The organism is Haloarchaeobius pelagicus, from assembly GCF_051207375.1.
In the GTDB taxonomy this organism is placed as follows: Archaea; Halobacteriota; Halobacteria; order Halobacteriales; family Natrialbaceae; genus Haloarchaeobius.
Genome location: NZ_JBPJZD010000002.1, coordinates 666486 through 721004 on the forward strand (window position 1 = coordinate 666486; position 54519 = coordinate 721004).

60 protein-coding genes (2 of these 60 running past the window's edge) are annotated in these 54519 nt (G+C 66.4%); 32 read left to right on the top strand and 28 right to left on the bottom strand.

The features are described 5' to 3' along the window. A protein-coding gene (locus ACSC1S_RS15945; protein ID WP_435365153.1) for a hypothetical protein crosses the window boundary here: on the bottom strand, positions 1-350 show its 5' end (the start). The gene continues 445 nt to the left of window position 1, outside the view; 350 of the gene's 795 nt are visible here — the first part of the coding sequence; it begins with the start codon at positions 348-350; its stop codon lies off the left edge, out of view. Positions 351-433: 83 nt separating this feature from the next. Here ACSC1S_RS15945 and ACSC1S_RS15950 point away from each other — a divergent pair, with 83 nt between their 5' ends. From ACSC1S_RS15950 to ACSC1S_RS15960, 3 genes are all read left to right on the top strand, one after another. Continuing rightward, positions 434-1624 carry an inorganic phosphate transporter gene (locus ACSC1S_RS15950; RefSeq protein ID WP_435365154.1) on the top strand — a complete coding sequence of 397 codons (1191 nt, stop codon included), beginning with the start codon at positions 434-436 and terminating at the stop codon, positions 1622-1624. 196 nt (positions 1625-1820) lie between these two features. After that, positions 1821-2003, top strand: coding sequence for a hypothetical protein (locus ACSC1S_RS15955; protein ID WP_435365155.1), 183 nt, complete (start codon positions 1821-1823; stop codon positions 2001-2003). Between the two features lie 173 nt (positions 2004-2176). Then, complete coding sequence (locus ACSC1S_RS15960; protein ID WP_435365156.1) at positions 2177-2821, top strand: helix-turn-helix domain-containing protein; 645 nt, start codon at positions 2177-2179, stop codon at positions 2819-2821. A gap of 159 nt (positions 2822-2980) precedes the next feature. Here ACSC1S_RS15960 and ACSC1S_RS15965 read toward each other — a convergent pair whose 3' ends face one another. Then, on the bottom strand, positions 2981-4378 hold the full coding sequence (locus ACSC1S_RS15965; RefSeq protein ID WP_435319812.1) for a hemolysin family protein: 1398 nt from the start codon (positions 4376-4378) through the stop codon (positions 2981-2983). Between the two features lie 130 nt (positions 4379-4508). On the opposite strand from ACSC1S_RS15965, the gene ACSC1S_RS15970 reads away from it, so the two are divergent. The 4 genes from ACSC1S_RS15970 to ACSC1S_RS15985 are packed head-to-tail and all read left to right on the top strand — an operon-like array spanning position 4509 to position 6459. After that, entirely contained in the window at positions 4509-4778 is a 270-nt protein-coding gene (locus ACSC1S_RS15970) for a glutaredoxin family protein (protein WP_435319813.1), read from the top strand. Beyond that, positions 4778-5293: a redoxin domain-containing protein gene (locus ACSC1S_RS15975; RefSeq protein ID WP_435365157.1), complete on the top strand. Its 516-nt coding sequence runs from the start codon at positions 4778-4780 to the stop codon at positions 5291-5293. Before ACSC1S_RS15970 ends, ACSC1S_RS15975 begins: the two co-directional genes overlap by 1 nt. 54 nt (positions 5294-5347) lie before the next feature. Next, positions 5348-5941, top strand: coding sequence for an L-threonylcarbamoyladenylate synthase (locus ACSC1S_RS15980; RefSeq protein ID WP_435365158.1), 594 nt, complete (start codon positions 5348-5350; stop codon positions 5939-5941). Between the two features lie 53 nt (positions 5942-5994). Beyond that, positions 5995-6459 carry a GyrI-like domain-containing protein gene (locus tag ACSC1S_RS15985; RefSeq protein WP_435319816.1) on the top strand — a complete coding sequence of 155 codons (465 nt, stop codon included), beginning with the start codon at positions 5995-5997 and terminating at the stop codon, positions 6457-6459. 47 nt (positions 6460-6506) lie between these two features. Here the strand turns inward: ACSC1S_RS15985 and ACSC1S_RS15990 are convergent, their stop codons facing one another. Both ACSC1S_RS15990 and ACSC1S_RS15995 read right to left on the bottom strand, forming a co-directional pair. After that, positions 6507-7160: a CRISPR-associated protein Cas4 gene (locus ACSC1S_RS15990; RefSeq protein ID WP_435365159.1), complete on the bottom strand. Its 654-nt coding sequence runs from the start codon at positions 7158-7160 to the stop codon at positions 6507-6509. Positions 7161-7185: 25 nt separating this feature from the next. Next, positions 7186-7788, bottom strand: a complete 603-nt coding sequence (locus tag ACSC1S_RS15995; protein ID WP_435365160.1) for a transposase — start codon at positions 7786-7788, stop codon at positions 7186-7188. 250 nt (positions 7789-8038) lie between these two features. On the opposite strand from ACSC1S_RS15995, the gene ACSC1S_RS16000 reads away from it, so the two are divergent. Then, the gene (locus ACSC1S_RS16000) at positions 8039-10189 is read left to right on the top strand and encodes a heterodisulfide reductase-related iron-sulfur binding cluster (RefSeq protein ID WP_435365161.1); all 2151 of its coding nucleotides are present in this window, start codon (positions 8039-8041) and stop codon (positions 10187-10189) included. Positions 10190-10225: 36 nt separating this feature from the next. Here ACSC1S_RS16000 and ACSC1S_RS16005 read toward each other — a convergent pair whose 3' ends face one another. The 6 genes from ACSC1S_RS16005 to ACSC1S_RS16030 all read right to left on the bottom strand — a co-directional run bounded on the left by ACSC1S_RS16005 (position 10226) and on the right by ACSC1S_RS16030 (position 13216). Beyond that, positions 10226-10504, bottom strand: a complete 279-nt coding sequence (locus ACSC1S_RS16005) for a hypothetical protein (RefSeq protein ID WP_435365162.1) — start codon at positions 10502-10504, stop codon at positions 10226-10228. Between the two features lie 161 nt (positions 10505-10665). After that, entirely contained in the window at positions 10666-10866 is a 201-nt protein-coding gene (locus ACSC1S_RS16010; RefSeq protein WP_435365163.1) for a hypothetical protein, read from the bottom strand. 1 nt (position 10867) lies between these two features. Further along, on the bottom strand, positions 10868-11143 hold the full coding sequence (locus ACSC1S_RS16015) for a hypothetical protein (RefSeq protein ID WP_435365164.1): 276 nt from the start codon (positions 11141-11143) through the stop codon (positions 10868-10870). Between the two features lie 146 nt (positions 11144-11289). Further along, positions 11290-11850 carry a GNAT family N-acetyltransferase gene (locus tag ACSC1S_RS16020; RefSeq protein WP_435365165.1) on the bottom strand — a complete coding sequence of 187 codons (561 nt, stop codon included), beginning with the start codon at positions 11848-11850 and terminating at the stop codon, positions 11290-11292. Continuing rightward, a complete protein-coding gene (locus ACSC1S_RS16025) occupies positions 11851-12447 on the bottom strand; it encodes a GNAT family N-acetyltransferase (protein WP_435365166.1) in 597 nt (198 codons plus the stop codon). A gap of 70 nt (positions 12448-12517) precedes the next feature. Further along, on the bottom strand, positions 12518-13216 hold the full coding sequence (locus ACSC1S_RS16030; protein ID WP_435319824.1) for a DedA family protein: 699 nt from the start codon (positions 13214-13216) through the stop codon (positions 12518-12520). A gap of 90 nt (positions 13217-13306) precedes the next feature. On the opposite strand from ACSC1S_RS16030, the gene hemB reads away from it, so the two are divergent. The 4 genes from hemB (at position 13307) to ACSC1S_RS16050 (ending at position 18559) form a co-directional block, all read left to right on the top strand. Continuing rightward, positions 13307-14287: a porphobilinogen synthase gene (hemB, locus tag ACSC1S_RS16035; RefSeq protein WP_435365167.1), complete on the top strand. Its 981-nt coding sequence runs from the start codon at positions 13307-13309 to the stop codon at positions 14285-14287. Between the two features lie 429 nt (positions 14288-14716). Then, positions 14717-16141 carry an ammonium transporter gene (locus tag ACSC1S_RS16040; RefSeq protein WP_435365168.1) on the top strand — a complete coding sequence of 475 codons (1425 nt, stop codon included), beginning with the start codon at positions 14717-14719 and terminating at the stop codon, positions 16139-16141. Next, the gene (gene glnK1 / locus ACSC1S_RS16045) at positions 16134-16502 is read left to right on the top strand and encodes a nitrogen regulatory protein GlnK1 (RefSeq protein WP_435319827.1); all 369 of its coding nucleotides are present in this window, start codon (positions 16134-16136) and stop codon (positions 16500-16502) included. The genes ACSC1S_RS16040 and glnK1 overlap by 8 nt, the downstream gene beginning before the upstream one ends. Positions 16503-16888: 386 nt before the next feature. Continuing rightward, on the top strand, positions 16889-18559 hold the full coding sequence (locus ACSC1S_RS16050; protein ID WP_435365169.1) for an ammonium transporter: 1671 nt from the start codon (positions 16889-16891) through the stop codon (positions 18557-18559). Between the two features lie 26 nt (positions 18560-18585). On the opposite strand, the gene ACSC1S_RS16055 is transcribed toward ACSC1S_RS16050, so the two are convergent. Both ACSC1S_RS16055 and ACSC1S_RS16060 read right to left on the bottom strand, forming a co-directional pair. Next, complete coding sequence (locus tag ACSC1S_RS16055; protein ID WP_435365170.1) at positions 18586-20292, bottom strand: hypothetical protein; 1707 nt, start codon at positions 20290-20292, stop codon at positions 18586-18588. Beyond that, entirely contained in the window at positions 20279-20656 is a 378-nt protein-coding gene (locus ACSC1S_RS16060) for a hypothetical protein (RefSeq protein ID WP_435365171.1), read from the bottom strand. The genes ACSC1S_RS16055 and ACSC1S_RS16060 overlap by 14 nt, the downstream gene beginning before the upstream one ends. 202 nt (positions 20657-20858) lie before the next feature. Here ACSC1S_RS16060 and ACSC1S_RS16065 point away from each other — a divergent pair, with 202 nt between their 5' ends. Together ACSC1S_RS16065 and ACSC1S_RS16070 are read left to right on the top strand one after the other, a co-directional pair. Next, complete coding sequence (locus tag ACSC1S_RS16065) at positions 20859-21437, top strand: TetR/AcrR family transcriptional regulator (protein WP_435319829.1); 579 nt, start codon at positions 20859-20861, stop codon at positions 21435-21437. Positions 21438-21513: 76 nt separating this feature from the next. Further along, a complete protein-coding gene (locus ACSC1S_RS16070) occupies positions 21514-22164 on the top strand; it encodes a phosphoribosyltransferase (protein WP_435319830.1) in 651 nt (216 codons plus the stop codon). Here the strand turns inward: ACSC1S_RS16070 and ACSC1S_RS16075 are convergent. Further along, positions 22118-23020, bottom strand: coding sequence for a DMT family transporter (locus ACSC1S_RS16075; RefSeq protein ID WP_435365172.1), 903 nt, complete (start codon positions 23018-23020; stop codon positions 22118-22120). The genes ACSC1S_RS16070 and ACSC1S_RS16075 overlap by 47 nt on opposite strands. 153 nt (positions 23021-23173) lie before the next feature. On the opposite strand from ACSC1S_RS16075, the gene hemL reads away from it, so the two are divergent. From hemL to ACSC1S_RS16100, 5 genes are all read left to right on the top strand, one after another. Beyond that, complete coding sequence (gene hemL / locus ACSC1S_RS16080; protein ID WP_435365173.1) at positions 23174-24514, top strand: glutamate-1-semialdehyde 2,1-aminomutase; 1341 nt, start codon at positions 23174-23176, stop codon at positions 24512-24514. Positions 24515-24563: 49 nt separating this feature from the next. Further along, a complete protein-coding gene (locus ACSC1S_RS16085) occupies positions 24564-25202 on the top strand; it encodes a methyltransferase domain-containing protein (RefSeq protein WP_435365174.1) in 639 nt (212 codons plus the stop codon). 189 nt (positions 25203-25391) lie between these two features. Beyond that, positions 25392-26480 (top strand): hydroxymethylbilane synthase, encoded by a 1089-nt coding sequence (gene hemC / locus ACSC1S_RS16090; protein ID WP_435365175.1) that lies wholly within the window; start codon positions 25392-25394, stop codon positions 26478-26480. Further along, entirely contained in the window at positions 26477-27220 is a 744-nt protein-coding gene (gene cobA / locus ACSC1S_RS16095) for a uroporphyrinogen-III C-methyltransferase (protein ID WP_435365176.1), read from the top strand. Before hemC ends, cobA begins: the two co-directional genes overlap by 4 nt. After that, entirely contained in the window at positions 27217-27966 is a 750-nt protein-coding gene (locus ACSC1S_RS16100) for a uroporphyrinogen-III synthase (protein ID WP_435365177.1), read from the top strand. Before cobA ends, ACSC1S_RS16100 begins: the two co-directional genes overlap by 4 nt. A 202-nt stretch (positions 27967-28168) precedes the next feature. Here ACSC1S_RS16100 and ACSC1S_RS16105 read toward each other — a convergent pair whose 3' ends face one another. Beyond that, positions 28169-28789 carry a VOC family protein gene (locus ACSC1S_RS16105; protein WP_435365178.1) on the bottom strand — a complete coding sequence of 207 codons (621 nt, stop codon included), beginning with the start codon at positions 28787-28789 and terminating at the stop codon, positions 28169-28171. A 318-nt stretch (positions 28790-29107) separates the two neighbouring features. Here ACSC1S_RS16105 and ACSC1S_RS16110 point away from each other — a divergent pair, with 318 nt between their 5' ends. From ACSC1S_RS16110 to ACSC1S_RS16135, 6 genes are read left to right on the top strand one after another with little or no spacing between them, the layout of a single operon-like run. Continuing rightward, complete coding sequence (locus ACSC1S_RS16110; RefSeq protein ID WP_435365179.1) at positions 29108-32257, top strand: molybdopterin-containing oxidoreductase family protein; 3150 nt, start codon at positions 29108-29110, stop codon at positions 32255-32257. Further along, positions 32257-33438, top strand: a complete 1182-nt coding sequence (locus ACSC1S_RS16115) for a 4Fe-4S dicluster domain-containing protein (RefSeq protein WP_435365180.1) — start codon at positions 32257-32259, stop codon at positions 33436-33438. The genes ACSC1S_RS16110 and ACSC1S_RS16115 overlap by 1 nt, the downstream gene beginning before the upstream one ends. A 10-nt stretch (positions 33439-33448) precedes the next feature. Beyond that, a complete protein-coding gene (locus ACSC1S_RS16120) occupies positions 33449-34150 on the top strand; it encodes a TorD/DmsD family molecular chaperone (protein WP_435365181.1) in 702 nt (233 codons plus the stop codon). Then, on the top strand, positions 34143-35153 hold the full coding sequence (locus tag ACSC1S_RS16125) for an ethylbenzene dehydrogenase-related protein (RefSeq protein WP_435365182.1): 1011 nt from the start codon (positions 34143-34145) through the stop codon (positions 35151-35153). Before ACSC1S_RS16120 ends, ACSC1S_RS16125 begins: the two co-directional genes overlap by 8 nt. Further along, a complete protein-coding gene (locus tag ACSC1S_RS16130) occupies positions 35150-36064 on the top strand; it encodes a HEAT repeat domain-containing protein (protein ID WP_435365183.1) in 915 nt (304 codons plus the stop codon). Before ACSC1S_RS16125 ends, ACSC1S_RS16130 begins: the two co-directional genes overlap by 4 nt. 2 nt (positions 36065-36066) lie before the next feature. Next, positions 36067-36678 (top strand): hypothetical protein, encoded by a 612-nt coding sequence (locus ACSC1S_RS16135; protein ID WP_435365184.1) that lies wholly within the window; start codon positions 36067-36069, stop codon positions 36676-36678. A 229-nt stretch (positions 36679-36907) separates the two neighbouring features. On the opposite strand, the gene ACSC1S_RS16140 is transcribed toward ACSC1S_RS16135, so the two are convergent. From ACSC1S_RS16140 to ACSC1S_RS16150, 3 genes are all read right to left on the bottom strand, one after another. Next, positions 36908-37141, bottom strand: a complete 234-nt coding sequence (locus tag ACSC1S_RS16140) for a hypothetical protein (protein ID WP_435365185.1) — start codon at positions 37139-37141, stop codon at positions 36908-36910. Positions 37142-37210: 69 nt separating this feature from the next. Next, positions 37211-37990: a universal stress protein gene (locus tag ACSC1S_RS16145; protein WP_435365186.1), complete on the bottom strand. Its 780-nt coding sequence runs from the start codon at positions 37988-37990 to the stop codon at positions 37211-37213. Beyond that, positions 37987-39387, bottom strand: a complete 1401-nt coding sequence (locus ACSC1S_RS16150; RefSeq protein WP_435365187.1) for an APC family permease — start codon at positions 39385-39387, stop codon at positions 37987-37989. Before ACSC1S_RS16150 ends, ACSC1S_RS16145 begins: the two co-directional genes overlap by 4 nt. An 88-nt stretch (positions 39388-39475) precedes the next feature. Here ACSC1S_RS16150 and recJ point away from each other — a divergent pair, with 88 nt between their 5' ends. Next, positions 39476-40897 carry a RecJ family nuclease gene (recJ, locus tag ACSC1S_RS16155; RefSeq protein WP_435365188.1) on the top strand — a complete coding sequence of 474 codons (1422 nt, stop codon included), beginning with the start codon at positions 39476-39478 and terminating at the stop codon, positions 40895-40897. 14 nt (positions 40898-40911) lie between these two features. Here the strand turns inward: recJ and ACSC1S_RS16160 are convergent, their stop codons facing one another. Continuing rightward, positions 40912-41511, bottom strand: a complete 600-nt coding sequence (locus ACSC1S_RS16160) for a metal-dependent hydrolase (RefSeq protein ID WP_435365189.1) — start codon at positions 41509-41511, stop codon at positions 40912-40914. Between the two features lie 129 nt (positions 41512-41640). Here ACSC1S_RS16160 and ACSC1S_RS16165 point away from each other — a divergent pair, with 129 nt between their 5' ends. The 3 genes from ACSC1S_RS16165 (at position 41641) to ACSC1S_RS16175 (ending at position 43272) form a co-directional block, all read left to right on the top strand. Beyond that, complete coding sequence (locus tag ACSC1S_RS16165) at positions 41641-42255, top strand: DUF2238 domain-containing protein (protein ID WP_435365190.1); 615 nt, start codon at positions 41641-41643, stop codon at positions 42253-42255. A 49-nt stretch (positions 42256-42304) separates the two neighbouring features. Continuing rightward, positions 42305-42493: a hypothetical protein gene (locus ACSC1S_RS16170; protein ID WP_435365191.1), complete on the top strand. Its 189-nt coding sequence runs from the start codon at positions 42305-42307 to the stop codon at positions 42491-42493. Between the two features lie 77 nt (positions 42494-42570). Next, on the top strand, positions 42571-43272 hold the full coding sequence (locus ACSC1S_RS16175) for a TVP38/TMEM64 family protein (protein WP_435365192.1): 702 nt from the start codon (positions 42571-42573) through the stop codon (positions 43270-43272). A 17-nt stretch (positions 43273-43289) separates the two neighbouring features. Here the strand turns inward: ACSC1S_RS16175 and ACSC1S_RS16180 are convergent, their stop codons facing one another. The 8 genes from ACSC1S_RS16180 to ACSC1S_RS16215 all read right to left on the bottom strand — a co-directional run bounded on the left by ACSC1S_RS16180 (position 43290) and on the right by ACSC1S_RS16215 (position 49126). Continuing rightward, positions 43290-43997: a DUF2270 domain-containing protein gene (locus ACSC1S_RS16180; RefSeq protein ID WP_435365193.1), complete on the bottom strand. Its 708-nt coding sequence runs from the start codon at positions 43995-43997 to the stop codon at positions 43290-43292. 19 nt (positions 43998-44016) lie between these two features. After that, positions 44017-44421: a helix-turn-helix domain-containing protein gene (locus ACSC1S_RS16185; RefSeq protein ID WP_435319849.1), complete on the bottom strand. Its 405-nt coding sequence runs from the start codon at positions 44419-44421 to the stop codon at positions 44017-44019. 111 nt (positions 44422-44532) lie between these two features. After that, positions 44533-44931, bottom strand: a complete 399-nt coding sequence (locus ACSC1S_RS16190) for a helix-turn-helix domain-containing protein (protein WP_435365194.1) — start codon at positions 44929-44931, stop codon at positions 44533-44535. Between the two features lie 263 nt (positions 44932-45194). Beyond that, complete coding sequence (locus ACSC1S_RS16195; protein ID WP_435365195.1) at positions 45195-46388, bottom strand: MBL fold metallo-hydrolase; 1194 nt, start codon at positions 46386-46388, stop codon at positions 45195-45197. Between the two features lie 251 nt (positions 46389-46639). Further along, a complete protein-coding gene (locus ACSC1S_RS16200; RefSeq protein ID WP_435365196.1) occupies positions 46640-47671 on the bottom strand; it encodes a sulfite exporter TauE/SafE family protein in 1032 nt (343 codons plus the stop codon). Between the two features lie 3 nt (positions 47672-47674). Continuing rightward, positions 47675-47824 carry a DUF7512 family protein gene (locus ACSC1S_RS16205; protein WP_435319855.1) on the bottom strand — a complete coding sequence of 50 codons (150 nt, stop codon included), beginning with the start codon at positions 47822-47824 and terminating at the stop codon, positions 47675-47677. A gap of 376 nt (positions 47825-48200) precedes the next feature. After that, complete coding sequence (locus ACSC1S_RS16210) at positions 48201-48662, bottom strand: YeeE/YedE family protein (protein WP_435365197.1); 462 nt, start codon at positions 48660-48662, stop codon at positions 48201-48203. Next, positions 48659-49126 carry a YeeE/YedE family protein gene (locus tag ACSC1S_RS16215; protein WP_435365198.1) on the bottom strand — a complete coding sequence of 156 codons (468 nt, stop codon included), beginning with the start codon at positions 49124-49126 and terminating at the stop codon, positions 48659-48661. Before ACSC1S_RS16215 ends, ACSC1S_RS16210 begins: the two co-directional genes overlap by 4 nt. Before the next feature lie 196 nt (positions 49127-49322). Between ACSC1S_RS16215 and ACSC1S_RS16220 the strand changes: the two genes are divergently transcribed. Both ACSC1S_RS16220 and ACSC1S_RS16225 read left to right on the top strand, forming a co-directional pair. Continuing rightward, positions 49323-49568, top strand: a complete 246-nt coding sequence (locus ACSC1S_RS16220) for a sulfurtransferase TusA family protein (RefSeq protein ID WP_435319858.1) — start codon at positions 49323-49325, stop codon at positions 49566-49568. 3 nt (positions 49569-49571) lie between these two features. Beyond that, positions 49572-50162 carry a DsrE/DsrF/DrsH-like family protein gene (locus ACSC1S_RS16225; RefSeq protein ID WP_435365199.1) on the top strand — a complete coding sequence of 197 codons (591 nt, stop codon included), beginning with the start codon at positions 49572-49574 and terminating at the stop codon, positions 50160-50162. A 52-nt stretch (positions 50163-50214) separates the two neighbouring features. On the opposite strand, the gene ACSC1S_RS16230 is transcribed toward ACSC1S_RS16225, so the two are convergent. Continuing rightward, the gene (locus tag ACSC1S_RS16230) at positions 50215-50460 is read right to left on the bottom strand and encodes a hypothetical protein (protein ID WP_435365200.1); all 246 of its coding nucleotides are present in this window, start codon (positions 50458-50460) and stop codon (positions 50215-50217) included. 156 nt (positions 50461-50616) lie between these two features. Beyond that, on the bottom strand, positions 50617-51297 hold the full coding sequence (locus ACSC1S_RS16235) for a TetR/AcrR family transcriptional regulator (protein ID WP_435365201.1): 681 nt from the start codon (positions 51295-51297) through the stop codon (positions 50617-50619). A gap of 150 nt (positions 51298-51447) precedes the next feature. On the opposite strand from ACSC1S_RS16235, the gene ACSC1S_RS16240 reads away from it, so the two are divergent. After that, positions 51448-54519: the 5' portion of an MMPL family transporter gene (locus tag ACSC1S_RS16240; RefSeq protein ID WP_435365202.1), read on the top strand. The gene runs 402 nt beyond the window's last position; 3072 of the gene's 3474 nt are visible here — the first part of the coding sequence; it begins with the start codon at positions 51448-51450; the stop codon falls past the right edge of the window.

Consider the following 54519-nt stretch of genomic DNA (forward strand, 5'->3'; position numbering starts at 1 on the left):
CGGGCCGCCTCGACGGGGTCGACCTCGCGGCTGTGCATCGTGGCGCGGAGTCTCGCGAGATAGCCCGCGGTCAGGGCGGCGTCGGCAGCCAGCGCGACCGGTGCCAGGACGAACAGGGGCGAGACGGTGACTCCCGCCGGGACCGGGACGTTCACGAACGCGTCGAGGGTCCCGAGCCCCGTCGGGAAGCCGAACTTTATCGAGGCGGTGTCGGTCCCCACGAGGATACGCCGAAGCCGATCGACGTAGAGGAGCGACGCCAGCAGCGGGAACGCGAACAGGAGCCGGTCGTCGGAGGCCCGGAACCAGCCACGGCGGAGGTAGGTGGTGAGCGAGGACGTAACAGCCATGGCCGGCCGTACTCGGCTGAGACTCGTATAGGTTGGGAGTCGAGACGACACCGACTTATAGCCGCCCACCGACGTGGCCGACAATGGTAGACGCCGTGACGCTCGCGACGTTCCTCGTGGCGGGACTGGCCAGTCTGTTCATGGCGTGGTCCATCGGTGCTGGGTCATCCGGCTCCACTCCGTTCGCTCCCGCGGTCGGCGCGAACGCCATCTCGGTGATGCGTGCGGGCTTCTTCGTCGGCATCCTCGGCTTCGCCGGCGCGGTGTTGCAGGGCCAGGGCGTCACGGACGCGGTCGGGAAGGAACTCGTCCTCTTCCCGGCAGGCGGCGGCCTGACCGCGCTCGCGGCCACCGTCGGCCTGCTCATCGCGGGCCTGCTGGTCGCGGCCGGTATCTTCACCGGCTACCCCATCGCGACCGCCTTCACCGTCACGGGTGCGGTCGTCGGCGTCGGGCTGGCACTGGGCGGACAGCCGGCCATCGACAAGTACCGCGTCATCGTGGCGATGTGGGTCGCGGTTCCGTTCGTCGGTGGCGGGGTGGCCTACGTCGTCGCCCGGTTGCTCCGGTCCGAGGGCGTCAGCGAACGGCTCGTCGTCCCGATACTGGCCGGTATCGTCGGGGTCATCATCGCGAACGTGAAGTTCGTGCTGCTCGGGCCAGCCGGGGAGAGCTATTCCATCGCACGCACCGCGGCCCAGTCGATGCCGGGCTCGACGCTGGCCGACATGGCCATCGTCTCGCTCGCCCTCGGCTGCCTGGCCGCGCTCGCGCTCGCACAGGACATGGCCAACGACGAGACGGCGGGCCAGCGCCACTTCCTGCTGGTGCTCGGCGCACTCGTCGCGTTCTCGGCCGGCGGCAGCCAGGTCGGCCTGGCGGTCGGCCCGCTCGCCCCGCTCCTCTCCGAGTTCTCGATTCCGGCCGTCGCCCTCCTCCTCGGGGGTGGTCTCGGCCTGCTCGCCGGGTCGTGGACCGGTGCCCCGCGGATGATAAAGGCGCTCTCGCAGGACTACTCCTCGCTCGGGCCGCGCCGGTCCATCGCCGCGCTCATCCCGAGTTTCGCCATCGCCCAGACCGCCATCTTCCTCGGCGTCCCCATCTCGTTCAACGAGATAATCGTCAGCGCCATCGTCGGCTCCGGGTTCGCCGCCGGTGGCTCTGGCGTCAGCCGCAAGAAGATGGTCTACACCGTGCTGGCGTGGATCGGCTCGCTGGTGCTCGCGTTCGTCGTGAGCTACCTCGGGTTCCTCGCGGTCGACGCGGTGCTGTAGCGCTATCGCTTCGGGGACCGCGGGACTGCCGACACGACTGCTCCTCGTCGACGGAACTACCGCGCTCGTCCTGCTCGTTCGGCGAGACTCGCGGCCGACTGTGGCGACGGTCACTCGGTCAGTACCACACAATTTTTCACTCGGAACGTAGACTGGTGACACACCGCAGTGGGTGCGGGTGTAACTGGGCATTACAATGAAGAATCCAAAGCGAGACGCGCCACAGACGACCAGCGAATTCCAGGACCAGCTTCGGCGACTCCTTCGCACAGCCTACGGGAACGATGTCGACATCGGGGGGTCGGTCGACTGTAGAAACGGGCCGTACATGCCGGATTACGAACTCCAGATCACAGAGATCACGAAACTGGAGGAGTGAGCTGGCCGCCGGAGGAGTGCGCTGGTCGACCGACGCCCACAGCGACGGGCGTGACCCGAAGTTGACTATCCATGGAGGTCGTTTATTCCCTGATAGCTGCAATAGTCTCAGACGATGGTCACTGACGTTAGCCACTGCTGCTGGCAAGCGGAAACAAGAAAGGGAACGGAGAGATGACGGTCTCACTCGCGCTCGGTATCGACGTCTCGGCGGTCTTCCCCGGCAAAGAGACGCTTCTCGAACCGAGTCAGACCGGGACGTTCGAACGCATGGACCCGTTCAGAAGCGGCGACAAGACGACGCTCTGGGTCTCCGGGCCGTCCCACGACGCGGCCGCAGACGTGTTGCTGTCACACCCGGCGGTCACGCACGCAGCTCGACTCGACGAGGGAGACGACCGGTCGCTGTACGAACTCGAACTCGCGACCGACCTGGGCCCCGTCGCCGATGCGATCGACCACACCGGGGCGATGGCCACCCGGGCCGAGGTCATCGACTCGACGATTCGCCTGACGCTGCGCTTCCGGAACCAGGACGAGCTGCAGCAGTTCGTCGATTCGCTCGAGGTGGCAGCCATCCAGTTCGAGGTCACCTGGAAGGGCAACGGGACCGTCACTGGGGACGGTGGCACCGATTCCCTGACCCAGTGCCAGCGCCAGACCCTCTGGCTCGCCTACGAACGCGGCTACTTCAACATCCCCCGCGACACGTCGCTCTCGGAGCTCGCGGACGAACTGGGTGTGTCGAGCCAGGCCGTCTCGGAGCGGCTCCGTCGGGCGATGGGGTCCTACCTCGGGACGACCATGCTGACCGAGTGAGACACCACTGTTCTCGACGGTCCGTGTCCGTCTCGGCGACGATAGAACGATTCTAGGGGGACACGCGATTCCACCAGTCTCGGTGGGAAGATAGCTGTACCATGCACGGAGAGTCGCGACCAGCGACGTGGGAAAAACTCGTGAACCGGGCCGGGACCGCTATTCGCTCGACGTGACTTCGCTCGCCTCGGCCTCCTGTGACTCGCCGTCTTCGACAGGTTCGGGTTCGACACGCGTGAGGCGTGCCTTCATGATGCGGGTGTTCTCGACCGCCTCGACGGTGATGCGGATGTCGCCGTACTCTATCTCTTCACCTTCCTCGACGAGCCGACCGGCCCGGTTGAAGATGAAGCCCGCGATGGTCTCGAACTCCTCACCCTCGGGGAGTTCGATCTCCATCGCCTCGTTGACGACCTCGATGTTCACCTCACCCTTGACGATGTAGGTGTCCTCGTCGAGGGCCTCGATGGGCTCTTCCTCCTCGCCCTCGAGGATCTCGCCGACGATCTCCTCGATCATGTCCTCCATCGTCACCAGCCCCTCGGTGGTGCCGAACTCGTCGATGACGATGACCATGTGCATGCGGTTCTCGCGCATCTCGGCCATCAGTTCGTCGGCGTTCTTCGACTCGGGGACGTGCAGCGTCGGGTGGATGAGGTCACTGAGCGTGATGTCCTCGGGTGCGCTCTCGCCGTAGTTCAGGTCCCGGACGAGGTCACGGATGTGGACGACGCCGATGACGTTGTCCAGGCTCCCCTCGTACACCGGGATGCGGGCGTGGCCCGACCGGATACACTGCTCGATAGCCTCCTCGATGGGGGCGTCCTTGGGGACGGCCTCCATGTCGAGACGAGGGGTCATCACCTCCTTCGCGATGGTGTTGTTGAACCGGAAGATGCGCTGGAGCATCTCGTGTTCTTCCTCCTCGATGACACCCTCGCGCTCGCCGGTCTCTATCATGTCCTGGATCTCGTCGCGCGTGACGTACGAGGTCTCGATGGCCGACCGCCCGCCCGTGACGCTGTTGACGATACGGGTCAGGTAGTCGAACAGCACGATGAGCGGCATCAGGACGTACTCGGACACCTTCAGGGGCTTCGCGATACGAAGCGACCACGACTCGGTGTTCTCGACCGCGTAGCTCTTCGGGGCGGACTCCCCGAACAGCAGGACGAGGGCGGTGATACCGAAGGTCGCAGCGATGACGGCCTCACCCTGCCCCAGGTACAGGCCGAACAACCCGGTCGCGATGGATGACATCGCGATGTTCACGAGGTTGTTCCCAACGAGGATGGTCACGAGCAGCCGGTGCGGGTCGTTCTTCAGTTCGGCGACCGTGTCGGCTCCAGGTGTCCCATCCTCGACGAGGGCCTCGACGCGGTGCTTCGCGAGCGAGAACATCGCGATCTCGGACGACGAGAAGAACGCCGAGAGTCCGATGAGGATGACGATGACGAACGAGCCAGCCAGTGCTAGCACGTCTTTCGGGATGAGTATCCCGTAGACGTTGACGTCGCTCTGGAGGACCACAGCCGCAATACTAGACGATGAACCCATTCAACAGTGACCCTTGGTGGCCGCCGGGATTAACTCTTTTCTCTTTCGTTGACCAGTCTGGGAGCGAATCGACCACTCGTCCCCTGCCGGGAACAACACCTTTTCCGACCTCGCCGGCGAAGACGGACGTATGTCAGAGCGCGACCCGGGCATCACCCTCTACCGGCTGCAGGCGTGCCCGTTCTGTGAACGAGTCGTCCGCGTGCTGGACGAGTACGGCCTCGACTACGAGTCCCGGTTCGTCGAACCGATGCACTCGGACCGCAACGTCGTCAAGCGAATCTCGGGTAAGCGGACGGTGCCCGCCATCGTCGACGAGAACACCGGCGTCACCATGTCCGAGAGCGCGAACATCGTGGAGTACCTTCACGGCGCCTACGGCGACGGGGGTGCGAACTGATGGAGCTCGACTTCGACGTGGTCGACCTCCCCGAGGCGGACCACGTGGCCGAGGGCGACGACGCGCCCGATTTCACCCGCCCACTGGTGAACGAGGAGTACTGGGCGGACGCCTCCCTCTCGGACCTCACCGAGGAGGGCCCGGTCCTGCTCGTCTTCTACACGATGGACGGTGCGTTCCCCGCGACGTACATCTGGAACGAGATTCGCGACCGCGAGTGGGGCGACCGCTTCGACGCGCAGGTCGTCGGCGTCTCCATCTCGGACCCGTACGCCCACAAGCAACTCATCGAGGAGCGCGGCATGGACTACGACCTGTTCTCCGACCCGGGCAACGGCGTCGGGAAAGCGTACGGCATCGAGAACCCGCTCGACGGGATGACCGGCATCTCGGAGCCCCGACCCGCGGTCTTCCTCGTCGACGCTGACCGGACCGTCGAGTACGCCTGGGTCGCCCAGCAGTGGCCCGACTTCCCCGACTACGACGCGGTCGAGGCGGCGCTCGAGGACCACTGACCGGTCCCGATACGCAACGTCACCGTTTTTTCGTACTGCCGCGAACGCGTTCCCATGACGGAGAACGACATCGACCGGGCGGGGCAGGCCATCCGCGACGGCGAGCTGGTGGTCTACCCGACCGAGACGGTGTACGGCCTCGGCGCGGACGCGCTCGACACCGACGCTGTCGAACGCGTGTTCGAGGCGAAGGGACGCAGCCGCGACAAGCCGGTCTCGCTTGGCGTCCCGAGCGTCGACGCGGCGCTGGAGCACGTCCACGCGAGCGACCGGGAGGAACGGTTCATGCGCGAGTTCATGCCGGGACCAGTGACCGTGCTCTGCGAACGTCGCGGGCACGTCCCCGACGTGTTGACCGCCGGGCGCGAACGCGTGGGCATCCGGGTTCCCGACCACGAGCTGGCGCTCGCGCTCTACCGCGCCGCCGAGACCCCGGTGACGGCGACCAGCGCGAACGTGAGTGGCACGCCCAGCGTCACCGACCCGGCCGACCTCGACCCCGCGTTCCTCGAACAGGTCGCGGTCACCCTCGACGGCGGCGTGACCGCAGGCACCGAGAGCACCGTCGTGAACGTCTCGACGGGCGATATCCTCCGGCCCGGCGCGCTGGGTGAGCGCATCGAAACCTGGCTGGCCGAGGACGCCTGACCCGTCGGCCGCATCAAGCAACGCCCAAGGCAACCGGGACCCTGGGTCCTCGTATGGACGACATCGACGGTCCACGAATCGAGCACCACGACAGCTTCACCGTCGTCGGCCTCTCGACGCGTGCGACCTCGGAGACCGACCTCGGTGCGCACTGGGTCGACTTCGACGCCCGACACGACACGTATACCGGCCTCACAGACACTCAGGAAGCCTTCGGCGTCCTGTTCGACTTCGACGTCGACACCGACTCCTTCACCTACATCGCTGGGGTCGAACCGTCGGCCAGCGCGACCGTCCCGGCAGACGTCGAACGGGTCGACGTGCCCGGTGGGACGTTCGCAGTGTTCACCACCCGAATCGACGAGGTCGGTGACGTGATGGACTACATCTACGACGAGTGGTTCCCGACCAGCGAGTTCGAGCGCAGCGACCGCCCCGTGTTCGAGCACTACGGGCCGGAGTTCGACCCCGCCAACCCCGCGGCGACGCTCGAGGTGTACGTGCCGGTCGAGGAGTAAGCACCCGCACGAGTCCGGGTGGCCCCCGGTGACGCCGATGCGGTGCCTTACAGCCCCAGCAGCGACCGCAGACTCCGTGTCTTCACGCCGCACTCGCTGGCGTACTCGCAGGACTCGCACTTCGGGCTGTCGCGGAGTCGCGGCGGCGGCCCGTCGATGGCCTCGAGGGTTCGCTTCGCTCGCTGGAACGCGGCTTTCCGACCGCCGGTCATGCGGACCGCCCTGACGACACCCACTTTCGGATACTCGACGAACGCCCTCGCGACCGGTTGCTCTCCCTCCCACGCGAGCGCCTTCGCTGCCGCGACCGCCCAGACCGCGTGTGGCTCCCAGACGCCGTTCTTCGGTGGCGTTCCGGGCGAGACCAGCGACGGTTCGGGTGGGCCCTGGAGTACCTTGTGCGCGATGCCGCGACACGCCTTGCCCGATAGGAACGCGTCCCGCTCGGCCGGGTCACAGAGCGCGTCGAAGCGGTCGGTGTGCTCGCGGGTGCGGCGAAGCTGGTCGCGGTAGCGGGCGGGCGGCAGGTCGATAGGTAATCCCCGGAGTTCGGCGTCGCTCGCGTCCAGTAGTTCGGGATACCGGAACGCGAGGGCCCGAACCTCGGTCACCTCGTCGGGTGGCTCTCTGTCCCCCTGTCTGGTGTAGTAGAGCTTGCGTGGACAGTAGGTCGCGAGGCGGAGGTCGCTGAAGGCGAACACGCCACGTCTGGCCGCGGCTTCGTATTTAAAACGAGACGTTGGACTCGGGTTCGGCGTCCTCCGTGGCGTCCTTCAGCCCCGTCTCCCTGACCTGCTCGGTGAGGTGGCCGCTGATGTCCGCGTCACTGAGGATGGCCGCGAACTCGTCGCGGTACCGGTCGTTGGCGGCCCGGGACTGGTCTCTGGCCGCGACGGCGTCGCGGTACCGCCGGAGTGTCGATTCGCTCACGCCGACGTCCTCGGCCACCTCGGCCAGCGGTTCCCCGCCTTCGAGGCGCTCGCGGAGCGTCGTCAGGTCGAAGGGGGCGTCGAGGTCTCCCTCTCGGAGGAGGTGGAGGTCCAGCCGCGCCCGGAACGCGGTGTGCCTGGACACGTCGAGTTCGTCGGCGAGTTCGGTGTCGTTCGCGCCCTCGTGGAACCGGCGGACGAGCCGGCACAGCTCGCCGTCGTCGAGGTCCGTCCGGAACTCGTAGCGCTCGCGCAGCTGCCCGACGACCGCTTCGAGGCGTTCCGCCACGTCGCCGCGGTCGGTGAGCGACCCCCGCGAGGTCTCCTGTTTCTCGGTGACCGTCTCCCCGTCGGCCACGTCCATGAAGATGTCTCGGAGTTCCTCGGTCTTCTCGTCCATCGTGGAGCAGAAGGTAGGCGAGTTTCAGTATAAAAGACTGCGGTGACGGGCCGGGGCGCGCGCCCGAACCGGCCGCTCGTCTCAAAAAGCCGACTCGAACCGGGCAACCCCCGCCCCGGCTAGCGATTCCAACTGGTGGGCCGCCCGACGGATAAATTAGAAACTCGTTCGCGATTCCCGCAAGACGGGAGCGGGTTGATTGGAACGGTCGGTGACAAGATTTAAGCCCCGTACGACCGGGTGATAGACTATGACAGTTCCGCTCGCATCGGGCCAGACGCGGGAGACGTTCTGGCAGATCAGCCACGTCGAGGAGGTCGTCTTCTACTTCTTCGCGTTCGCGGCTGTGCTGGCGTTCGGCTGGGGTGTCTACCAGCGTTTCGCCCGGTACACGAAGGGTGCCGAGGACTGGTTCGACCGGACCGACCAGCTCGGCAAACGTATCGCCGAGGCGGCGAAGATCGTCGCCTCGAACGAGAAGCAGTTCAACCGCGACCTCTACGGCGGGTTGATGCACACGTTCATCATGTGGGGCTTTCTCACCCTGCTCATCGGGACGACCATCATCGGCATCGACATCGACCTGTGGCAGAAGGCGCTCGGCAACGAGCCGTTCCTCTCCGGGGCGTTCTACCTCTCGTACTCGCTGGTGATGGACGCCATGGGCCTGCTGTTCGTCGTGGGCATCGGCATGGCCATCTACCGCCGCTACTGGGTCCGTAACCACCGGCTCTGGGGCAAGCACACCTCCGCCGAGGACGACCTGTTCGTCTGGACGCTGTTCCTGCTCGGCGTCGGCGGCTACATGGTCGAGGGGCTGCGTATCCTCGGCCGCGGCGGCGGCAGCGAGTCCTTCCCGAGCTTCGAGCTCGTCAGCTTCGTCGGCTGGTTCACCGCCCGGGTGTTCCAGGCCATCGGCATCTCGCCCGACCTCGCCGCGGACATCTACCCCGCGATGTGGTGGAGTCACGCTTTGCTCGCGTTCGGCTTCATCGCGCTCATCCCGTACGCGAAGCCGTTCCACATGATATCCAGCTTCGCGAACGTGGTCGCCCGCGACGAGAAGGCCGGCAAGCGCCTGCCCTCCGTTCCCGCTGCCCTGGACGCCGAGACCGGCGCTGACAGCATCGACCACTTCTCCTGGAAGGAGATTCTCGACCAGGACGCCTGTACCAAGTGTGGTCGCTGTTCCTCGGTTTGCCCGGCGAAGGCCTCCGGCCGGAATCTCGACCCCCGCGACGTGATTCTCGACCTGAAGCAGTACCGGGAGAACCTCGACGCGGGCGGCGAGGAGAAGACCATCGTCGCCGACGGTGGCTCCTCGGTCATCCAGGCCGAGACGATGGAGTCCTGCATGTCCTGCATGGCCTGCATGGACGCCTGCCCGGTCGAGATAGAGCACCTCAAGAGCTTCACCCGGATGAACCGCCAGCTCACCGACATGGGCGAGATTCAGGGCCCGCTCCAGGACGTCTTCCAGAACGTCATGCAGAAGGGCAACACCTTCGGCGACCCCAACCGCAAGCGCGGCGACTGGACCGAGAAGGTCGACGTGGACGTGCCCGACGCCCGCGAGGAGGAGGTCGAGTACCTCTGGTACGTCGGCGACTACCCGAGCTTCGACGAGCGCAACAAGAAGGTCGCCCGGTCGCTCGCGACCATCCTCGACGCCGCCGACGTGAGCTTCGGTATCCTGTTCGACGACGAGAAGTACGACGGCAACGACATCCGCCGCGTCGGCGAGGAGTTCCTCTACATCGAACTCGCCGGCCACCACGTCGAGTCCTTCGAGGACTGCGACTTCGAGAAGATCATCTGTACCGACCCGCACTCGTACAACACGTTCAAGAACGAGTACCCGGAGGTCGACTTCGAGGAGTTCGCCGACGACCCGATGATGCCCTTCGAGATCGAGGGCTTCTGGAACGAGGACGGCGACATCGACGTGCTCCACTGGACGCAGGCCGTCGAGGAACTCGTCCCGCAACTCGGCCTTTCGGGTACGGAACTCGACTACACCGTCACCTACCACGACCCGTGCCACCTCGGCCGCTACAACGACGAGTACGAGGCCCCGCGCGAACTCGTGAAAGCGACGGGCTGTGACCTCCACGAGATGCCGCGCAACCGCGCCAACTCCTTCTGCTGTGGCGGCGGTGGCGGTGGCCTCTGGATGGAACTCGAGGAGGAGACCAAGCCCAGCGAGGAGCGCCTCCGCGAGGCACTCGAAGACACCGAGGCCGGTGCCGAAATCGAGAAGTTCGTCGTCGCCTGCCCGATGTGCATGACGATGTACGAGGACGGCCGCAAGACCGGTGGTTTCGAGGAGGACCTCGAGATCGTCGACGTGGCCGAGCTGGTGGTCGAGGCCATCGGCGAGAAAGAGACAGCCGGGTTGTAAGCAGTCGAATTTTTGGATTTTTCTGTTCTGGTCGTGTTACGCCGACCGATAGCGAAGATAGTACGCGGCACCCGCGATGACCGGCAGAAGCACCGCGCCGACGTAGAAACCAGCTGGCGCGCCGTCGGTCGCAGTCGCGTGCTTGTGGATGAAGAACGCCAGTAACCCGCCGTGGACGACGTTCACCAGCGCGATGTCGAGGAGGAGGTTCGAGCCGAAGACGACCGCACCAGTGGTCGCGAAGGAGTAGACGACGAGTGTGAGCACGATACCGCGAAGCGAGTTCGTCGCGATGTCCGCGTTCTCGGCCTGCATGGTGCTGTTATTCCTACGACAACCCACCGAGTAATAAATCGGCTGGCACGAACCGCACCCGGCGTTCACTGTCGCTAGGGGTGCAGTCACACGTCGAAAAACGAACGAACCGAACCACCGACTCCGGCGAGCCAGGAAACGAACTCACCGGGGCCGGACTGTCAAAATCTATCTTTCAGGTACAACACGGTCGCGACGGCGGTTCCCACACCGAGAACCGTCGCGACCGGGAGTCCCAGCAACATCGTGGTGCGCGTCCCACTGGCGACCACGACGAGAAGCCCGAAGACGAAGACACCAGCCAGGAGCCCGACCGTCAGTATCGAGACGGGTCGAGCACTGGCCCGCGTCCGCGTGGCCATCTCAGGCCGTGATTTCTTCCGCTTCGTCTTCCAGTTCGATTTCGGCGGACTCGTCGTCGCTGCCGGTGAACTTGCGGGCTGCCGCGGCGGCCACCGAGAGGCCAACGACGAGCGCGAGGAACTTCACCGCGCGTCCTGCACCCGAGGAGCCGGTCGAGACGTCCGATTCCATCTCGGCTTCGCGCTCGACTTCCACCGGAATCTCGACGCCCTCGCCGCCGCCGATCTTCGCGCCATCCATCCGGATCTCGAACAATGTGAGCTTCTCGAATACCATACACCTCAATACGCCGATAAAGTATATAGTCGTTGTGCGACACGTGCTATCTCTGGCGAGGAGAGTACGAGACGTAGGTTCTCGGCGATATATCAGTTCATCCCCTTCGTCCGAAAGGGGAACGACCCCTCAGCAGAAGAACACAGTCAGGAGTCCTGGTTCTGCCAGCTATCGAAGCCGTCCCACTCGTCTTCGAGCAGGCCGAAGTAACGCATCCCGACGTGCTCGCCATCGAGGAACTCGGACTCGCGCAACGTCCCCTCGTGGGTGAACCAGAGATTTTCCCAGATGCGAGCCGAGGCGTCGTTCGTCGTCAGCACGCGCGCGAGCACGCGGTGGAGTCGACGCTGCTGGAAGGCGTGGTCGACGACCAGGGCGGCTGCCTCGGTGCCGTAGCCGTTGCCCTGGTAGTCAGGAGCGACCCAGATGCCGATCTCGGCCTTCCCGCGGCGGTCGTCGACGTCGAACAGGATGATCATGCCCGCGGGCTCGTCCTCATCTACGCAGATGAGGAGGTTCACGCTCCCGTCGTCGGAGATGTTCTCCTCGAAGTGGCTCTCGGTCGCGGTCATCGGGGCGGGACCGGCCATCGTCATCCCCAGGCGGACCTCGCGGATGTTTATCGTCTCGTTGATGAACGCGAGGTCCTCTTCCTCGACCGTCCGGAGGGTCACGTCGTCGCCAGCGAGGTACAGCGCACCCGGCATCTACTGCTCCTCGCGCCACTCGTGTTCGAGGATGCTGTAGAGGTGGGTGTCGACGTGCTCGCCGTCGACGAACTTCGCGTCGCGCATGACCCCCTCCTCGGTGAAGCCGAGGGATTCGAGTAGGGCCCGCGAGCCGTCGTTCCAGGTGAGGGTTCGGGCGCGCACCCGGTGGATGCGAAGCTGGCCGAAGGCGTGGTCGAGCACGAGCGAGACGGTCTCCGACATGTAGCCCTCGCCGTGGGCCGGGGGCGTCAGCCAGTAGGCAATCTCGAAGTCGCCCGCGGTCTCGTCGCGCGGCCAGCTGAACAGCGCGCCGATCGGCTCGACGGGCGTCTCGCCGTCCTCGCCCTCGTCGACGTACTCCTCGTTGTACCCGGTCCGGTCGCCCTCGACGCAGATGAGCAGCGAGAAGCCGGGGCCGTCGTCGTCGCCGTCCGGGATGTGCTCGCGCTGCTGTTCGAGGTTGTTCGGCCCGGTCATCGTCATCGGCCGACGGATTCGCGGGTCGTTGGTGTGGTCGCGGAGGAACGCGGCGTCGTCCGCCTCGACCGTTCGGAGTGTCACGGTCTCGCCGTGCAGGAACGGGGAACCAGGCATGGATACGTGTGCGAAACCGACCACAAAAGACTTTCTGGGGCAGTGAGACGACCTGCCACGGTGGTGCGGTCTACAGGAAGCCGAGTTCGAGCACGCCCATCGTCACCAGCGCGAGGATGATCTCGAACGAGAGGGTCCCGAGCGCCGAGAGCAGGATGAACTGGTGGTCGTCCATCTCGGAGAGGCCCGCCGGCACCGTGAGCATCCCGCGGGTGAACAGGAGCGTGTTGCTCACGGGCACCGCGAGCAGGCCCCACTTGCCGAACCAGCGCTCGAAGCGCCCGAGCTGGTCGTCACTGATGCGGAACCAGGGGCGTTCGAGCAGGCGCTCGCGGCCCCAGCGCTTGGCCAGCAGGAACAGCACGTACTGGCCGATTGTCGCGCCGGCGACCGCGGTCCCGATGATGAGCGCGTACACGGGCAGGGTGTTCGGCGCGATGTCGGTCTCGATTGCGAGGCCGATGGCGACCGGGACGAGCGACTCACTGGGCGCGAAGTAGAGCAACATCGCCCCTTCGAGGATGAAGATGGCGAATAGTGCGGCGAGCCAGTAGCGTTCGAGCAACACCTCGAAGAAGGCGGCGTCGCGGTTCAGGAACAGCCAGACGCCGACGACCGCGAAGAAGCCAAAGAGCACGAACACGCCGTAGTCGAGTGCGATACGACGGGTGGAGTCGCGGACGTCCTCGGAGAACACGGAGGCCACGCCGAGGGGGAGCAGTGCCGCGAGCACGACGAGGGGGAGGGGCAAGGTTGCGGCGACCGTCATCGTTCCACAGGTCCGGTTCGTCGGGCATAGGTGTTCTGTTCGGACGTGGCGAGCGACGGGACTTTGGGCCGACCCGTCGAAGCCCCCAGTATGAACCTGTCCGACAGACCACGTCGCCTGCGCGGCGACGGCGTCCGCGGGCTCGTCAGCGAGACCGCTCTCGCCCCGAGTGACCTCATCGCGCCCGTCTTCGTCGACGCGACGACCGATTCGAGGGTACCCATCCAGTCGATGCCCGGCCACGAGCGCGTCCCCATCGACGAGGCCGTCGCCCGCGTCGAAGAGGTGCTGGAGACGGGCGTCGAGGCCGTCATGCTGTTCGGTATCCCCGAGGAGAAGGACGAGCGCGGCTCGCGCGCCTGGGCCGCCAGCGGGGTCGTCCAGGAGGCGACCCGGCGCATCACCGAGCAGACCGACGCCTACGTCATCACGGACGTCTGTCTCTGTGAGTACACCGAGCACGGCCACTGCGGTGTCCTCGAAGAGCACGCCCAGGCGGAGCCCGACCTCACCGTCGACAACGACGAGACGCTCCCCCTGCTGGGGAACATCGCGGTCTCGCACGCCCGCGCGGGAGCGGACATGGTGGCCCCCTCGGGCATGATGGACGGGATGGTCGCAGCGATCCGCGAGGCGCTCGACGAGGACGGCCACGAGAACGTCCCCATCATGAGCTACGCGGCGAAGTTCGAGTCTGCCTTCTACGGCCCGTTCCGCGACGCCGCTGACGGCGCGCCCGCCTTCGGCAACCGCCGGCACTACCAGATGGACCCCGCGAACCGCCGCGAGGCGATGCGGGAGGTCCAGCTCGACGTCGAGCAGGGCGCGGACGTGCTGATGGTCAAGCCGGCCCTGCCGTACCTTGACATCGTGGCGGACGTGCGCCGCGAGTTCGACCACCCCGTCGCCGCCTACAACGTCTCCGGCGAGTACGCCATGCTTCACGCCGCCGCCGAGAAGGGCTGGCTCGACCTCGACGCGGTCGCCCACGAGTCGCTGCTCTCCATCAAGCGCGCCGGCGCGGACCTCATCCTGACGTACTTCGCCGAGGACATCGCCGACCAGCTGTAGGGTCGACACGCACCGTGGAAGCGCACAGTGCACACCGGGTAGCGGCAACCCGCGCAGTTCACCCGTGCGTGCAAGATTTGCCGTCGGGAAAATCGCAGTAAGGCGACGACCCGGTCGTGCGCGACCGTCTCGCATGGGACGGACCATCAGGATTCTACATTGTGGACATCCGTCCGGGAATCGTGTGGACAGGCACCCACTTTCTGGACACTAAACAACCTTATATTGACTTCATTCGATTTTAATTTGGACATACGGACATTAGGTCGGAGAATTGTGGACACTCGTCAACGACAACTACTAAATAGTAATCTCTCTACGCCATCGACCGGAGAAAACAGTCACAAACATGGTCGAAATAGATGAAAACGTGGACGGTTGTATGGGTGAATTGGGTATCGGTTGCGGATTCGGTGGGGTGAACTGCTGATGTTGCCGCTACAGGCGGATATGGCGGCCATCGCGAACAGCATCAACTACGTGTGGATTCTCGTGGTGTCGTTCCTCATCTTCTTCATGCAGCCGGGCTTCGCCCTGCTGGAGGCGGGGCAGGTCCGCGCGAAGAACGTCGGCAACGTCCTGATGAAGAACATGACCGACTGGGCGCTGGGCGTCCTGGTGTACTTCCTCGTCGGGGCGGGCGTCGCCGGCATCGTCGGCGCGCTCACCTCGGGCAGTGCGCTCGACGTGATGGGGGCATTCTCGTACATCGGTGAACCCGGCGCGACCGGGTGGCTCGGCTGGCTCTTCGGGGCGGTGTTCGCCATGACGGCGGCCACCATCGTCTCCGGGGCAGTCGCGGAACGCATGGACTTCCGTGCGTACGTGGTGTTCGCCGCGGTCATCACGGGTATCATCTACCCGGTCGTCCAGGGGCTGACCTGGTCCGGCGGTCTGCTCGCCGGCTCGGGCTACCTCGGCAGCGCACTCGGCGTCGGCTACCTCGACTTCGCCGGCGCGACGGTCGTCCACATGGTGGGCGGCATCGCCGGTCTCGTCGCCGCGAAGATGGTCGGCCCGCGCAAGGGTCGCTTCGACGAGAACGGTAACAGCCAGCCCATCCCGGGTCACTCGATGCTGCTCGCCGTGCTCGGCACGCTCATCCTCGCGTTCGGCTGGTACGGCTTCAACGTCGGCACGCAGGCGACGGTCCTGTCGGTCGCCGATGACGGCTCGGTTGCCTTCATGGGCGCTGCACTCGGCCGTGTCGCACTCGTCACCACGCTCGGTATGGGTGCCGGCGCGGTGGCCGCGATGATCGTCTCGACGCAGTGGCAGGGCAAGCCCGACCCGCTCTGGATGGCGAACGGCCTGCTCGCCGGTCTCGTGGCGGTCACGGGCGCGGTCCCGCACGTCACCTGGTGGGGTGGCCTCATCCTCGGTGCACTCGGCGGCGCAATCGTGCTCCCCGCGTACCGCTGGACGGTCGACTCGCTGAAGATCGACGACGTGTGTGGCGTCTTCGCGGTCCACGGTGCGGCCGGTGCGCTGGGGACGGTCCTCATCCCGGTGTTCGGCGCGTCCAGCTCGGGCGCGGCCATCCTGGGTGACGGCTACGCCTTCATGGGTGTGACCCAGCTCGTCATGCAGGTCCTCGGCGTCGCAATCATCGCGCTGTGGACGGTCGCGGCGACCGCGGTCACGTTCAAGGTGCTCGACGCGGTGTTCGGACTCCGCGTCTCCGAAGAGGAGGAGCTCGCCGGCCTCGACGCTGGCGAACACGGCATCTCGACGTACCCCGAGTTCGTCGGCGACACCGGTCCCGAGTCCTCCCGCGCCACGCTGACCACGGACGGCGGTGTCCGCACGGACGGTGGCGCTGTCGCGGAATCCGGAGGTGAGACCGATGACTGATGCCGAGTCCATCGACACCGACATCAAGATGGTCGTCGCTATCATCCGGCCCGACCGCCTGACCGACGTCAAGCGGGCGCTGGCCGAGACCGGCGCGCCGTCACTGACCGTGACGGACGTCTCCGGCCGTGGCTCCCAGCCCGCCAAGAAGAGTCAGTGGCGTGGCGAGGAGTACGTCATCGACCTCCACCAGAAGGTCAAAGTCGAGTGCGTCGTGGCCGACATCCCGGCCGAGGACGTGGTCGACGCCATCTCGGAGGCCGCACACACTGGTGAGAAGGGTGACGGCAAGATATTCGTCCTTCCCGTCGAGGGTGCCTACCAGGTCCGCACCGGGAAGGAGGGGGTGGAAGCAGTCTAGGCGACGACTGGCAGCAGGTGCCGCCCTCCCTGTGCCACTTTGATTCCGACGTCGGTCCCTTTACTTCGCAGGCAACGCACCGCGGCCAGCGCGCGACATGGTGTTCGGCTCCGGTGCACCCCTCCATTCTGACACGACAAACGTAGTGTTCTGTGGCAACATTTGTCCAGACAGTGGTAACAATACAACCTTAAACAACCCTTATTCGATTATAATTTGGACGCACGAATTATTACGGACGATAAATTAGACACTTGCAGTGCTTAGCTTTATGTAGTAATGCCTCGTGAGCGTTTAACCGAAGTGAGCATGACGAAATTCACGAAACACAGCCACTCGGTGAACGAACGTCCAGCAAGTATTGACTCGATGCCGGAGGTGGGCGCATGGTACTGACCCCCCTCCAGACCGACGTCGCCACCCTCGCCGAAGGTATCAACCTCATGTGGGTGCTCGTCGTCACCTTCCTCATCTTCTTCATGCACGCCGGCTTCGCCATGCTGGAGGCCGGCCAGGTGCGCTCGAAGAACGTCGCCAACCAGCTGACAAAGAACATGCTAACCTGGAGCGTCGGCGTGATGTTGTACTTCGCACTGGGTGCGGGTGTCTCGACGCTCGTCGGACAGCTAACCGGTCCCGACCCGATGAACGTCGGCGGGGCGTTCAGCTACATCAACGGCGGCTCCGGTGCCTGGGTCAGCTGGCTGTTCGGCGCGGTGTTCGCCATGACGGCAGCGACCATCGTCTCCGGTGCGGTCGCCGGACGCGCGAAGCTCCGCGCCTACGTCGGGTACACCATCCTCCTCGCGGGCGTCATCTACCCCGTCGTGGTCGGGTTCACGTGGGGTGGCGGCATCCTCGCGGAACTCGGCTTCCACGACTTCGCGGGCGGCATGATCGTCCACGGGATGGGCGGCGTCGCCGGCCTCACCGCCGCGTGGGTCCTCGGCCCGCGCATCGACCGCTACAACGCCGACGGCAGCACGAACGTCATTCCGGGACACTCCCTGACGTTCGCCGTCCTCGGCACGCTCATCCTCGCGTTCGGCTGGTACGGCTTCAACGTCGGGACCGCCGCGACCGTGTTCTCGGGGGCCGAGGCCGAGTCGGGCACCCTCGCCCTCGGTGCGTTCGATTACGTCGGGCGCGTCGCGCTCGTCACCACCCTCGGGATGACTTCGGGGGCCATCGGTGCGGCCGCCATCTCGCTCTACAAGACGCAGAAGGTCGACACGCTCTACGTCGCGAACGGCCTGCTCGCCGGCCTCGTTGGCATCACCGGCATCGCCGACGCCATCGTCTGGCCCGGTGCCATCGCCGTCGGCCTCCTGGCCGGGGCACAGCTCCCCATCGTCTTCGAGTTCGTCGAGAAGCGCCTCAAGATAGACGACGTGTGTGCGGTCTTCCCGGTCCACGGTTCGGCCGGTATCCTCGGCGCGCTCGCGTTCCCGCTGGTCGCGATTCCCGGTGCGGAAGCGAGCTTCGTCGCCCAGATCGCGGGCGTCGTGCTCATCGTCGGCTGGACCGTCCTCGCGACGGCCCTCGTCTTCGGCGGTGCGAAGGCAATCGGGCAGGCTCGCGTCTCGGAAGCACACGAGCGTGAGGGGCTCGACGTCAGCGAACACGGCGTCGACACCTACCCCGAGTTCGGCCAGCCCGACGTCGTGACCGACGGCGGCCTCGACGTCTACCGCACCGACGGCGGCCACCCCAACGCCATCAAGATGATCGTCGCATACATCCGCCCGGACAAACTCGGTGACGTCAAGAAGTCGCTGGCGGCCGCCGGCGCGCCGTCGCTGACCGTGACGAACGTCTCCGGCCGCGGCTCCCAGCCCGCGAAGAAGGGCCAGTGGCGCGGCGAGGAGTACGTCGTCGACCTCCACCAGAAGGTCAAAGTCGAGACCGTCGTCGCCGACATCCCGGCCGACGACGTGGTCGACGCCATCGCGGACGCGGCCCACACCGGCGAGAAGGGTGACGGGAAGATCTTCGTCACCCCGGTCGACGACGCCTACCAGGTCCGCACCGGCAACCGCGGCCCGGACGCGGTCTGAGGACCAGTCGCGGCACAGAACACCACTTATCTCTCTTCTTCCGTCCGGTTCCAGCCGCCGATAGCTGCGGCCTCGGTTTCTAGTGGGTCGACCGGATCGGCTTCGCCGGGGCGCTCGTCGTCGAACAGGCCCTGCCGACAGGGCTCGACGAACGGGGCGACCCGCTCGGGCACGGCGTCGTGGCCGTTCTCGTAGAGCGCCACCAGCGCCCGCACGGCCCGCCGACGCTGGCGCGCCATCGAGTACCCCTCAGCAGTGTACTCCGCGGTCGCCACGAGGTCGTCGACGACGTCCGCCGGGACACCCTGCCACTGGCCCGCGGTCGCTTCGAGCATGGGCACGAACTCGGTACTGACCGGGGGATTACGGTGCGCGGCCGCCAGCGCCTCGGGGAAGGTTTCGGCGACCAGGTCGGGACAGACCAGCGAAAGCTGGTAGGTCGCCCGCAGGAGCGTCCGGTCGCCCAGGTCCCCGGTCAAGACGGCGGGGACCCCTTCGACCGCCGCTCTGGAGCGTTTCGCTACCTCGGCGACCAGGTGCTCATCGAACCGGGAAAATCCGGACAATTCACCCTCGAGCACCTGCTGATAGCCAGCCTGCAACTGCTCGGCCACGAACGAGGGGTGCTCGTCTGCCAGCGCGACCAGCGGGTCGGTTTCGTCGAAGTCGACCGTGTCGACCAGCCCCGTGAGCGTCTGCAGGACAGGGTGAGCGTCGAAGTCACCCGCTGTCACGAGCCGTGCAATCGCCTCGACCGTGTACTGGCTCTGGTAGGTGCAGTGGTGTGGCCGACCCGTTCGTTCACCACCGATCTTCAGCCGGAGTTCCCGGGCGAGGGTGTCTGCCGTCGAGGGAGAGACAAGCGCCACATCGACCGCCAGCGGCATCGACCGTTCCGTCAGCGGATAGACGCTCTGTTCGAGTGCACCGACAACGTCGGGAGCGATGGTTTCGAGGTCGATGGCTCCACACTCTCTCAGGTCGCATAGCAACTCCGTGGCGGCCCATCGGACCTGCTGCGATGGGTCTGTGAGCAGGCGGGTGATGGCGTCGATTCGGTCGGCGACGAGCCGCCCGTCGTAGGCTGCGTACTCGCTGAGCGCCCGCAGTGCCGCGTACCGCGGCGTGGTCGCGTCACGGTCCGGTGCCAGGGCGTCGAGGTCGTCGTCGAAGCTGTCGACCAGACTGTCGACAGCTGCTGCCGTGTCGGGGTGCGCCTCCAGTACCTCCACCGCGTTCGAGGCGACGTAGTTGGCGACGCGTTTGCGAACGATGGGCGCGGGGTCGTGCAGTCGCGCGATGAGCTGACGGGCCAGCCACGCCCGCGACTTCGAACTGAACGACTCGTCGTCGAGCGCGCTGGCGACCAGCCGCCCGGTTATCCCGCTGGAGACCGCGACCTGTCGGACGTGGCGATGCTCGTCGTCGATACAGTCGAGGAGTCGACCCGCGAGCGCGGCCCGGTCGATGCTGGCATCGAGTTCCTGATTCTCCTCGAAGACGCTCCCAGTGACGAGAGAGGAGAGCAAGACGACCGTGCTGGCTCGGACCCCTTCGTCGTCGTGTGCCAGCAACGACGCCAGCGTCTCGACGTGCTCGGCAGACGGAACCTCGGCCCACCCCGGCGGGTCACTGACCAGCGATGCATGCAGGTCCGCGACAATCTGGGCAGCCTCGTCCTGGCCGGCGGTCTCGAGTCGGTCCCACAACGGGGCGTCGTCAGATTCCGCCATCGACACCGTAGCGTGCTGTGTAGTAGTCGAAATGTGACTCTACGAACCAGCGCGAGACGCTTTCGAGTTCGTCGACCGGGTCACCCAGTCCCTCGTCCCCAACTTCATAATACCGGCTCACGGTCTCTCCCATGCCGCCCTCGAACGACTCGACGATGACCACCCGGTCGAGGTGTTCGCTGACAGCAGAGAGGGCTGGCTCGACCGCTGTCGTCGCCACGCCGTCGTCGTAGAATACGACGCGGGACTCCTCACGCTGTCCCCGCACCTGCCCGGGATTCGCCCCGGTGACTGCCTCCAGCACGGCTGCCGGGTCGCCGGTGTCCGATACCTCCGCGACGACCCATCCCTGATGTTCTGCCATATCGACTCGTAGAGTTCGGGATGGTAAATTTCATCTGGGGGATGGGTCCTGAACTGTTCCCGAGGTCAGGAGAGCAAGGCCGTCACAGTGACCCCGGGCTGCCGGCTTCCCCCTCTTTGCTCTTACGGCCAGAGAACCGCTAGGACCACTCGAATCGGCCAGTGCGTTTTTTATGATATGCCTCGCCTGTACTACCGAGACAATGGCAGGGGGGCCGAAGCCAATCGTCGAGAGTGCCATCATGGAGGCCACGCGCGAGGCGCTGGCCGAGGAGGGGTACCACGAGCTCTCGTTCGAGTCGGTCGCAGCGGGCTGTGAACACGACCGGAGTACACTCGACCGCTACTACGACGACACCACTCACCTGGTGGCCGCGTTCCTGGAGTACGAGAGCGACCGGTTCACGGAGTTCGTCATGGTCGCACCCGAGCAGCCACACCTGCGCCTGCGGGTTCTGCTGGAGACGCTCGTCGGCCTCGACGCGCTCGACGCCGACGGCCTGCTCGAACCCTACCTCGAACTGTACGTCCACGCGCTGCGCGACGAGCGCATCCGGGCGAGCCTCGACAGCCTCCAGTCGGTGATGTACGATTCACTGGTCGAGACCATCGAACGCGGCGTCGACGACGGGACGTTCGATCCGGTCGACCCCGACCTGGCCGCCTCGGCCATCTTCTCGGTCCACGAGGCGGCGCTCCGCAGGGAGGCGCTTGGTCACGACTCCGCGCGCCTCCGGGACGCGCTGGACCAGTTCGTGCTCTGTCAGCTTCGGCCCGCATAACACCGGTCGGGTCCTGATACCGTGGGAATACGAGAGCGAAGACGAATGTAGCTCGGTGTGGTATCTGTTCACACAGATGTTCCGCAACAGGAGAGACGCGGCCGAGCAACTGGTACAGGTCATCGACGACCACGACCTCGAGGACAAGGTCGACCTCGTGGTCGCCGTCCCGCGTGGCGGCGTGCCCATCGGACGCATCGTCGCCGACGAGCTGGGGGTCCCACTCGACATCGTCGCGGCGAAGAAGCTGGGCGCGCCCGGGAACTCCGAGCTGGCCATCGGGGCGGTGGCAGCGGACGGGAGCCTGTGGCGAAACGAGCCACTCATCGGTCGGCTCGGCGTGCCCGAGACGTACGTCGACGAGGAACGCGAGCGCGTCGCCGAACTGGCTCGCGAGAAGGCAGAGCACTACCGGGTCGACGGGGCCGAGACCGTCGCCGGCAAGCACGTCATGGTCGTCGACGACGGCGTCGCCACGGGGGCGACCATGTTCGCCTGCGTCGAATCGCTCGAGAACGCAGACGCCGCGTCGGTGACCGTCGCCGTCCCGGTCGGCCCACCGAACACCGTCGAACAGCTCCGTCGGGTCGCGGACGACGTGGTCGTGGTCTCGTCCCCACCACACTTCGCCGCCGTCGGGCAGTTCTACGACCACTTCGAGCAGGTCTCGGACGACGAGGCTATCGCGATGCTCCACGGAGAGCGCCGCGGAGCGCCGGGCGCTTGACCAGCGCGAACCCCACGCAGATGACGAGGAAGCCCACGACGGTCCCCGCGGAGACGACCTCGTCCAGCCAGTACCAGCCGACGACCGTCGCGAACACGGGGGCGACGTAGCCGACGAGGTTTATCTCGACCGGCCCGAGTCGGTCGAGCAGGCCGAAGTACAGCAGGTAGCCGGCGACACCGGCGGCGAGGACGAGATAGCCGAAGGCGATGGCGATGCGGGGGGTGACCGTGATGGTCTGGGGTTCGCCGGCGAGGACGCTGGCCACGTGGAGGAGCGGTCCGCCGACGAGCATCATCCAGCCCTGGCGAGCAGCCACACCGAGCGCAGGAGACTCGCGACGGAGGCCCACTGCGGCGAGCGCGAACGCCGCCGCGGACGCGAGGAGGAGCCCGACACCGAGCGGGTCTGGGGCGTCGACTGCCATCGGGCCGGGGACGGCGAGGATAGCGGTGCCGATGAGGCCGAGGCAGACACCGGCGACGCGAGACGGCGTGGGCCGGGCGGTGTCGAGGAACGCGGCGGCGAAGCCGACGCTCCAGATGGGGACGGTCGCGAGCACGACCGCGCCGACCGCACCCGAGACGCGGGCCTGGCCCACGAAGAGCAAGCCGTTGTGGACCGCGACGATGCCGATGCCGCCGACGAGGATGCTCCGGGCGTCTGCGGAACCCGGCACGATGCGCTGCCCGCGAACGAGCGCGTACGCGAGGACGACGATGCCGATGGCGTCGAACCGGAGCGCCGCCATCAGCAGCGGGTCGACACCTGCCTTCGCGGCGCGGATCGCCGGATACGACGCGCCCCACAGCGCGGCGAGCGCGACGAAGCCGAACAGGTTCTCGTGACGCGTCACGATTCGACCGAGGAGAGGCCTCGAAATATCACTTGTGTGGTGGCAACGCTCAACATGATTGCCGATGGCGGGGCTAGCCACCCCGATTCTCACAGCCCGAGACCGACGCGCCAGTGGGTCAACCCTTTTAGGACCGACTCCGAACGCCATGCCATGCACGAGGAGAACTCGCGGAACCTGTACGACCGGGCGCTCTCTGTCATGCCCGGTGGCGTCAACTCTGCCGTCCGTGCCGCCATCGAGCCGTACCCCTTCTTCGTCGAGCGCGGTGACGGCGGCCACGTCATCGACGCGGACGGGAATCGCTACATCGACTGGGTGCAGGGTCTCGGCCCGCTCCTGCTCGGTCACGACCTGCCCCAGCCGGTCCAGTCCGCGGTCCAGAAGCACGCCAGCAACGGCCCGATGTTCGGCGCGCCCGCCGAAATCGAGGTCGAACACGCCGAGTTCGTCACCCGGCACGTCCCGAGCGTCGAGATGATTCGCTTCGTGAACTCCGGGACCGAGGCGACCGTCTCCGCGGTCCGCCTCGCCCGCGCCTACACCGGTCGCGACAAGATCGTCGTGATGCAGGGCAGCTACCACGGCGCGAACGACTCGACCCTCGTGGAGGGCGAGGGCGGCGACCTCCACCCTTCCAGTCCCGGCATCCCGGACTCCTTCGCCGAGCACACCATCGCGGTGCCGTTCAACGACCACGAGGCCGCCCACCACGTCTTCGAGAAGCACGGCGACGACATCGCCGGCGTGCTCGTCGAACCCGTCCTCGCGAACTACGGCATCGTCTCCCCGACCGACGAGTACCACGAGACCCTCGAAGAACTGTGTGAGGACAACGACGCCCTGCTCATCTTCGACGAGGTCATCACGGGCTTCCGCGTCGGTGGCCTCCAGTGCGCCCAGGGCAAGTTCGACATCGACCCCGACATCACCACGTTCGGGAAGATCATCGGCGGCGGCTTCCCAGTCGGCGCCATCGGTGGCAAAAGCGAGATCATCCGGAACTTCACGCCCTCGGGCGACGTGTTCCAGGCCGGCACCTTCTCGGGCCACCCCGTGACGATGGCCGCCGGGCTGGAGACCCTGAAGTTCGCCGCCGAGAACGACGTGTACGACCACGTCAACTCCCTCGGTGAGAAGTTGCGGCGCGGCCTCACCGAGATATGTGCCGACTACGCCCCCGAGTACACCGTCGTCGGGACCGACTCGATGTTCAAGGTCATCTTCACCCGCGAGGGCCCGGGGGACCTCGAGGGCCAGTGCGAGGCCGGCTGCCAGCAGCGCCCCGGCTGCCCACGCTTCGAGTACTGCCCGAAAGACGGCGGCGACGTGGCCGCAGCCGAGACCGACCGCTGGCGGCGGCTGTTCTGGCCCAAGATGAAAGAACAGGGCGTCTTCCTCAGCCAGAACCAGTTCGAGTCCCAGTTCGTCTCCTACGGGCACACCGAGGAGGACGTCGAGGAGACGCTGGAGGCGTACAAGGAAGCGTTGTAGCGCACCGCGAACACGCCTTCTTTCTCCCTCCACTCCCAACTCCCACCAGATGCCAGACGACCCGGTCCTCTCCGAGGCCGAGCGCGCAAAGCTCGATTCGAGCCCCGACGATTCGTTCTACGACCAGCCGCGCTTCGTCCACCACGTCGACGACGGCTTCAGGGACCGGCTCACGGACCTCTATTCGGACCACCTCGACGACGGCGACGAGGTTCTGGACGCGATGTCGAGCTGGGTGTCGCACCTGCCCGACGAACTCGAATTCGAGCGCGTGGTCGGGCACGGCCTGAACGAGGCCGAACTGGCCGAGAATCCTCGACTGGACGAGTACGTGGTCCAGAATCTGAACCAGGACCAGGCCCTTCCGTTCGCAGCCGACAGCTTCGACGCGGTGCTGTGTGCCGTCTCGGTGCAGTACCTGCAGTACCCGGAACCCGTCTTCCGGGAGTTCGCGCGGGTGCTCCGGCCGGGTGGGGTCCTCGTCGTCTCCTTCTCCAATCGAACGTTCTGGCAGAAGGCCATCCGGGCGTGGCGCGAGGGGTCGATGGACGAGCGTTCGGACCTCGTGGGACGCTACTGCGAGGCGGCCGGGTTCGAGGTGGTCGAGACGGTTCGTGAGTCGAGACAGTCCGTCCTGCCCGGGATGGGTGGCGACCCGTTCTACGCGGTCGTGGCACGCCGAACCTGATTTGATATAGTGCCATAGAATTCATCGGCTGAAACACCCGGAATGAGGCATCGACCGTGAGACGGCTCGAATCGTTCTAGAACGGCTGATTTCTCTGCGATGCCGGGGTGACGGCCCGTCACAGCCTGGCGAGCGACGGGCGAGAGACAAACTGGAGGGCTTTTCACCCTCGGCCGCCGATTCCCGACCATGCGAACACGTGGGACCATCCGACTCGCCACGCGAGGCTCCGACCTCGCGCTGCGACAGGCGGCGACGGTCCGGGACGCCCTCGAAGACCAGCGATACGAGGTCGAGCTGGTCGAAGTGGAGACCGAGGGCGACCGGATACGCGACGAGTTGATACAGGACCTGGGGAAGACCGGGGCGTTCGTCCGGTCGCTGGACGAGGAGATCCTCGACGGGAACGTCGACGCTGCCGTCCACTCCATGAAGGACATGCCGACGGAGCTGCCCGACGACCTCGTGGTCGCGGGCGTTCCCGAGCGCGCTGCACCGGGCGACGTGCTCGTTACCCCCGACGGGACGTCGGTCGACGACCTCGAACCCGGGGCGGTCGTGGGCACCTCGTCGATGCGACGACAGGCCCAGATAGAGAACTACCGCGATGACCTTGTCGTCGAACCCCTCCGCGGGAACGTCGACACCCGGGTCGAGAAGCTGCTCGCGCCCGCCCTCCAGCGCGAACACGAGCGCCGGAGCGAGGCGGACAAGGAGCGCAAAGGCGCAGTCGGTAAGGACGACCCTGACCCCGAGTTCGACCAGACCACCGACGAGTGGTTCGAGTCCCTCTCCGAGATTCGCAAGCGTGCCCTCGGCCGCGAGGTCGAAACCGACTACGACGCCATCGTGCTCGCCGAGGCCGGCCTGCGGCGGTCCGGGCTGCTCCACCACATCGAGTACGAACAGCTTCCAACCACCGAGTTCGTCCCGGCCGCCGGCCAGGGCGCACTGGCCGTGACGGCGGCGGACGGCGAGACCGCCGAGGCCATCCACAAGACGCTCGACCACCCCCGGACCCGCGTCGAGACGACGGTCGAACGGACCGTGCTCGCCGGACTCAACGGCGGCTGTATCGCCCCAATCGGCGTTCACGCCATGATTCAGGGCGAGTACGTCCGGACCACGGCGCAGGTGCTCCATCCCGACGGCGAGGGCGTCGTCAAGGAACGACGCGACCTCCCGGTCGAGACCCACGCGAAAGCCGCCCGAGAGTTCGCCGAGGACCTGAACGAGAAGGGCGCGGCCGAATACGTGCAGGCCGCCCGCGAGAAATGACGGGGAAGGTCTACCTCGTCGGGAGCGGCCCCGGCGACCCCGAACTGCTGACCGTGAAGGCCACTCGCCTCCTCGAGGAGGCCGACGTGGTCCTGCACGACAAACTCCCGGGGCCGGAGATTCTGGGCCTCATCCCCGAGGAGAAGCGCGAGGACGTGGGCAAGCGCGCCGGCGGCGAGTGGACCCCGCAGGAGTACACCAACAAGCGGTTGGTCGAACTCGCCGAGGAGGGCAAGACGGTCGTCCGCCTGAAGGGTGGCGACCCGTTCGTCTTCGGCCGCGGCGGCGAGGAGGCCGAACACCTCGCCGCGAACGGTATCGAGTTCGAGTACGTCCCCGGCATCACCTCCGCCATCGCCGGAGCTGGCGTCGCAGGCATCCCGGTGACCCACCGCGACCACGCCTCCTCCGTCTCGTTCGTCACGGGCCACGAGGCCCCCACGAAGGAGGAGTCCGCAGTGAACTGGGAGGCGCTCGCCGCGACCGGCGGCACCATCGTCGTCTTCATGGGCGTCGGCAAGCTGCCGGAGTACACGAAGGCCCTGCGTGAGGCCGGGATGGACCCCGAGACGCCCGTCGCGCTGGTCGAGCGTGCCACCTGGCCGGACATGCAGGTCGCGACCGGGACCCTCGACACCATCGTCGACGTTCGAGACGCAGAGGGTATCGAGCCCCCCGCGATCACCGTCATCGGCGACGTCGCGGGCACGCGTGAGGAGGTGCTTGAGTTCCTCCAATGACGACCAGAGACACGACCGTCGCCGTCTTCCGCCCGGACGACGAGCGCCTCACGAACGCGGTCGAGCTCATCGAATCGCTGGGCGCGACGCCGGTTCCGGACCCGATGCTGTCGGTCCGGCCGTCGGGGTCGGGCCCGCAAACGGGCGCGGACTACACCATCCTCACGAGCAAGACCGGCGCGGAACTCGCCCGCGAGGCGGGCTGGGAGCCCGGCGAGACCACGGTCTGTGCCATCGGTCCCTCGACCGCCCAGGCGCTCCGCGACCAGGGCTACGAGGTGGACCGGATTCCGGGCGAATACACGTCCAGTGGGCTGGTTTCGGAGCTTGCGGGTGACGTCGACGGCGCGACCGTCGAGGTCGCCCGGAGCGACCACGGGAGCGACGTGCTCATCGACGGCCTCTGGCAGGCTGGCGCGTTCGTCCACGAGACGGTGCTGTACGAACTCGTCCGGCCCGAAGGCGCAGGTGAGTCGGTCGAACTGGCTGCTGCGGGCGACCTGGACGCCGCCGCGTTCACCTCCTCGCTCACGGTCGAGAACTTCCTCGCGACCGCCGACGAGAAAGGGATCCGTGAGGAAGCGCTCGCCGGGCTGAACGACGCCGTCGTCGGCGTCATCGGCCCGCCGACCCGCGAGACGGCCGAATCGCTCGGTATCGCGGTCGACGTGGTCCCCGACAACGCTGACTTCGAGGAGCTGGCCTGTGTGGTCGTCGAGGAAGCCGCCCCGACGTACCACGACTGAGTTCGAATCCCGATTTTCGGCAGTATACGGCATCGAGCACCCGATTCGCGAGAGAATTCTGTGTTGGCTGGTTATCGCCCGGTTCCGGGCGATAAACTACATACTGCGATATCAAATCAAGTTTGCACAGGAACCCCCATCCGTCGGCAGCGGGCGAGAGAAAGCGGCTCTGGTGGTTTCTGGCCGATTCAGGGGGGATTCGTCAGTTCACACCACCGACGCCGGAGGAGGCGTCGGGCAGGTCGTACGGCGTCGCGTCCATCCCGAGTTCCTCCAGGGCGGCCGCCATGTGCTCGTCCTTCGCGTAGTCGGCACCGTCCTCCTCGCGGATGCGCTGGGTCGTCGCCAGCACCTCAGCGCGGCGGTCGTCGGGGATGTCGTACTTGTCCGTCGAGAGCTCGATGACGAGGCCGTTGTTGTCCTTGGTGTAGATGGAGTGGAAGATGCCCCGGTCGAACACGTTGTAGTGGTGCCCGGCCTCGTCTAGCGCGTCCATGACCTCCTCGTAGCGCTCGGGGTCGACGCTGAAACAGAGGTGGTGGACCGCGCCGACGCCGCCGCGGACCCCGCGGGCCGAGGGCCGGTCGTCGCTCACGAAGAAGGTGAGGATGCGACCATCGCCGGTGTCGAAGAACAGGTGGGTCTGGGAGGGGTCGTCGAGGTTCGGTTGCCGGAGCACGAGTCGCATGCCGAGGAGGTCGCGGTAGAACGCGAGCGTGTCTGCCTCGTTGCTCCCCCAGATGGTGATGTGGTCGGTGCCAGTCGTTCGGAAGGGGCTCTCGGGGAACTCGTCGGTGACGGGTGCTTGCTGCTGGTCGCTCATGGGAGAATGGTACGGGTTCTCGACCGATAAACGCTCGTGGACACCGCCGTCACCCGGTGACAGGCGTGTCCCCAGTACGAACCCGTCACGACGTCGACACCGAGAGGGCACAAGACGGATTACCGGTCGGAACAGGGCTGGTGGGTGACGGTGCAGTGACGCCGTGTGGAACGGTCGATGGTCTGTATTCACCATATAATGATTCGGCCGAATATATTCACGGTTTTTTCAGACTGTAGAAATCCGAAGTGCATTGAAGCGCCGTCCGCCAGACGTGCCGGATATGTGCCGGAACACGACCGCCAGGAGGGCAGACCCGTGAAGGTAACGCGGCGAGATTTCCTGACGGCAGCGGGTGCTGGCGCTGTCGGCGCACTCGCCGAAGGGGCCTGGAGCGCCACACAGGCGACAGACCCCATCACCAGCGTCGAGAACCCGCTTCGAGCCTACCCGAATCGAGACTGGGAGGAGGTGTACCGCGAGATGTACGCGTACGACGACGTGGACTGGACGGTGTGTCACCCGAACTGCACCCAGTCGTGTGCGCTCAACTTCTACATGAAAAACGGCGTGCCGATTCGGGCGGAGCAAGTCTACCACAACGAGGCCCCGTCGGTCGGCCCGTCCGGGTACGAGGACGCCGGCGTCAGCCAGCAGTGGAACCCACGCGGCTGCATGAAGGGACTCACACTGCATCGGCGGACGTTCGAGCCGTCCCGCATCAAGTACCCAATGGTCCGGAAGGGCTGGGACCCCGACGACCCGAACCCTGAAGGCCGGGGCGAGGACGAGTTCGAACGCGTCTCCTGGGAGACGGCTATCGACCTCCTCGCCGAGAAGATGGCGAAACTCGAGGACAACAAACGGTTCCACGTGTTCAACGCCATCAAAGCCGACGGGCTGTTCACCCGACACGGCGCCGGCCGCCGACTTGCCTCCATCTTCGGGGGCTGTGAGTGGACCGAGTACGACTGGTACGCCGACCTGCCGCCGGGCCACGTCATCACGACAGGGTACCAGACGTCCGACTCCGACGCCGCGGCCTGGCGGAAGGGCGACTACACCATCATCCAGGGGAAGAACCTCATCCACAACAAGCTCGCGGACAACCACTGGCTCCAGGAGACCCGCGAGCGCGGTGGGAAGATGGTCGGCATCTACCCAGACTACTCGCCCACCGTCCAGAAGTGCGACCGGTGGCTACCCATCCGGCCTGGCTCCGACCCCGCGATTCCGCTGGGGTTCGCACACGTCATCATCGAGGAAGACCTGTACGACGCCGAGTTCATGCGGCAGTTCACGAGCCTGCCGCTGCTCGTCCGTGACGACGACGAGAAGTACCTCCGCGCCCACGACGTGTTCGCCGACCACGAGCCGCCCGGCGAGGACGAGGAGGGGTATGGCGACTTCGTCGTCCTGACCCAGGACGGGGACCTCCAGCCCCTCACCCGCGAGGAGGTCGGGTCGGACACGCCGGCCACGCCGCGACTGGAAGCCGAGACGAGCGTCACGCTCGAATCGGGCGAGACGGTCGACGTCCGGACCGACTTCAGCCGGCAGAAGGCCAACGTGATGGCGAACTACAGCCCGGAGCAGGTCGCCGAAATCACGACGGTGCCGGCAGACGCCATCCGAAAGACCGCCAGAGAGTTCGCGCAGGCCGAGAAGGGCCAGTGGTTCACCGGCGAGGGTATCAACCACTGGTTCCACGGCAACAGCGAACTCCAGCGCTCCATCTTCTTCGTCCAGTCGATGCTGAGCAACATCGGCGACGCCGGGAAGGGCTACTACAACTACTCCGGCCAGTACAAGATAGAACTCCTCGACGGCTACCCACACTACGTCAATCCCGACGGGCACGCAGCCCACGGGATGTACCCCGGGTACGCGCTCGCCTTCTTCGGTGGCGAATCACTGGACCCACACGAGATTCGCGGGGACTTCGACCGCGAACTCGACCTCGTCGCCCAGGGCGACGCCGAGGAGCCGGTGATTCCGGAGGGGGCAGAGTCGTACACGATGTCCAAGCCGACGGTCCTCTGGACCATGAACTGCAACCTCCTGAACCAGACCAAACATCAGGAGCACGTCGTGGAGAACTTCGTCCGGCACCCCGACACCGCCAACGAACTGCTCGTCGTGTCAGATATGCATATGACCTACTCCGCCCGCCACGCCGACATCGTGCTGCCGGTCCACTCGTGGCTGGAGTGTGAGTACCCCGACATCACCGTGGGGCCGGAGAACCCCTTCGTCACGATGGACCACGGCATCATGGACCCGATCTACGACACCAAACAGGACGGGGAGATCATCGCGCTGGTCGCCGAGAAACTCGACGAGAAGCTTCCGCCGGCGGAACGGACCGTCGACTCCTACCGGGCCTACTTCGAGAAGTTCCTCGACGACGACGGCGACGTCCGGGAGTACATCCAGGAGACGTTCGACCACGGCATGACCACCCAGGACATCGACGTCGAGGACCTCGAGGACGGACCGGAGCGGCTCCAGCTCAAGACCTACCCCCGGGTCCCGTTCTACTCGCAGGTCCACGATGACCGCCCCTTCTACACGAAGACAGGACGGATGGAGTTCCACAAGGAGGAAGACCGGTTCGTCGAGCTGGGCCGTGGGGACCTCGACCACATCGAGAGCGTCGAAGGGACCCCCTACGGTCGCGGCCAGAAGTGGCCCGAGGCCGGGGAGGAGACCAACCCCATCTACGAGGACGGCTACCAGTTCTACCACAACACGCCCCACTCGAAGTACCGCACCCACTCCTCGTGGGGCATGACCGACTGGAACCTCATCTGGGCGGCCCGCGACTTCGGGAGTGTCAGCGGCGACCCCGAAGGCACGGAGCGTCTCGTCGAGGACTTCTCGTTCCCGCAGGGGGACGGCGAGACCGAAGAGGTCGCCCCACTCGGAGAAGCGTTCGCAGAGATACACCCGAACGACGCGGCGACCATCGGGGTCGAGAACGGCGACTACATCCGCGTCAAAGGCGAGCGGGGCGACACCGTGGTCCGCGTGATGGTGTCCGAGCGGCAGCGACCGGCCAGTGCGGGCGAGCGCGGCCTCGGACAGGTCACCATCTGGCACGGCTGGTGGCCCCAGCAGTTCCCCGACGACGAGGCCGACGACGACGGTGTCAAGGGGTTCAACGTGACGACGAACATCTGGTTGGACCCGGGACAGGAGACGGACGACCTCGTCCACCACGGCGTGTTCGGCGACCCCAACGTCTCGGACGTGGTCGACGAGGACATCGCCTGGCACGGCGCCGAACTCGAAGAAGGGTACGAGGAGACCGTCTGGGCCCCGACCGGAGTCAACCGGGACGACCTCGTCACCATCGAGAAGTACGAAGAGGCGGACTGGTGGCCCGGCGACGCCCGACGAGACGACCTGATGCAGGACTACATCGGCGGTTCGCTGCAATCCGACGCTGCAGGAGGTGACGACTGATGCCACAAGTATTCAATCCACAACTCGGTCACGAGCACAGCTACCCGTACGAGCACCGCGAGGACGAGCGCGACTGGCACTGGGGGATGGTCGTCAACACCAACCGCTGCATCAACTGCAACACCTGCTCGTTCGCGTGTAAGTCCACCTGGACCAGCGGCGAGGGTGAAGAGTACATGTGGTGGATGAACGTCGAGACCGAGCCCTACGGCGGCTACCCGATGGGCTGGGACATGCGGCTGCTCGACGACCTCAGTGCGGCCGAGACCATCTTCGACGCCGCCGACGAGACCGAGCAGGTCCACGGCTACATCGCGGAGAAGCAGGCCTGGGAGTACCCCGCACTGGGCGACGACCAGGTCCACGGCGAATACCCCGAGGGCGAGGTCGTCGAGTCCGACCTCGAGGAAGACGAGTACCACGACATCTGGCAGTTCTACCTCCCGCGGCTCTGCAACCACTGCAAGAACCCGGCCTGTCTCGCCGCCTGTCCGCGCAAGGCTATCTACAAACGCGAGGAGGACGGTATCGTCCTGCTGGACCAGGAGCGGTGCCGGGGATACCGGCGCTGTGTGAAGGCGTGTCCGTACCACAAGCCGATGTACAACCCGGAGACGGGTGTCACGGAGAAGCCGGTTGGCTGCTATCCTCGCATCGAGGACGGGAACGTCCCCCGGTGCGTCTCCTCGTGTATCGGGAAGACCCGGCTCCACGGGAACATCAACCGGGGCCCCGACGCCGGCCCTGCCGGCGGGAAGGCGTCGGCCGCGAGCGGTCGGTCGCCGATCAACTACCTCGTCCACTCCGACGAGAAGGTAGCGCTACCACTGTACCCCCAGTTCGGGACCAGGCCGCAGGTGTTCTACATGCCGCCGTACCACGTGCCACCGGAGTTCCTCACCCAGATGTTCACGCCCAACACCGAGCAGAAGCGAAACGACTGGCCCGGGTCGACCTACGAGGAGTCCATCCGAATCGTCCAGGAGCGGGTCCGGAACCCGAGCCACGAGGTGCTCGGTATCCTCCAGCTGTTCGGCGCGACGACGCGGCTTATCGAGACGTACAACGTCAAAGAGAACCGCGTGAAAGGCTGGGACCGCAAGGGCAACAAGGTCGTCGACGTGCCCATCGAAGAGCCGATGGAAGTCCGGGAAGGCGAGCAGTGGACCAACCAACCCTGAGGTGAGACCGATGGAGGACACACCGGAGTTCCACGCGCGACGCGCAGCACTGTACGGCTTCGCCGCCACGGTCTTCCAGCACCCGGACGAGTCCGTCGTGTCCGACCTGCTCGACGAGGAGGTCCACGCCGCCATCGGAGACGCCGGCTTCGCGCTGGACCTCGTCGACGAGACGACGGCCCTGCTGGCGGCGCTCGAAGACGTCGAGCCCGACGCCCTGGAGCCCGCGTACAACGCACTGTTCGGGCTTCCAGGCGACGAGGGGACCTACCCGGTCGTCCCGTACGAGGCCCACTACACCACCGGCGAGGAGGTCAACGAGAGCCAGCGTCGCATCGGCACCGTGGTGGGAATCCTCGAGGAGTTCGGACTGGGGGTCAGCGACGACTTTCACGAGCGACAGGACCACGTCGCGGTCGAACTCGAACTCATGCAGGTCGCCGCTGCCCAGCGTTCGGTTGCACTCGAGCGGTCGAGACGGGAGTCGGTCGACCGCCTCGAACGGGCGACCGCGACGATACTCGACGAGCACCTGACCAGGTTCGTCCCGGCTTTCGCACACCGCGTTCGGGATGCCACCGAGAGCATCGATGCGGCGGCAGTCGAGGTCTACGTCGCGGGTGCCGACCTCGCGGCGGCACTGGTCCAGCAGGACGTGGCGAGCCACCCCGAACCACCGGCCCCCGGAACGGGGGTGAACGCCGATGATTGACCTCAACCGCGCGGCAGCCAGGCGGGCGACCCTCGCGACGGTGGTGGTCGTCGCGCTGTTCCTCGTCGGCCAGAGCGTCGTCACGGCCGCCGTCACCTCCGGCCAGCAACCACTCGCGGCGACCGACCAGCTCCCACAGACCGCCGACAGCGACCACTGGGCGGACGCGCCGAGCCGGACCGTCTCGCTGTCGAAACAGCAGATGGCGATTCCACACGGTGGCGGGAGCGTCGACGAGTTGCAGGTGCAGGCACTGACGAACGAGACACACGTCGCCTTCCGGTTGACCTGGGAGGACCCGACGAACGACACGACGCTCAGGGCACCCGGGAACTACAGCGACGCGGCCGCCATCATGCTGCACAGCGGCGAGCAACCGCCGATTACGATGGGTGCGACCGGGACCCCGGTCGACATCTGGTACTGGCGGGCCCAGTGGCAGTACGGTGCCGCCGACCGCTCCGAGTGGGGCGGCGACATGTACGCCTATCCGCACCCGGATGCAGAGACGAAGCCCGGACTGGCCGCCGACAACCCGCTCTCGAAGGACCGCTACGACGACTACGGCCAGAACTACTACGCGGCCGGCTACGGCTCGTTGAGCCACGCACCGACCCAGACCGTCGACGCCCGTGGGACACGTGCTGGCGACGAGTGGTCGGTCGTGTTCGTCCGCGAGCACACGACGGACGGCGAGTACGACGCGACGTTCCGCCAGAACGAGACGATGTACCTCGCGTTCGCCGTCTGGAACGGGAGTACCGACGAGGTCAACGGGAAGAAGTCCCTCACGTTGCGGTTCACGACGCTGGACACGGGGAGTGGCGAACTCGCCGCTGCCGACCCTGCGACCGACGGCGATAGCGGGAGTACCGGTGGCAGTACCAGCGGCGGTGCCAGCAGCGGGAGTAGCGCTACTGGTGAACTGCTCCGGTCCATCGGCACGCTCGTCGCGATAGCCGCACTTAGCTGGACACTCGCCTACTGGCGGGTGGTACGATGAGCCGCGAGCAGGCCAGTGCCGGTCGGCGTCGGCCCGCCGCCGACGAACCCGGGCTGCGGCAAGCGCTCGGGGCTGCCGAGCCCCGGACGAGACAGGACGCGGCCATCGCGCTGGTCGACCGGGCAGGAGACGGACTGGCTGCGGCGACCGTCGACCGGCTCGCGGCCCGTGCCAGGGAGGACGACGACCCCGAGGTGCGCCAGTTCGCTGTCGAGGCACTGGGCGTCGCCGGCACGGGGACCGAGACCCTCTCGGCGGCGCTCGAGGACCCCGAGCCCTGGGTCCGGGCCGAGGCGGTCGTCGCTCTCTCGCGAGCTGGCAGGAGCGACGAGCAGCTCCGGTCCGCACTCGACGACGAGAACGGCTGGGTCAGACGTAACGCGGTCATCGCGCTCGGGAAGCGTGGCGCCATCGGCCACCAGTCCGCCGTCGACCGTATCAAGACGGACCCTCACCCGGCCGTCCGGGAGTACGCAGCCCAGTACCTCGGGGAGGTCGTCGAGGACGTCGAAGAAGCCGAACGGATCCTCGCAGCCGTCCTCGCTCGCGAGCCGAACGCGTTCGTGCGTGCGAAGGCCGCCGAGAGTCTCGGAGAACTCGGGACCGACCGGGCCGAGCAGGCCCTCGAGACCCACGGCGTGACCGACCAGAGCGAGGACGTCGCACGAACCGCAACGCGCGCACTCGCGGCTGCCCGCGGAACCGAGCCGGAGGAGCTGGACGTCGACATCGAGTCCCCGGGTGCACCCGGCAGGGGGCCGGACACGCCGGCCGACCAGTCGGTCGACAGGTTCGACCCGGCCGGGTCGTTCGGCTCGAGCCGAACCGGCTCACAGGGGGCGGCCCCCGGCGGCGCACCTGGATTCGAGCCCCGGCGAGACCTGAACACCAACCCCGACCCCGACCTCTGACGATGCCATACGAACTCGATACGACACCAGACGGTACGACCGAGACGGAGACCGACAGCGAGCCGACCGAGGAAGCCTCGGACACGCCCTCGCTCGGGATGACGATTCCCGAGGAGCACGTCGGTGCGTTCGTCGCCGAGGCACTCGACGACCCCGAACGGTCGACGGAGTGGCGAGACGTCGTTGACGCGATGGTCGCGCCGAGTGCCCGGGACGTCTGGGACACCCTGTCTCCCACGGAACAGGCAACCGAAGTGCTCACGAAGGCCGCCGAGTACGACCGTCGCGCCACCGAACGGTTCGACGACGTGTCGCCGACCGCCGACCAGGAGACGGTACAGCCGGTCATCGACGAGGGGCTCCGCTGCCGGCGCAACGCCGACACGTTTCGCGACGGCGTCGCCGCCGCGTACAGCGAAGGAGTACTCGACGACGACGCGCTCGTGGAGGCGCTGCGGCAGTCCGCGTTCGACACGGCCCTCATCGCCGAACGAGAGGACTACCTCGAACGCCTCGACAGCACCTTCGACATCGACTTCCGGCCGTACGGTGGGACGTTGATGGACGACGAATCCGGCCCGGCTCCGACGACGGAGCACGGAGAAACCTGGTGACAGGGGCTACCCGGGCCACCGCAGCCGACGGGACGAACCCGGTGACAGGCGTGTCCCCAGTCAGACACCGTTCGCGACCTCCTCCAACCGTAGCGGATGAGTTCCAGCTATCACTGAGCCGGTGACTGAGCTACAGCGGACAGTTGCGACACATAGAAGCGACCCGGATACCGGGCGTCTGGAACGCGAGGGTCTACCAACTCTGGTACCCGAAGAAGGTGTTCGGGGGTCAGGACCGATAATAGTAGTACGTCGAATAGGCCGCAAAGACGACCGCCAGTGCAGTGCCAGCAGAGACGGCAAAGAGGACACGGCCGGCCGCACCGGTGGTCAGTCCCTCGAAGCCGGTGATGACTGCGAGTGTACTGGACAGGTGCGCCATCAGTACCATCGCACCCAGCATCGCGACTAGGGCGACGATCGTGCGGCCGATATCGACGATTCCCGAGGTGGTCCTTGACACGTATTATGCCTCTTCCTTGAGACAGTTATTACTTCTCAGGAGCATCGAGAGTGAGTTAGAACGCCAGTCTCACTCTTCCGTCTCTTCGACCGCCTCTTCGACCGCCTCCTCAGCCGCCTCCACGACCTCGTCCGGTTCCGGTTCCGGCGGTCGCTTGACGACGAGCACTGGCCCGACCGACAGCTCAGCGACCTGGTCGACGTCCTCGCCGAAGACGACCGACCGGAGCGAGGGGGCGCGTTCGCCCATCACGACGAGGTCGTGTTCGGTCGCAGCCGTCGCCGTGGCGCGGATCGGGGCGTCGGTCAGCTGGACGGTGGTGTCGAGCACGTCCTCGGAGAAGCCGTGCTCGACGAACCAGTCGTAGGCGGCCTCGACGAGCGCGGTTCGTTCGGACAGCGTCTCCTCGTCGGGGGCGGTCGCGAAGATAGAGATGGTGACGTCGTCGTTCGCGAACACCGCCGCGGCGTACTCGACGACGCGCTCGACGGCCACGTCGGGGTGGACCGGGACGAGTACCTTCTCGACCTGTGGTGTCGGATTGGGGATGAGGTAGGCGTCACAGCCCGTCTCGTCGGCGACGCGGTTGATGGTCTTCTCCGCGTCGTGGGTGAAGACGATGCGGGTCTCCGGCGCCGGGCCGTACTCCTCGAACAGTTCGACCACGTCCGCGAGCTTGTTCTGTGCCTGTTCCTCGAACTCCATCTTTCCCTGTCCGGGCGGCGTCTGCTCGGGGAGGACGTGGTAGCCCAGCAGCAGGACCGGCACGTCCGCGAGGACCTCGGCCACGCCTGGCGAGACGCTCTCTCCCTTCAGCACCTGCACCGGAACGAGTACGCGTCGGGTCATACGGCACCTCGTAGTTTCACATCGCGGGCGTAGTACAAGTACCACACCCCTGCCAGTACCATCACGGCGACGCCGATGAGCTGTGAGGCGGGCTTCATGAACGCGATGAGCCCGAAGCTCGAGATGGCCCCGAGGACCGGAATCACGGGGCCGAGGGGCACCTCGAAGTCCGGTTCGTACCACTCCGGCGGGGACCGCCGGATGACCACCAGCGCGACGCACATCAGGCCGTACATGATGAGATGCAGGAACGAGGCCACCTCGGCCAGAATCTCGACCTGCCCGGTTCCGACGAGCACGAGCACCGGCCCGGCTGCCGAGACCAGGGCGATGTGTGGGGTACCGTACTTGAGGTTGAGCCGCCGGAAGCGCTCGGGGACGATGGCGTCACGGCTCAGGGCGTAGATAGCCCGCGAGGACGAGAGGATGCTCGCGTTCGCCGACGAGAGCGTCGCGAGCAGCCCCGCAATCAGGATGGCGACCGCCCCCGCGAGTCCGAAGAAGTCCCGGGCGACCTCGACCATCGCGGTCTCACCGAACTGTTCGAGGCGTGGACTCCCGAACGCGCTCGTCGCGACGAAGATGGTCGCGACGTAGAACACGCCGACGAGGAGGACCGAGCCGACCATCGCCAGCGGGAGGTTCTTGCCCGGTTTCTTCACCTCACCCGCGACGGTCGCGACCTGTGCGAACCCGAGGTAGGAGGTGAACACCAGCGCCGCGGTCGAGAAGACGGGGGCGAGGCCGAACCGGAAGAACGTCTCTGGTGCCGAGGCCCGACCGAACACCCCGAGGGCGTCGAGGCTGCCGTAGGTCAGGAACCCGGTGAGGATGACGAGCAACAGCGCGACGACGACGTTCTGGAGCTTGGTCGCGTTCTCGGTCCCCGTGAGCGAGAGCGCGGTGAGCAAGACGGCGAACGCGAGCCCGAGTGGAATCACGAGGCCGGCTGCGTTCACCCCCACTTCGGCGAGGACGGCCGCGGCGTAGTTGCCGAAGCCCACGAGGTAGAACGCCGACGCGAAGACGAGCCCGAGCCAGACCGAGAGCCCGACGACGGCCCCGAAGAGCGTCCCGAGGCCGCGGGAGATGAAGTAGTACCCACCACCGGATTTCGGCATCGCGGTGGCCAGTTCCGCGGTCGGAACCGCCACCAGCAGGGCGATGACCGCCCCGATGGCGAACGAGAGGGCGGCGGCGGGCCCGGCCTGCCCAGCTGCCAGCCCCGGGAACACGAAGATACCCGCGCCGATCATCGTCCCGACGCCGATCGCCATGGCCCCTCGCAGGCCGATGGTCCGTTCGAGTTCGACGCCCTCCTCGTGGACGGTCGCCTCCTCGGTGACCGCGCCGGCGTCGGTGTCCGGCTCCGGTCGTGCGGCTGGGTCGACTGCCATGCGGTAAGATAGCACGGTCGCGCTGAAAAATGACGACCTTGATACTGTCCCGATGGTTTAAATCCGAGACCGACCCACTACCCGACGAATGCCAGCCTCCGTCCCCGTCCCAGAAATGGCAGACCGCGCCGCCGCGTGCGCCGAGCGCCTGCGCGCGGCCGACGAGGTGCTCCTCAACTCCCACATCGACGCCGACGGCCTGACCAGCGCCGGTGTCGCCGCCAGCGCGCTGGAACGCGCCGACATCCCGTTCGAGGTGAACTTCGAGAAACAGCTCGACGAGGAGGCCGTCGCGGCCATCGCCGCGACCGACTACGACACCGTGCTGTTCACCGACTTCGGGAGCGGGCAACTGGACATCATCGCCCCGTACGAGGAGGCAGGCGACTTCACGCCGGTCATCGCGGACCACCACCAGCCGGCCGACGCAGAGACAGAGTACCACCTCAATCCGCTGCTGTTCGGCATCGACGGCGGTTCCGAACTCTCTGGCGCAGGCGCGGCGTACGTCCTCGCCCGGGCGCTGGAGGGCGACGGCGACAACCGCGACCTGGCCCGGCTCGCGGTCGTGGGGGCCGTGGGCGACATGCAGGACACCGACGGCGAGTTGCAGGGGGCGAACCAGGGCATCGTCGAGGACGGCGTGGCCGCGGGCGTCCTCGAAGAGGGGACCGACCTCGCGGTGTACGGCAAGCAGACCCGCGAACTCCCCAAACTGCTCGAGTACGCCAGCGACGTGGTCATCCCGGGCATCACCAACAACCGGAACGGGGCAATCGACTTCCTGAACGACCTCGACATCGAGGCGAGAGCGGGCGACGACTGGAAGCGCTGGGTCGACCTCGACGCCGGAGAGCGGCAGAAAGTTGCCAGCGGCCTCGTCCAGCGGGCGGTTCGCTCGGGCGTGCCCGCCGACCGCATCGACCGCCTCGTCGGGACGAGTTACACCCTGCTCGCCGAGCCCGAGGGCACAGAACTCCGGGACGCCAGCGAGTTCTCGACCCTGCTCAACGCCACTGCCAGATACGAACGCGCCGACGTGGGCCTCGCGGTGTGTCTGGGCGAGCGCGACGAGGCGCTCACCGCGGCGCGAGAACTGCTCCGAAACCACCGCCGGAACCTCTCCGAGGGCCTCCAGTTCGTCAAGAACGAGGGCACCACCAAGGAGGAGCACGTCCAGTGGTTCCACGCCGACGACCGCATCCGCGAGACCATCGTCGGCATCGTCGCCGGGATGTCACTCGGTGCGAGTGGCATTGATAGGAGCAAGCCCATCATCGCCTTCGCGAACGAAAGCGCCGAGGAGGTGAAGGTCTCGTCCCGGGGAACCGGGCACCTCGTTCGGGACGGACTCGACCTCTCTGTCGTGATGCGCGAGGCCTCACAGGCCGTCGGCGGCGACGGTGGCGGGCACGTCATCGCGGCCGGGGCGACGATTCCGCGGGGCACGGAGGACGAGTTTATCGCGGAGTGCGACCGGCTGGTCGGGGAACAGTTGGGCAAGGAGTGACGAGAAGAGCCAGATTACTCGTAGAACCGCTCGGGGACGTGGTGCCGGAGTTCCGGCGGGAGCGCCCGGGCGACCTGTGACCAGACCGTCGCGAGGCGCTTTCGCAGGGCGACGTACACCCCGCCGACCACTATCGTCACGACGACCAGCGGCGGCACCGGTTCCGGGAGCGTCAGGGCAGGGACGCCCAGCGCGCCCGCCAGTGCGAGGTCACGCGGCGAGCCGTCGTAGGGCACGAGTCGCCGCGGTGCGAGCCAGCGGCCGTGGTAGTGGCTGTAGACCGCTTTCTCGGACCGCCCCTCCCAGGGACGAAGTTCGAGGCCGCCACCGTAGAGGTCCATCACGGGGTGCAAGGCGGCCGCGACGAGGAACGTCGCGAGCGCCAGCGTCGCCGTGGTCGGGATCGCCAGTGCGAGTACGACCGCGAGGCCGGCCGGGAACCAGCCGAACACGGGGAAGTGAAGCGTCTTGCGGTGGCCCGCGTAGATGTCCAGGTCCGGGAACACGCTCCCGGCGACCGCCGCCGCGACGACCGTGGCGGGGTCGCCACCGCCCAGTTGGACCACGAACGTCGCGAGCAGGAGGCCCGCGAGCGCGTGGGTCATGGCCATCATCGTGGAATTCGATACGTCTCGGGACTATACAAGGTTGTCCCGACTGGTGTTACTCTGTGACACGGTGGTCCGGGGGTGTTTTTCGGGCGGGAGCGCGTAACTACGAGTATGCGAGGCCACGGGGTATGGATGCGAAACGCCACGCTGTTCACCCGGACGACACAGGCGTGTCTCGTCGGCGTGTTCGTCCTCGGGATGACGCTGCGCAACGTGAGCGTGGTGCTCAACGCCCTGTTCGCCCTCGGCGTGACGTTCCTGCCGGCGGTGCTCGAACGCGACTTCCGCATCGAACTCGACCCACGGTTCACCGTCTACCTCGGCGTCGCGGTCCTGTTGCACGCCGTCGGGATGTTCCAGTTCTACGACGAGGTCTGGTGGTGGGACCACCTCACGCACACCCTGTCTGCCAGTATCGTCGCCGTCGTCGCCTACGCGACCGTCTGGGCCATCGACGCCCACAGCGACCGGCTCTACTTTCCCGAGACGTTCGTCACGGTGTTCGTCCTCGCGTTCACGCTGGCGATGGGCGTCTTCTGGGAGGTCCTCGAGTTCGCCGCCCGCGAAACCGCCGTCGCGCTGGATCTCGACCCGGTGCTCATCCTGTACGGCGTCGACGACACCATGCTCGACCTCGTGTTCGACCTCGCGGGCGCGCTGGTCGTGACGGTGTTCGGGACCAGTGCGGTCCGCGAGCAAGGCGAAGAACTGGCGGCGTGGCTGGAGCGGCGGCGAGAACAAGTTTGACACGGACACCCAGCCATATTTGACACGTGGGAAGAAGACTGGAATTTATATGCGTGTGTCGAGAGCGAAACTGGTCGTACTCGGACTCGCACTCCTCGGCTGGGGTGCGTTGTTTCTCGTCGCCCAGCGCCATCCCGGGAGTAGCGCGGCGATTCTCGAAGCGTCGTTCGTCGTCGCCACGGTCATGGGCCTCTCACACTACATCGTCCGGCTTCGAGACGGCCCGACAGACCGGTAGCCGGTATCCTGGGCCATTAGCCACAGTCGTCCAGGCGCTGGATACGAACTATACCCCCGGCGGCCGAACAGTCGCCCGTGAGACCGGAGCGCTTCCTCGCGGCCGACGCAGACCGTCGACAGCTCCTGCTCGTGGTCGTGGTCGTCGCCGTCGGGCTCGTCCTCGGAACCGTGGTGACGGGCCGGTACCTGTGGTTCCTGCGCGATCCCGACGCCATCCGGACGGTCGTCGACGGGTTCGGCCCGCTCGCGCCGCTCGTGTTCGTCCTCCTCCAGACGCTGCAGGTCGTGGTCGCGCCCGTCCCCGGGCAGGTGCTCGCGTTCGCCGCTGGCTACCTGTTCGGCGCGGGCCCGGGCTTCGCCTACAGCATGACCGGCGCGACGGTCGGCACCTACCTCGCCCTGCTGCTGGCGCGACGCTACGGCCGGCCCTACGTCGAGCGGGTCGTCGCCCCCGACGCCCTCGATCGGTTCGACGACTTCCTCGGCGAGTACGGCCTCGCTGGCGTCTTCGTGGTCTTCCTCCTGCCCGGGTTCCCCGACGACGTCATCTGTTTCGCGGCCGGCATGAGCGACCTCGACGTGCGGAAACTGGTACTCGTCTCCGTGGCGGGGCGGACGCCCGGCTACCTGGTGCTGGTCTTCTCCGGGGCGGGAATGGCGCAGGAACAGGTGTATCAATCGGTGGGGTTGCTGGTCGCGGCGGGGTGTGTCGGCATCGCGCTGTTCTGGAAACGGGAAATAGTGTTACGACGGCTCGCGACGGCGAAAAACCGATAGACTCCAGAAACAGGCCGTCAGTCGTCCCAGACCGCGACGTTCTCCTCGCGGAGTTCGCCCTTCGCCTTCCAGGTGCGGGGACGGAGCGCGATGACCACGAGGGTGACGTACGCGAGGCCGACCATCACGGTGACGAGTTCGCCGGAGAGCCGGCCGACAGCCGCGGTGTCGGGCCAGGGGCGCTCGGTCGGGACGACGAAGATGCGCGCGAGCCACGCCGCGCCCAGCACGCTGAACAGCGGGAGGTACACCCGCCGGAGGCGGTGGGCGAGGGCCTCCTCGAACGATATCTTGATGACGGGTGTGCGGTAGTCCTGGGCGAGCTTGCGCCGCCAGTTCGGGTCCGAAACGGGCATCGACGGGTCGAGCCCCTTCGCGAAGACGTTCTCCTGCAGGACCCGCACCCGGGAGCGCCAGATGTCGTAGCCGCGGTAGCGCCGGGCCTCCATGACGAGGAACGTCGAGAGCATCACGCCCGCGATGAGGATGAGGTAGTGGGGATGGTCGGGACTGGCGAAGGCGAACGTCAGGATGGCCGCGAGCGTCGTGACCGCCCAGTTCGTGGTGCGGTCCAGCCGCTCTCGCCAGAACTTCATCCGGTGGATCTCGCCACGGTAGAGGTGCGCCAGCGACGAGCTCGGCCCCATGGTCTCGTCGAGCAGGCCGGCACCGACGTCCCGGGCCTCCGGGCTGGTTGGATCGAACGGCTCTTCGTCGGCGGTCATCGTGTTCCCGCCCGTCGTGTCACTGCTCGGCGGCCTGTTGGAGCTGGGCGGTCTCGTCGTACTTCTCGCGGAACTCGCCGATGAGGTTGCCCATCTTGGCGTACCAGTCGTTGAGCATCCGCTGCATGTCGTCGGCGACCTGGTCGGGGTCGACCGGCTGGTAGACGTGGTAGTAGCCGCCCTGCTCGTAGTTCACCTGTTCCTGCTGGACGAAGCCCGACTGCTGGAGGCGCTTGATCGCCCGGTAGGCAGTCGAACGCTCGCGGTCGACGCGCTCTGCGATCTCGTCGACCGTCAGCGCTTCGGGGCTCTCGACGATGGTCGAGAACACCTCCTTGTCCAGTTCCTTGAGTCCGTGGATACACTCCAGCAGGCCCTCGCACTCCATGTCCTGCTGCAGGTACTCCCGCATCGAATTGGCCATCTCGTGTTGAAGCTATGTGGTACGGAGGTAAAAGCCTTGTTCGATTCGTGCAACACCGCGCACGGTCGAACCGGGGCCTCACTGGCGGGTGACGATGGGGGACCACGGCTGTCAGTCCGACGCCTCCCTGGTGGCCGCCTCCTCGTACTTCTCGCGGAACTCGCCGACCAGCATCCCCATCTTGGCGTACCAGTCGTTGAGCATCCGCTGCATGTCGTCTGCGACCTGCTTCGGGTCCGCGGCCCGGTAGACGTGGTAGTAGCCACCGTCGGCGTAGTTCACCTGTTCCTTCCGGACGAATCCGGCGTCGACGAGCCGCTGGATGGACCGATAGGCCGTCGAGCGTTCGCGGTCGGTCGCGACCGCGACCTCGTCGATAGATAGCGGCTCCGCACTCTCCGTGAGCGTCCGGAACACCGCCAGGTCGAGGTCGCCGAGGCCGTGCCCGCACTCCAGCAGGCCCTCGCACGCCATGTCCTGTTCAAGGTAGTCGCGCATCGAATCGGGCATCGTTCGTCCTGAGAGACGGGCCACACCGCCAAAAGTATTGTGCAATATACGAAATACTGTTCGTGTGGCTGTCAGCAGTCATCGACGGTGAGAGACGAATATTCCTGTGCAGAAGCAGTCGTCAGGACGGAGCGAAACGGCCGAACGCTATTGGTTGGTGGTGGAAAATATCCACACAATCGACCGGCTGCAAGCGACGCGCGCGAGGTGGTCAGGCACTCGGGCGCGAGTGGTGAGGAGTAGCGGCAGCCTGTGAGGAGGAATCAGTCGCTGGTGAGCGCGTCCTGGCTGGCCGCGCAGTTGTTCGGCCCGAGTTCGAGCTCGAAGGCCTCCTCGTCGGTGGCCTCGTGCTGGCCGAGGTTGGTCTCGATGATGTCGACGTAGTTCGCCGGGCGCGGGGGCATGTCCACGAGGACCAGGTCGACGAAGTCGTCCTCGTCCATCGTCAGTGCGGCCATCGTCTCGACGAGTTCGCCGATGGGTGCGGTGTAGGTCCCGTCCTCGGCCGGCGTCGCGGCGTCGCTGAAGTGCGCGCCGCCGACGAGCACGTCCTCATCCTGGGTGAGGACCTTCGTCTGGAGCGTGTCGTAGAGCTGCTTCGCGGCGTCTGGCGCGCCGTCGTCGCCCTCTTCGAGGTCGGGGCGCGCGACGCTCTCGGTGAACAGCCCGTCACCGGTCGCGAGCAGGCTCCCACCGACGAGGTAGGAGGTCATCCCGCTCGTGTGGCCGGGCGTGTGGATGGTCTCGATCTCGGCCGCGCCGACCTCGAAGACCTGACCGTCCTCGGCCGTCTCCACGTCGTCCGCGTAGGTGACACCGCGGGGGACCGCGGAAGCCGGGATGACGCCTGTGACGCCCTCGGCATCGAGGTTCCGGACGCCGCTGATGTGGTCGGCGTGGATGTGCGTGTCGATGGCGTAGCGGAGGTCAGCGTCGAGCTCGTCGGCGTCCGCGAGGTAGCGGTCGGTGAACTCCCGGAGGGGGTCGATGACTGCGGCCTCGCCGACGGAGACGAGCATGTACGCGAGACAGCCACTGGACGGGCGCTGGTACTGGTAGAGCTTGCCCGGGCCGTCGTAGCGCGTGACTTCGACGCGCTCGTAGATGCGGGCCCAGCCGTTCATGCCGTCCGCGAGGTGGGCCACGTCGCGGCCGTTCTCGGCCAGCTTCGCGGCGACGTACTCGCTCGCGCCGCCCTTGGCGCACAGGACGACGAGCGGCTCGCCCTCGGGGACCTGCTCGAGCACCCGCTCCGGAACCTCGTCGTCGAGGAACTCGAAGTACGGGACGTTGGCGATCTCCACGTTCTCGCCATCGATGTGCCACTCGGAGAAGTCGCTCTCCATGCGGGCGTCGAGGATGGTCACGTCCTCGCCCGCGTCGATGCGGGCCTTCAGTTCGTCCGGGCTCAACTCTTCGACGTCGATGTCTATCGTGGGTAACGCGTCAGGGTCCATGCGTCACTCCACGCTTGGGGATGGCCTGCAATAAGTATTGTGGATATTGCGCAAGACACTCAGAAATATTTGCATCAGCCCACGTCCAGCACAGCGATAGCGACCTACACAGCTGTCTGGGGTCTTCTAGCGGTGTCTGGTAGAACGCCAGGGACAAACACCGGGCAAACATGATTGGACATTTTGCCCAATATACACAATTCTGTCTGCGATGTGGTTGCCACCGAAAATAGACGCTCCAGGAAAGTCCGTCAGTCCGCGGCGGCGTGGCTGGTTCCCGACTCCGCGCGCAGCTCCTTGATACTGCTGTAGACGACCGCACCGCTGACGAGCAGGGCTGCGCCGAGGATGATGGCGAGGCTGACCGTGTCCGCCATGGGGACCTCGAAGACGTTGCCGAGCTTGCGGATGGCGACAGCGATGGCCCCGAGCAGGAGCATCACGCCGAAGTACACCTTGATCTCCGCCTCGTCGACCAGGCTGGTCGAGGCCGCGCCCATTCGGGCCCCGAGCGCGCTGCCCGCGAGGAGCGGAACCACGATGCTCAGGTCGACCGCACCGGACTGGGCGTAGAGGAAGCTCCCGATACCGCCCGAGAAGACGATCTCGAACAGGTCGGTGCCGACCGCGACGGGGACCGGCACGCCGATGAGGTAGAACAGCGCGGGCATCCGGATGAACCCGCCACCGACGCCGAGGAATCCCGATAAGAGACCGGTGAGGAACGCCACCCCGAGAATCATCCACAGGGAGACGCTGACGCCCCCGCGGAGGGATATCATCGGCGGGACGCGATAGGACTGTATCGTCTTCGCGATGTCGGGGATGTCGTCGGCCGACACGTCGTCGTCGTCGTCGACGTCGTGGCTGATGCCACCGTCCCCACCTTTCAGGGCGGTCCAGGTGACGAACAGACCGATACCACCGAGCAGGAGGACGTAGGCGACACTGACCACGCTGTCCGCGTAGCCCATGTGCTGGAGCCACTCCAGGCCGAGCTTCCCGACCTCGATGCCGGCGGTCGTCCCGGCGATCATCAACACGCCGAGCTTGTAGTCGACCTGCCCCAGGTCGCGGTGTTTCAGCGTCGCGATGACGGAAGTCCCGAAGACGAACGCGAGACCGGACGCGACCGCAACGTCGGTCTCGTACCCCATCACGAGCAACGCGGGCGTGACGAGGAACGAACCGCCCATGCCGAAGAACCCGAACAGGATACCGATGAGCACCCCGAAGCCCGCGAACATCGCGAGCAGGAGGACGCTCATGCCGAGTACCTCCATGGTTCAGGCACCCCGCAGGGCGTCTCTGATGGCTGGGCCGAAGACGCGCTCCAGGAGGCCGTATCCCACGTAGAGGACCCCGGCCTCAGCGAGCACGATCCCGATCAGTACCGCCGCCTGTGCGTTGCCGCTGAGTGATTCAATCCCGAACATCGTGCACCTCGACCAGTAGTCTTGTATGCTTCATGAGTTTCTGTACACGACACCGTAACCGGCAGGGTGTAATAACGGTTTTGGGAATACTGTACAAGACTATATCCCCATACCTCACACATGGTGATGCATAAGTTATGGGTAGCTACAGCCGCGAGAGTAGCCAGTTCACAGACAGTTCTGGTGGAGAGCGACGGTGCCGACGACGCGCGCCAGCAGGGTGAAGAAGGTTGATGCGCGAAAACAGGTCTGGAAACCGAGAGAACCGGGTCACCAGAGCCGACGGTGTGTCGAACGGGACGGGGGGTCGAGGAAAGAGCGGTCGAAACCGAGGAATCGAGTCGAGAACGAGCCGCAGGAGCAGCGAGTCAGCAGTTCAGTCCGCAGAACTCGGCGTCGTGCTCGGGTCGTCGTCGCGAGAGCGCCAGACGCCCTGCACGTACGCGCCGAGGAACATCCCACCGATGCCCCAGAGGATGGTCAGGTTCCCGACCCCGAGGCTGGCGTAGGCCGCACCCGGGCAGATGCCCGAGAGCCCCCAGCCGACGCCGAAGATGGTGCCACCCACCAGCACGTTGTTGTCGTAGTCCTTCAGCCGCCGGGTGTACTCCGCGCCCGTGAGCGGGGCGCGTCTGCCCGAGCGGCTCATCGTCCAGAAGGCGATGCCGGCGGTGACGCTGGCCCCTCCCATCACGAGGAGCAGGCCGAAGTCCTCCAGCTGGAGGAACCGCAGGACGACCTCGGGACGGGCCATCTCACTGAGCGCGAGCCCGACCCCGAATATCAGGCCGCCCAACAGGACGAGCCCGTAGAACGCGAGGCCGCGGTCCTGGCTCATATACCCCACCCCATGGCGGCGATGAGGTTCGCCGTCCCGATGGCCACGATGACGAAGGTCGCGACGTTGATCAGCGAGGTCTCCGAGAGCGACCCGACACCACAGACACCGTGGCCGGACGTACAGCCCTTCCCGACCCGGGTGCCGATACCGACGAGGAAGCCGCCCAGGAGCAGCCGCCACGGGGCGACCTGTGTGGTGAACCAGTCGGCACCGGTGGCGACCGTGTAGCCCGCGGCACCCAACACGATGCCGAGGGTGAAGACGACGCGCCAGTCGCGCGAACTGGTGAAGCGATACTGCTGGAAGCGCGAACGGTCGGAGACGTACGACCACGTCGACTCGAGGAACGTGCTCGCCCCGGCGATGATGCCGGTACCCAGGTAGATGAGTACCGTCCCGAGGCCGATGAGGACGCCCCCGAGGGCGTAGTGCGCCACGCCGTAGGGGAAGAGTTCGATCATCAGTGGCAGAAGCTATCTGCCGGGCGCACTTAAGCGTTCGGATAGAATATCGTGTTTTGTGCAAGACTGTTGCAGTTACCAATTGGTTACTTCGCCGAGCTTCGCGCACGAATAGAGGATATAGGCCATAGAAGCCAGCTCGAAGACAGCGATAGATATTTATTGTATAGCCCAATATTGTGGAGTACACGCAACAATGAGCACAGACATCAGCGTTACCGAGACCCTCGACGTGAAAGGAGAGAACTGCCCGATGCCCGTCGTCAAGACCAAGCAGGCCATCGACGACCTCGAAGTCGACGACGTGCTCGAAGTGGTCGCGACCGACTCCGGCAGCATGAGCGATATCGCCGGCTGGGCGGACACCACTCCCGGTGTCGAACTGGTCGCCCAGGAGGAAGGCGACGGCGTCTACACGCACTACGTGCGCAAGACCGAGTGAGCCATGAGCACCGATACTCCCGCATCACAGGACGCTGACGCCGCCGTCGACGATGACGACGCGGCCGACCTGCGGGCCCGCGTCGACGAGCTGGAACAACAGCTCGCCGACCTCGAGAGCGAGGTCGCCGACGACCAGCGGAAGATGGTCATCATCGCCACGAAAGGCACCCTCGACATGGCGTACCCGCCGCTCATCCTCGCGAGCACGGCGGCTGCCTTTGGCTGGGACGTGACCGTCTTCCACACGTTCTGGGGGCTGGACATCCTGCACAAGGAGCACTCCCAGAACCTCGGCCTGAGTGCGGTCGGCAACCCCAACATGCCGATGCCGAACGCCATCGCGGCGCTGCCCGGCATGGACCGCATGGCCACGAAGATGATGGAGAAGAAGATCGCGGACAACGACACCGCGACCATCCAGGAGCTCATCGATACGAGTCTGGACATGGGTGTGGAGTTCCAGGCCTGCCAGATGACCATCGACCTGATGGACTACGACGAGGACGACTTCTTCGACGGTGTGACCACCGGTGTGGGTGCCGCGAGCGCCCTCAGCGAGATGGGCGACGCGGACGTCCAGCTGCTGGTTTGAACCGTGCCGCCGACTCCCGTTCCACGTTTTGCGTGACCCACTCCCCGAGTGGTCACTCCCGCAGGACCGACCCGACAGCCAGTGCGACCCCCAGGAGCACGAACCCCGCCTGCAGGGTCTCGGTGAACGCCCGGAGCAGCGGACTGCCGACGAGCGACCGGAGGAACAGGGTGTAGGCGACGGCCGCGGCACAGCCGAGCGACAGCAACGCGCGAGAACCGAACCGGCTCCGGTACCCGATATACAGCAGTGCCGTGAGGAACAGCGAAAGCCCGGCTTCGGGGAGGGGGAACGACATCGTCTCGTGTGGTCGTTCGGTCGCGACCGGTTTCAATCAATTGACCGACTCACCGCTCGATACGTGCCAGCACGGCGCAGTGCCCGTCGAACTCTCGCCCTCGACGGTGAGCGAACCCCTGCGGAAACTGGGACGGGCGGTGCTGACGCCGGTCTGCTACTCCTGAATCGCGCCGTCGGGGAGCAACCGGTGTTGGATGTAGGACTCGGCCTCGGCGATGGCGGCGTCCCGGTCGAACGTCGCGGTCGCACCCCGGAAGATGGTCCCCATCCCGATGGTCACCAACATGTCCGCGACCTGGATGGCGTCCACCTCGCGGAAGACACCCTCGTCGATGCCGCGCTCGATGATACCCGCGAACGTGTCGCGGAACATCCCGTCCATCTCGGTGAAGCGCTCCCGGAACGCGGGTTCGTTGACGCCCTGGGCCCGGACCTCCACGAGTGGGCCACGCTCTATCGCGTTGTTCTCTCGAATCGGCGCGTCGGGTGGGACCTCGCCCGGGACCGCCTCGAGTATCTCGCTGGCGATGTCCTCGTCCATCGGGCCGGCGACCATCAACTGGACGTGGAGGCGCAGGTCCTCGACCGGGTCGTCGCTGAACCGGATGTCGAAGCCCGTCCCGAACTGCCCGAACATGAACTCCATGAACGAGAGCAACAGGTCGTCCTTCCCGTCGTAGAAGTGGTAGCAGGAGGACTTGCTCAGGCCGGCCTCGTCGGCGATACGCTGGATGGAGAGACCGGCGTAGCCGTACTCGCGCAGGGCACGGAACGTGGCGTGCATGATCTTCTCACGGGTGTCGGTCGGTTCGGCGGCGAAGGGCCCATCGCTCATACCGACCGAATATTCGGTCGGTCCGTAAAAACGTGCCGTGAGGCCTGCTCACGCGAGAGGAGCCGAAAGATTGATTACTTACCGAACGTTCGTTCGATGCATGTCTACCGAACGTTCGTTCAGTAACAGGTCGGGGGGGAGGGTCGACAGATGAGCCGACCCAGTCTCCCCGACCACATCACCGAGTACAGCAGACACGCCATCGCTGTCGTGCTCGTTCTGACGCTGGTCGTCGGGGCGGGCGTCCCCGCCATGGAGCAGTCGACCTCGCTGGAGCAGTACCAGGGCGGGACGGCCGAGAGCGACGCGCTCGACTACCTCGACGCGAACTTCTCCGCGGGTGAGGGGAACACCACGGTGGCCCAGATAATCGTGGAGGGCGACGACGTGCTCTCGAAGGAGAGCCTCGTGGAGACCCTCTCGTACCAGCAGGCTCTGCGCGCGAACGAGACGGTGAACGGGACCGTCGGGGACGACGGCATCCGGAGCGTCGCCGGCGTCGTTGCCACGACCGCCATCGCCGAGCAGCGCGCGGCCGACCTGCAGGACCGGCAGCACGAGCTGAACGAGACCAGTGCCGCGCTCCGGGAAGAACTCGCCAGACTCGAGGCGAACCCCAACGCGAGCGCGAGCGCCGCGTTCGCATCGGTCGACGCGAACAGTTCGGTGAACCTGACCGCCACGGACCAGGAGACGTTCGAGAACGCGACCCGGCAGCTCCGCAACGCCTCGAACGAGAGCCAGCGACAGGCCGCCTACCAGCTCGGGACGAAGGGAGTGCTCGCCGACGAGTACGAGACCCTGCGCGAGGACCGGGCGTCACTCGAATCGGGTATCGACCCGACGCTCGCAGCGCAGCAATCCCAGCTCGAATCGATGAACGAGAGTTCGGTCGAGGACGTGGTGTCGCAGGTCCTCGGCGGCGATTCCGGCGACGACGGGACCCCGGCGAGTGCCCCGAGCACCAGCCAGATGCTCCGGTTCATGCCCGCGGAGTACGAGCCAGGGAGCACGGAGGCCAACGCGACGCTCCTGCTCGTGAGCCAGCAGACCGACGCGGCCTCGTTCGCGCCGGGTGACGCACCCGCGGAGATCGTCGACTCCGAGCTGGCGATGCAGGAACTCGCCGACGCCCAGGACGGTGGGCTGACGTACCTCGTCTTCGGGGACGGCATCGTCGCCGACGAGGTGTCGGCCTCGATGGACGACAGCATCGCCATCGTCGGCCCGCTGGCGTTCCTGTTCGTCCTGGTCGTGCTGAGCATCACCTACCGGGACCTGCTCGACGTGGTGCTCGGGCTGGGGGGCGTCGTCACCGTCCTCGTCTGGACGTTCGGCGTGATGGGCTGGACCGGCATCGCGTTCAACCAGATGTTCATCATGATACTGGTGTTGCTCATCGGCCTCTCCATCGACTACGCCATCCACGTCGTGATGCGCTACCGCGAGGAGTTGAGCGACGACGCGGACGCCGGGCCACTCGGTGCGATGCGGACCAGTCTCGCGACCGTCGGTGGCGCGCTCGTCCTCGTGACGACGACCACCGTCGTCGGCTTCCTCTCGAACCTCACCAGCCCCATCGGGACCTTTCGAACGGTCGGTGTGGTCGCCGCGGTCGGCATCGCCTCGGCGCTGCTCGTCTTCGGCGTGCTGGTGCCCGCGGTGAAGCTCGAACTCGACACCTGGCTGGAGTCCCGGGGCTGGAACCGCCGGCTGCCCGCCTTCGGCACCGGGGGCGGCCGCTTCACCGAGGCCCTTCGCGTCGGCGAGATGGCCGCCCGTCGAGCCCCCGTCGTCATCCTCGCCGTGGCGCTCCTCCTCACGGCGGCCGGTGCCTACGGCGGCACGCAGGTCGAGACGAGCTTCAGCCAGGAGGACTTCCTCGCGGACGACCCTGCCGGGTGGATGCAGGACCTGCCCGACCCGCTGGCCCCCGGCGACTACCAGGCCCAGGAGGCCATGTCGGTCCTCAACGACCGCTTCGTCCGCGAGGACTCGAAGGCACAGATACTCGTCACGGACGACGTCACGAGTCCCGAAGCGCTCGACCGACTGGCCGAGGCCGCCGACGCCGCCGCCGAGAAGGACACCACGAGCAGGCTCTCGAACGGCGAGGCGGCCATCGACTCCCCCGTTCGCACGTTCGAGCGCGTCGCCGCGGAGAACGAGTCGTTCGCGGCGACGTTCGACGCGGCCGATACCGACGGCGACGGCGTGCCCGACGAGAACGTCAGTCTCGTCTACGACCAGCTGTACCGGGTCGCCCCCGACCAGGCCGGAGAGACCATCTACCGGACCGATTCGGGCGAGTACGAGGCGCTCCGGCTGGTCGTCTCCGTCGACGGCGACGCCGACGGCGAGACGGTGATGGAGCAGATGCGCGACGTGGCCGACATCGTCGACGGCGACGGGTCCGAGGCGGTCGCGACCGGGCAGGTCATCGTCGACCAGCTCACGCAGGAGCAACTCCTGACGACCGTCCTCCGGGGACTGGTCATCTCGCTCGTAGTCGTGACCATCATCCTGATGCTCGCGTACCGGGTCACCGAGGGGAGTGCCTCGCTGGGGGCGGTCACCGTCCTCCCGGTTGCGTTCACCCTGGCGTGGATTCTCGGGACGATGCACCTGCTCGACATCCCGTTCAACGTCGTCACCGGGCTGATAACCAGCCTGACCATCGGCATGGGCGTCGACTACAGCGTCCACGTCAGCGAGCGCTACAACCACGAACTCGCCGAACTCGGAGCGGCGCGGGAGGCGCTCGACGCCGCCGTCACCGGGACCGGCGGTGCCCTGGCGAGCAGTGCCGCGACGACCGCCGGCGGCTTCGGCGTCCTCACGGTCGCCATCCTCCCGTTCCTCCAGCAGTTCGGGTTCATCACCGCGCTGACCATCGTCTACGCCTTCGTCGCCAGCGTCGTCGTGCTCCCGAGCCTGCTCGTGCTCTGGACGCGGGTCGTCCACCCCGAGACGCTCGGACGCGAGGACGACGATGTCGAGCAGTCAGACTCCGACGAGCCAGAGGCGGCGACGGCGACCGGTCTGGAGGCGGTCGACGCCAACGGGCCCACCATCCATGCAGACCCGCTGGCGACGCGCACCCTCGACCAGACCCACGTCCGCCCGGGCCAGACGCTTCGCGTTCACCTCGCGGTCGAGGCCACCGACGACCGGCGGCTCGTCCTCCGTGACCGCGTCGTCGGGACCGAGACGGCCCTGGTG

Bases quoted from the DNA above. Each gene is read 5' to 3' on its own strand.
- ACSC1S_RS15950 (WP_435365154.1), top strand. From the start codon at position 434: ATGGTAGACGCCGTGACGCTCGCGACGTTCCTCGTGGCGGGACTGGCC.
- ACSC1S_RS15955 (WP_435365155.1), top strand. From the start codon at position 1,821: ATGAAGAATCCAAAGCGAGACGCGCCACAGACGACCAGCGAATTCCAG.
- ACSC1S_RS15960 (WP_435365156.1), top strand. From the start codon at position 2,177: ATGACGGTCTCACTCGCGCTCGGTATCGACGTCTCGGCGGTCTTCCCC.
- ACSC1S_RS15965 (WP_435319812.1), bottom strand. From the start codon at position 4,378: ATGGGTTCATCGTCTAGTATTGCGGCTGTGGTCCTCCAGAGCGACGTC.
- ACSC1S_RS15970 (WP_435319813.1), top strand. From the start codon at position 4,509: ATGTCAGAGCGCGACCCGGGCATCACCCTCTACCGGCTGCAGGCGTGC.
- ACSC1S_RS15975 (WP_435365157.1), top strand. From the start codon at position 4,778: ATGGAGCTCGACTTCGACGTGGTCGACCTCCCCGAGGCGGACCACGTG.
- ACSC1S_RS15980 (WP_435365158.1), top strand. From the start codon at position 5,348: ATGACGGAGAACGACATCGACCGGGCGGGGCAGGCCATCCGCGACGGC.
- ACSC1S_RS15985 (WP_435319816.1), top strand. From the start codon at position 5,995: ATGGACGACATCGACGGTCCACGAATCGAGCACCACGACAGCTTCACC.
- ACSC1S_RS15995 (WP_435365160.1), bottom strand. From the start codon at position 7,788: ATGGACGAGAAGACCGAGGAACTCCGAGACATCTTCATGGACGTGGCC.
- ACSC1S_RS16000 (WP_435365161.1), top strand. From the start codon at position 8,039: ATGACAGTTCCGCTCGCATCGGGCCAGACGCGGGAGACGTTCTGGCAG.
- ACSC1S_RS16005 (WP_435365162.1), bottom strand. From the start codon at position 10,504: ATGCAGGCCGAGAACGCGGACATCGCGACGAACTCGCTTCGCGGTATC.
- ACSC1S_RS16010 (WP_435365163.1), bottom strand. From the start codon at position 10,866: ATGGCCACGCGGACGCGGGCCAGTGCTCGACCCGTCTCGATACTGACG.
- ACSC1S_RS16015 (WP_435365164.1), bottom strand. From the start codon at position 11,143: ATGGTATTCGAGAAGCTCACATTGTTCGAGATCCGGATGGATGGCGCG.
- ACSC1S_RS16020 (WP_435365165.1), bottom strand. From the start codon at position 11,850: ATGCCGGGTGCGCTGTACCTCGCTGGCGACGACGTGACCCTCCGGACG.
- ACSC1S_RS16025 (WP_435365166.1), bottom strand. From the start codon at position 12,447: ATGCCTGGTTCCCCGTTCCTGCACGGCGAGACCGTGACACTCCGAACG.
- ACSC1S_RS16030 (WP_435319824.1), bottom strand. From the start codon at position 13,216: ATGACGGTCGCCGCAACCTTGCCCCTCCCCCTCGTCGTGCTCGCGGCA.
- hemB (WP_435365167.1), top strand. From the start codon at position 13,307: ATGAACCTGTCCGACAGACCACGTCGCCTGCGCGGCGACGGCGTCCGC.
- ACSC1S_RS16040 (WP_435365168.1), top strand. From the start codon at position 14,717: ATGTTGCCGCTACAGGCGGATATGGCGGCCATCGCGAACAGCATCAAC.
- glnK1 (WP_435319827.1), top strand. From the start codon at position 16,134: ATGACTGATGCCGAGTCCATCGACACCGACATCAAGATGGTCGTCGCT.
- ACSC1S_RS16050 (WP_435365169.1), top strand. From the start codon at position 16,889: ATGGTACTGACCCCCCTCCAGACCGACGTCGCCACCCTCGCCGAAGGT.
- ACSC1S_RS16055 (WP_435365170.1), bottom strand. From the start codon at position 20,292: ATGGCGGAATCTGACGACGCCCCGTTGTGGGACCGACTCGAGACCGCC.
- ACSC1S_RS16060 (WP_435365171.1), bottom strand. From the start codon at position 20,656: ATGGCAGAACATCAGGGATGGGTCGTCGCGGAGGTATCGGACACCGGC.
- ACSC1S_RS16065 (WP_435319829.1), top strand. From the start codon at position 20,859: ATGGCAGGGGGGCCGAAGCCAATCGTCGAGAGTGCCATCATGGAGGCC.
- ACSC1S_RS16070 (WP_435319830.1), top strand. From the start codon at position 21,514: ATGTTCCGCAACAGGAGAGACGCGGCCGAGCAACTGGTACAGGTCATC.
- hemL (WP_435365173.1), top strand. From the start codon at position 23,174: ATGCACGAGGAGAACTCGCGGAACCTGTACGACCGGGCGCTCTCTGTC.
- ACSC1S_RS16085 (WP_435365174.1), top strand. From the start codon at position 24,564: ATGCCAGACGACCCGGTCCTCTCCGAGGCCGAGCGCGCAAAGCTCGAT.
- hemC (WP_435365175.1), top strand. From the start codon at position 25,392: ATGCGAACACGTGGGACCATCCGACTCGCCACGCGAGGCTCCGACCTC.
- cobA (WP_435365176.1), top strand. From the start codon at position 26,477: ATGACGGGGAAGGTCTACCTCGTCGGGAGCGGCCCCGGCGACCCCGAA.
- ACSC1S_RS16100 (WP_435365177.1), top strand. From the start codon at position 27,217: ATGACGACCAGAGACACGACCGTCGCCGTCTTCCGCCCGGACGACGAG.
- ACSC1S_RS16105 (WP_435365178.1), bottom strand. From the start codon at position 28,789: ATGAGCGACCAGCAGCAAGCACCCGTCACCGACGAGTTCCCCGAGAGC.
- ACSC1S_RS16115 (WP_435365180.1), top strand. From the start codon at position 32,257: ATGCCACAAGTATTCAATCCACAACTCGGTCACGAGCACAGCTACCCG.
- ACSC1S_RS16120 (WP_435365181.1), top strand. From the start codon at position 33,449: ATGGAGGACACACCGGAGTTCCACGCGCGACGCGCAGCACTGTACGGC.
- ACSC1S_RS16125 (WP_435365182.1), top strand. From the start codon at position 34,143: ATGATTGACCTCAACCGCGCGGCAGCCAGGCGGGCGACCCTCGCGACG.
- ACSC1S_RS16130 (WP_435365183.1), top strand. From the start codon at position 35,150: ATGAGCCGCGAGCAGGCCAGTGCCGGTCGGCGTCGGCCCGCCGCCGAC.
- ACSC1S_RS16135 (WP_435365184.1), top strand. From the start codon at position 36,067: ATGCCATACGAACTCGATACGACACCAGACGGTACGACCGAGACGGAG.
- ACSC1S_RS16145 (WP_435365186.1), bottom strand. From the start codon at position 37,990: ATGACCCGACGCGTACTCGTTCCGGTGCAGGTGCTGAAGGGAGAGAGC.
- ACSC1S_RS16150 (WP_435365187.1), bottom strand. From the start codon at position 39,387: ATGGCAGTCGACCCAGCCGCACGACCGGAGCCGGACACCGACGCCGGC.
- recJ (WP_435365188.1), top strand. From the start codon at position 39,476: ATGCCAGCCTCCGTCCCCGTCCCAGAAATGGCAGACCGCGCCGCCGCG.
- ACSC1S_RS16160 (WP_435365189.1), bottom strand. From the start codon at position 41,511: ATGATGGCCATGACCCACGCGCTCGCGGGCCTCCTGCTCGCGACGTTC.
- ACSC1S_RS16165 (WP_435365190.1), top strand. From the start codon at position 41,641: ATGCGAAACGCCACGCTGTTCACCCGGACGACACAGGCGTGTCTCGTC.
- ACSC1S_RS16170 (WP_435365191.1), top strand. From the start codon at position 42,305: ATGCGTGTGTCGAGAGCGAAACTGGTCGTACTCGGACTCGCACTCCTC.
- ACSC1S_RS16180 (WP_435365193.1), bottom strand. From the start codon at position 43,997: ATGACCGCCGACGAAGAGCCGTTCGATCCAACCAGCCCGGAGGCCCGG.
- ACSC1S_RS16185 (WP_435319849.1), bottom strand. From the start codon at position 44,421: ATGGCCAATTCGATGCGGGAGTACCTGCAGCAGGACATGGAGTGCGAG.
- ACSC1S_RS16190 (WP_435365194.1), bottom strand. From the start codon at position 44,931: ATGCCCGATTCGATGCGCGACTACCTTGAACAGGACATGGCGTGCGAG.
- ACSC1S_RS16195 (WP_435365195.1), bottom strand. From the start codon at position 46,388: ATGGACCCTGACGCGTTACCCACGATAGACATCGACGTCGAAGAGTTG.
- ACSC1S_RS16200 (WP_435365196.1), bottom strand. From the start codon at position 47,671: ATGGAGGTACTCGGCATGAGCGTCCTCCTGCTCGCGATGTTCGCGGGC.
- ACSC1S_RS16205 (WP_435319855.1), bottom strand. From the start codon at position 47,824: ATGTTCGGGATTGAATCACTCAGCGGCAACGCACAGGCGGCGGTACTG.
- ACSC1S_RS16210 (WP_435365197.1), bottom strand. From the start codon at position 48,662: ATGAGCCAGGACCGCGGCCTCGCGTTCTACGGGCTCGTCCTGTTGGGC.
- ACSC1S_RS16215 (WP_435365198.1), bottom strand. From the start codon at position 49,126: ATGATCGAACTCTTCCCCTACGGCGTGGCGCACTACGCCCTCGGGGGC.
- ACSC1S_RS16220 (WP_435319858.1), top strand. From the start codon at position 49,323: ATGAGCACAGACATCAGCGTTACCGAGACCCTCGACGTGAAAGGAGAG.
- ACSC1S_RS16225 (WP_435365199.1), top strand. From the start codon at position 49,572: ATGAGCACCGATACTCCCGCATCACAGGACGCTGACGCCGCCGTCGAC.
- ACSC1S_RS16230 (WP_435365200.1), bottom strand. From the start codon at position 50,460: ATGTCGTTCCCCCTCCCCGAAGCCGGGCTTTCGCTGTTCCTCACGGCA.
- ACSC1S_RS16235 (WP_435365201.1), bottom strand. From the start codon at position 51,297: ATGAGCGATGGGCCCTTCGCCGCCGAACCGACCGACACCCGTGAGAAG.